This is a genomic window from Rhodococcus sp. NS-SX18 (assembly GCF_057367935.1).
On record NZ_CM170633.1, the window covers coordinates 1,589,605 to 1,645,979 of the forward strand.

Annotated in this window: 59 protein-coding genes (2 of these 59 only partly in view); 38 read left to right on the forward strand and 21 right to left on the reverse strand. The window is 71.4% G+C overall.

Annotation, left to right across the window (positions count from 1 at the left end):
* Positions 1-1,483: the 5' portion of a fumarate hydratase gene (locus AC2IPW_RS07465; RefSeq protein WP_054372367.1), read on the reverse strand. 215 nt of this gene lie to the left of the window's left edge; the window shows 1,483 of its 1,698 coding nt (coding positions 1-1,483); it begins with the start codon at positions 1,481-1,483; the stop codon falls past the left edge of the window.
* A gap of 273 nt (positions 1,484-1,756) precedes the next feature.
* Between AC2IPW_RS07465 and AC2IPW_RS07470 the strand changes: the two genes are divergently transcribed.
* Complete coding sequence (locus tag AC2IPW_RS07470) at positions 1,757-2,512, forward strand: CPBP family intramembrane glutamic endopeptidase (RefSeq protein WP_003936041.1); 756 nt, start codon at positions 1,757-1,759, stop codon at positions 2,510-2,512.
* A gap of 48 nt (positions 2,513-2,560) precedes the next feature.
* Positions 2,561-3,085 carry a 2'-5' RNA ligase family protein gene (locus AC2IPW_RS07475; RefSeq protein WP_003936042.1) on the forward strand — a complete coding sequence of 175 codons (525 nt, stop codon included), beginning with the start codon at positions 2,561-2,563 and terminating at the stop codon, positions 3,083-3,085.
* 10 nt (positions 3,086-3,095) lie between these two features.
* Here the strand turns inward: AC2IPW_RS07475 and AC2IPW_RS07480 are convergent, their stop codons facing one another.
* Together AC2IPW_RS07480 and AC2IPW_RS07485 are read right to left on the reverse strand one after the other, a co-directional pair.
* Positions 3,096-3,311, reverse strand: a complete 216-nt coding sequence (locus tag AC2IPW_RS07480; RefSeq protein WP_003936043.1) for a hypothetical protein — start codon at positions 3,309-3,311, stop codon at positions 3,096-3,098.
* Positions 3,312-3,400: 89 nt separating this feature from the next.
* Positions 3,401-4,192, reverse strand: coding sequence for a helix-turn-helix domain-containing protein (locus AC2IPW_RS07485; RefSeq protein WP_040782020.1), 792 nt, complete (start codon positions 4,190-4,192; stop codon positions 3,401-3,403).
* A gap of 127 nt (positions 4,193-4,319) precedes the next feature.
* Here AC2IPW_RS07485 and AC2IPW_RS07490 point away from each other — a divergent pair, with 127 nt between their 5' ends.
* Positions 4,320-4,655 (forward strand): DUF1330 domain-containing protein, encoded by a 336-nt coding sequence (locus AC2IPW_RS07490; protein ID WP_371384310.1) that lies wholly within the window; start codon positions 4,320-4,322, stop codon positions 4,653-4,655.
* A 19-nt stretch (positions 4,656-4,674) separates the two neighbouring features.
* On the opposite strand, the gene AC2IPW_RS07495 is transcribed toward AC2IPW_RS07490, so the two are convergent.
* Positions 4,675-5,241, reverse strand: a complete 567-nt coding sequence (locus tag AC2IPW_RS07495) for a mismatch-specific DNA-glycosylase (protein ID WP_054372364.1) — start codon at positions 5,239-5,241, stop codon at positions 4,675-4,677.
* Positions 5,242-5,399: 158 nt separating this feature from the next.
* Here AC2IPW_RS07495 and AC2IPW_RS07500 point away from each other — a divergent pair, with 158 nt between their 5' ends.
* Positions 5,400-6,344 (forward strand): restriction endonuclease, encoded by a 945-nt coding sequence (locus tag AC2IPW_RS07500; RefSeq protein ID WP_486376594.1) that lies wholly within the window; start codon positions 5,400-5,402, stop codon positions 6,342-6,344.
* A 116-nt stretch (positions 6,345-6,460) separates the two neighbouring features.
* Positions 6,461-7,183, forward strand: a complete 723-nt coding sequence (locus AC2IPW_RS07505; protein ID WP_003936047.1) for a DUF1906 domain-containing protein — start codon at positions 6,461-6,463, stop codon at positions 7,181-7,183.
* On the opposite strand, the gene AC2IPW_RS07510 is transcribed toward AC2IPW_RS07505, so the two are convergent.
* From AC2IPW_RS07510 to AC2IPW_RS07520, 3 genes are all read right to left on the reverse strand, one after another.
* Positions 7,170-8,597, reverse strand: coding sequence for an MFS transporter (locus tag AC2IPW_RS07510; protein ID WP_054372363.1), 1,428 nt, complete (start codon positions 8,595-8,597; stop codon positions 7,170-7,172). The genes AC2IPW_RS07505 and AC2IPW_RS07510 overlap by 14 nt on opposite strands.
* A 116-nt stretch (positions 8,598-8,713) precedes the next feature.
* Complete coding sequence (locus tag AC2IPW_RS07515) at positions 8,714-9,061, reverse strand: hypothetical protein (RefSeq protein WP_003936049.1); 348 nt, start codon at positions 9,059-9,061, stop codon at positions 8,714-8,716.
* 94 nt (positions 9,062-9,155) lie between these two features.
* Positions 9,156-10,010 (reverse strand): Rv1157c family protein, encoded by an 855-nt coding sequence (locus AC2IPW_RS07520; RefSeq protein WP_486376595.1) that lies wholly within the window; start codon positions 10,008-10,010, stop codon positions 9,156-9,158.
* Positions 10,011-10,340: 330 nt separating this feature from the next.
* Between AC2IPW_RS07520 and AC2IPW_RS07525 the strand changes: the two genes are divergently transcribed.
* Positions 10,341-11,603 (forward strand): mannosyltransferase, encoded by a 1,263-nt coding sequence (locus AC2IPW_RS07525; RefSeq protein ID WP_486376596.1) that lies wholly within the window; start codon positions 10,341-10,343, stop codon positions 11,601-11,603.
* Here the strand turns inward: AC2IPW_RS07525 and AC2IPW_RS07530 are convergent.
* Complete coding sequence (locus AC2IPW_RS07530) at positions 11,548-11,835, reverse strand: 4a-hydroxytetrahydrobiopterin dehydratase (RefSeq protein WP_003936052.1); 288 nt, start codon at positions 11,833-11,835, stop codon at positions 11,548-11,550. The two genes, AC2IPW_RS07525 and AC2IPW_RS07530, sit on opposite strands and share 56 nt — an antisense overlap.
* A 25-nt stretch (positions 11,836-11,860) precedes the next feature.
* Here AC2IPW_RS07530 and AC2IPW_RS07535 point away from each other — a divergent pair, with 25 nt between their 5' ends.
* Positions 11,861-12,265 carry a (deoxy)nucleoside triphosphate pyrophosphohydrolase gene (locus tag AC2IPW_RS07535; protein ID WP_003936053.1) on the forward strand — a complete coding sequence of 135 codons (405 nt, stop codon included), beginning with the start codon at positions 11,861-11,863 and terminating at the stop codon, positions 12,263-12,265.
* Between the two features lie 15 nt (positions 12,266-12,280).
* On the opposite strand, the gene AC2IPW_RS07540 is transcribed toward AC2IPW_RS07535, so the two are convergent.
* Positions 12,281-12,457 carry a hypothetical protein gene (locus tag AC2IPW_RS07540; protein WP_486376597.1) on the reverse strand — a complete coding sequence of 59 codons (177 nt, stop codon included), beginning with the start codon at positions 12,455-12,457 and terminating at the stop codon, positions 12,281-12,283.
* A 351-nt stretch (positions 12,458-12,808) separates the two neighbouring features.
* Here AC2IPW_RS07540 and typA point away from each other — a divergent pair, with 351 nt between their 5' ends.
* From typA to AC2IPW_RS07565, 5 genes are all read left to right on the forward strand, one after another.
* Complete coding sequence (gene typA / locus AC2IPW_RS07545) at positions 12,809-14,695, forward strand: translational GTPase TypA (RefSeq protein ID WP_003936055.1); 1,887 nt, start codon at positions 12,809-12,811, stop codon at positions 14,693-14,695.
* A gap of 84 nt (positions 14,696-14,779) precedes the next feature.
* On the forward strand, positions 14,780-16,636 hold the full coding sequence (locus AC2IPW_RS07550; protein ID WP_486376598.1) for an ABC transporter family substrate-binding protein: 1,857 nt from the start codon (positions 14,780-14,782) through the stop codon (positions 16,634-16,636).
* Positions 16,633-17,520: an N-acetyl-1-D-myo-inositol-2-amino-2-deoxy-alpha-D-glucopyranoside deacetylase gene (mshB, locus tag AC2IPW_RS07555; RefSeq protein WP_486376599.1), complete on the forward strand. Its 888-nt coding sequence runs from the start codon at positions 16,633-16,635 to the stop codon at positions 17,518-17,520. Before AC2IPW_RS07550 ends, mshB begins: the two co-directional genes overlap by 4 nt.
* A gap of 50 nt (positions 17,521-17,570) precedes the next feature.
* The gene (locus AC2IPW_RS07560) at positions 17,571-17,729 is read left to right on the forward strand and encodes a hypothetical protein (RefSeq protein ID WP_003936058.1); all 159 of its coding nucleotides are present in this window, start codon (positions 17,571-17,573) and stop codon (positions 17,727-17,729) included.
* A 52-nt stretch (positions 17,730-17,781) separates the two neighbouring features.
* A complete protein-coding gene (locus tag AC2IPW_RS07565) occupies positions 17,782-18,219 on the forward strand; it encodes a hypothetical protein (protein WP_003936059.1) in 438 nt (145 codons plus the stop codon).
* Here AC2IPW_RS07565 and AC2IPW_RS07570 read toward each other — a convergent pair.
* The 3 genes from AC2IPW_RS07570 to AC2IPW_RS07580 are packed head-to-tail and all read right to left on the reverse strand — an operon-like array spanning position 18,182 to position 21,008.
* Positions 18,182-18,919: a uracil-DNA glycosylase gene (locus tag AC2IPW_RS07570; protein ID WP_040782023.1), complete on the reverse strand. Its 738-nt coding sequence runs from the start codon at positions 18,917-18,919 to the stop codon at positions 18,182-18,184. The genes AC2IPW_RS07565 and AC2IPW_RS07570 overlap by 38 nt on opposite strands.
* On the reverse strand, positions 18,916-20,469 hold the full coding sequence (locus tag AC2IPW_RS07575) for a PH domain-containing protein (protein ID WP_486376600.1): 1,554 nt from the start codon (positions 20,467-20,469) through the stop codon (positions 18,916-18,918). The genes AC2IPW_RS07570 and AC2IPW_RS07575 overlap by 4 nt, the downstream gene beginning before the upstream one ends.
* Positions 20,466-21,008: a PH domain-containing protein gene (locus AC2IPW_RS07580; RefSeq protein ID WP_003936062.1), complete on the reverse strand. Its 543-nt coding sequence runs from the start codon at positions 21,006-21,008 to the stop codon at positions 20,466-20,468. The genes AC2IPW_RS07575 and AC2IPW_RS07580 overlap by 4 nt, the downstream gene beginning before the upstream one ends.
* Before the next feature lie 110 nt (positions 21,009-21,118).
* Here AC2IPW_RS07580 and AC2IPW_RS07585 point away from each other — a divergent pair, with 110 nt between their 5' ends.
* The 11 genes from AC2IPW_RS07585 to AC2IPW_RS07635 all read left to right on the forward strand — a co-directional run bounded on the left by AC2IPW_RS07585 (position 21,119) and on the right by AC2IPW_RS07635 (position 34,309).
* A complete protein-coding gene (locus AC2IPW_RS07585; RefSeq protein WP_003936063.1) occupies positions 21,119-21,307 on the forward strand; it encodes a hypothetical protein in 189 nt (62 codons plus the stop codon).
* Positions 21,308-21,367: 60 nt separating this feature from the next.
* Positions 21,368-23,995 carry a bifunctional FO biosynthesis protein CofGH gene (locus tag AC2IPW_RS07590; protein WP_486376601.1) on the forward strand — a complete coding sequence of 876 codons (2,628 nt, stop codon included), beginning with the start codon at positions 21,368-21,370 and terminating at the stop codon, positions 23,993-23,995.
* On the forward strand, positions 23,992-24,693 hold the full coding sequence (locus AC2IPW_RS07595) for a hypothetical protein (RefSeq protein ID WP_289379539.1): 702 nt from the start codon (positions 23,992-23,994) through the stop codon (positions 24,691-24,693). Before AC2IPW_RS07590 ends, AC2IPW_RS07595 begins: the two co-directional genes overlap by 4 nt.
* A 129-nt stretch (positions 24,694-24,822) precedes the next feature.
* Complete coding sequence (gene fdxA / locus AC2IPW_RS07600; RefSeq protein WP_003936066.1) at positions 24,823-25,146, forward strand: ferredoxin; 324 nt, start codon at positions 24,823-24,825, stop codon at positions 25,144-25,146.
* Positions 25,146-26,267 carry a succinyldiaminopimelate transaminase gene (dapC, locus tag AC2IPW_RS07605; RefSeq protein WP_486376602.1) on the forward strand — a complete coding sequence of 374 codons (1,122 nt, stop codon included), beginning with the start codon at positions 25,146-25,148 and terminating at the stop codon, positions 26,265-26,267. The genes fdxA and dapC overlap by 1 nt, the downstream gene beginning before the upstream one ends.
* A 112-nt stretch (positions 26,268-26,379) precedes the next feature.
* Entirely contained in the window at positions 26,380-28,020 is a 1,641-nt protein-coding gene (gene pruA / locus AC2IPW_RS07610; RefSeq protein ID WP_289379540.1) for an L-glutamate gamma-semialdehyde dehydrogenase, read from the forward strand.
* Positions 28,017-29,036, forward strand: a complete 1,020-nt coding sequence (locus AC2IPW_RS07615) for a proline dehydrogenase family protein (protein WP_486376603.1) — start codon at positions 28,017-28,019, stop codon at positions 29,034-29,036. The genes pruA and AC2IPW_RS07615 overlap by 4 nt, the downstream gene beginning before the upstream one ends.
* Before the next feature lie 76 nt (positions 29,037-29,112).
* The gene (locus AC2IPW_RS07620; protein WP_486376604.1) at positions 29,113-29,784 is read left to right on the forward strand and encodes a rhomboid family intramembrane serine protease; all 672 of its coding nucleotides are present in this window, start codon (positions 29,113-29,115) and stop codon (positions 29,782-29,784) included.
* Between the two features lie 5 nt (positions 29,785-29,789).
* Positions 29,790-31,208, forward strand: coding sequence for an acyl-CoA synthetase (locus AC2IPW_RS07625; RefSeq protein ID WP_486376605.1), 1,419 nt, complete (start codon positions 29,790-29,792; stop codon positions 31,206-31,208).
* A gap of 131 nt (positions 31,209-31,339) precedes the next feature.
* Entirely contained in the window at positions 31,340-32,605 is a 1,266-nt protein-coding gene (locus AC2IPW_RS07630) for a PucR family transcriptional regulator (RefSeq protein ID WP_450119840.1), read from the forward strand.
* A gap of 150 nt (positions 32,606-32,755) precedes the next feature.
* The gene (locus AC2IPW_RS07635) at positions 32,756-34,309 is read left to right on the forward strand and encodes a substrate-binding domain-containing protein (protein ID WP_486376980.1); all 1,554 of its coding nucleotides are present in this window, start codon (positions 32,756-32,758) and stop codon (positions 34,307-34,309) included.
* A gap of 21 nt (positions 34,310-34,330) precedes the next feature.
* On the opposite strand, the gene AC2IPW_RS07640 is transcribed toward AC2IPW_RS07635, so the two are convergent.
* Both AC2IPW_RS07640 and dapD read right to left on the reverse strand, forming a co-directional pair.
* Positions 34,331-35,713 (reverse strand): amino acid permease, encoded by a 1,383-nt coding sequence (locus AC2IPW_RS07640; RefSeq protein WP_416063085.1) that lies wholly within the window; start codon positions 35,711-35,713, stop codon positions 34,331-34,333.
* A 16-nt stretch (positions 35,714-35,729) separates the two neighbouring features.
* Positions 35,730-36,683, reverse strand: coding sequence for a 2,3,4,5-tetrahydropyridine-2,6-dicarboxylate N-succinyltransferase (gene dapD / locus AC2IPW_RS07645; RefSeq protein WP_003936075.1), 954 nt, complete (start codon positions 36,681-36,683; stop codon positions 35,730-35,732).
* A gap of 73 nt (positions 36,684-36,756) precedes the next feature.
* Between dapD and dapE the strand changes: the two genes are divergently transcribed.
* From dapE to AC2IPW_RS07695, 10 genes are all read left to right on the forward strand, one after another.
* Complete coding sequence (gene dapE / locus AC2IPW_RS07650) at positions 36,757-37,833, forward strand: succinyl-diaminopimelate desuccinylase (RefSeq protein ID WP_054372291.1); 1,077 nt, start codon at positions 36,757-36,759, stop codon at positions 37,831-37,833.
* A gap of 55 nt (positions 37,834-37,888) precedes the next feature.
* Positions 37,889-38,695 (forward strand): LOG family protein, encoded by an 807-nt coding sequence (locus AC2IPW_RS07655; protein WP_003936077.1) that lies wholly within the window; start codon positions 37,889-37,891, stop codon positions 38,693-38,695.
* Positions 38,689-39,276, forward strand: coding sequence for an LOG family protein (locus AC2IPW_RS07660; RefSeq protein ID WP_003936078.1), 588 nt, complete (start codon positions 38,689-38,691; stop codon positions 39,274-39,276). Before AC2IPW_RS07655 ends, AC2IPW_RS07660 begins: the two co-directional genes overlap by 7 nt.
* 69 nt (positions 39,277-39,345) lie before the next feature.
* Positions 39,346-41,118 (forward strand): long-chain-acyl-CoA synthetase, encoded by a 1,773-nt coding sequence (locus tag AC2IPW_RS07665; protein WP_416063086.1) that lies wholly within the window; start codon positions 39,346-39,348, stop codon positions 41,116-41,118.
* Between the two features lie 122 nt (positions 41,119-41,240).
* Positions 41,241-42,122, forward strand: coding sequence for a dihydropteroate synthase (gene folP, locus AC2IPW_RS07670; protein WP_003936080.1), 882 nt, complete (start codon positions 41,241-41,243; stop codon positions 42,120-42,122).
* Positions 42,119-43,066 carry a glucosyl-3-phosphoglycerate synthase gene (locus tag AC2IPW_RS07675; protein ID WP_486376606.1) on the forward strand — a complete coding sequence of 316 codons (948 nt, stop codon included), beginning with the start codon at positions 42,119-42,121 and terminating at the stop codon, positions 43,064-43,066. The genes folP and AC2IPW_RS07675 overlap by 4 nt, the downstream gene beginning before the upstream one ends.
* 38 nt (positions 43,067-43,104) lie before the next feature.
* Entirely contained in the window at positions 43,105-43,503 is a 399-nt protein-coding gene (locus tag AC2IPW_RS07680; protein ID WP_486376607.1) for a DivIVA domain-containing protein, read from the forward strand.
* A gap of 2 nt (positions 43,504-43,505) precedes the next feature.
* Positions 43,506-44,129, forward strand: a complete 624-nt coding sequence (locus AC2IPW_RS07685; protein WP_486376608.1) for a DNA-3-methyladenine glycosylase I — start codon at positions 43,506-43,508, stop codon at positions 44,127-44,129.
* Positions 44,130-44,225: 96 nt separating this feature from the next.
* Positions 44,226-44,393: a DUF3117 domain-containing protein gene (locus AC2IPW_RS07690; RefSeq protein ID WP_003936084.1), complete on the forward strand. Its 168-nt coding sequence runs from the start codon at positions 44,226-44,228 to the stop codon at positions 44,391-44,393.
* 112 nt (positions 44,394-44,505) lie between these two features.
* Positions 44,506-45,354 (forward strand): putative RNA methyltransferase, encoded by an 849-nt coding sequence (locus AC2IPW_RS07695; RefSeq protein WP_003936085.1) that lies wholly within the window; start codon positions 44,506-44,508, stop codon positions 45,352-45,354.
* Between the two features lie 19 nt (positions 45,355-45,373).
* On the opposite strand, the gene glgA is transcribed toward AC2IPW_RS07695, so the two are convergent.
* Positions 45,374-46,549: a glycogen synthase gene (glgA, locus tag AC2IPW_RS07700; RefSeq protein ID WP_416063091.1), complete on the reverse strand. Its 1,176-nt coding sequence runs from the start codon at positions 46,547-46,549 to the stop codon at positions 45,374-45,376.
* An 87-nt stretch (positions 46,550-46,636) separates the two neighbouring features.
* Here glgA and glgC point away from each other — a divergent pair, with 87 nt between their 5' ends.
* Entirely contained in the window at positions 46,637-47,851 is a 1,215-nt protein-coding gene (glgC, locus tag AC2IPW_RS07705) for a glucose-1-phosphate adenylyltransferase (protein ID WP_003936087.1), read from the forward strand.
* A 61-nt stretch (positions 47,852-47,912) separates the two neighbouring features.
* On the opposite strand, the gene AC2IPW_RS07710 is transcribed toward glgC, so the two are convergent.
* Positions 47,913-48,542 (reverse strand): O-methyltransferase, encoded by a 630-nt coding sequence (locus tag AC2IPW_RS07710; RefSeq protein ID WP_003936088.1) that lies wholly within the window; start codon positions 48,540-48,542, stop codon positions 47,913-47,915.
* Between the two features lie 245 nt (positions 48,543-48,787).
* Here AC2IPW_RS07710 and sigE point away from each other — a divergent pair, with 245 nt between their 5' ends.
* The 4 genes from sigE (at position 48,788) to tatB (ending at position 51,936) form a co-directional block, all read left to right on the forward strand.
* On the forward strand, positions 48,788-49,414 hold the full coding sequence (sigE, locus tag AC2IPW_RS07715) for an RNA polymerase sigma factor SigE (protein ID WP_003936089.1): 627 nt from the start codon (positions 48,788-48,790) through the stop codon (positions 49,412-49,414).
* Positions 49,415-49,430: 16 nt separating this feature from the next.
* Positions 49,431-49,784: a zf-HC2 domain-containing protein gene (locus AC2IPW_RS07720; RefSeq protein ID WP_054372280.1), complete on the forward strand. Its 354-nt coding sequence runs from the start codon at positions 49,431-49,433 to the stop codon at positions 49,782-49,784.
* A 163-nt stretch (positions 49,785-49,947) separates the two neighbouring features.
* On the forward strand, positions 49,948-51,471 hold the full coding sequence (locus tag AC2IPW_RS07725) for a trypsin-like peptidase domain-containing protein (protein ID WP_416063092.1): 1,524 nt from the start codon (positions 49,948-49,950) through the stop codon (positions 51,469-51,471).
* Between the two features lie 84 nt (positions 51,472-51,555).
* Positions 51,556-51,936: a Sec-independent protein translocase protein TatB gene (tatB, locus tag AC2IPW_RS07730; RefSeq protein ID WP_003936092.1), complete on the forward strand. Its 381-nt coding sequence runs from the start codon at positions 51,556-51,558 to the stop codon at positions 51,934-51,936.
* 76 nt (positions 51,937-52,012) lie between these two features.
* Here tatB and AC2IPW_RS07735 read toward each other — a convergent pair whose 3' ends face one another.
* The 5 genes from AC2IPW_RS07735 to AC2IPW_RS07755 form a co-directional block, all read right to left on the reverse strand.
* Positions 52,013-53,146, reverse strand: coding sequence for an Mrp/NBP35 family ATP-binding protein (locus tag AC2IPW_RS07735; RefSeq protein ID WP_003936093.1), 1,134 nt, complete (start codon positions 53,144-53,146; stop codon positions 52,013-52,015).
* Positions 53,147-53,171: 25 nt separating this feature from the next.
* Positions 53,172-54,050, reverse strand: coding sequence for a lytic transglycosylase domain-containing protein (locus AC2IPW_RS07740; protein ID WP_416063093.1), 879 nt, complete (start codon positions 54,048-54,050; stop codon positions 53,172-53,174).
* Positions 54,051-54,209: 159 nt separating this feature from the next.
* Positions 54,210-55,208, reverse strand: a complete 999-nt coding sequence (locus tag AC2IPW_RS07745; protein ID WP_486376609.1) for a lysozyme family protein — start codon at positions 55,206-55,208, stop codon at positions 54,210-54,212.
* Positions 55,209-55,296: 88 nt separating this feature from the next.
* Complete coding sequence (locus AC2IPW_RS07750) at positions 55,297-55,824, reverse strand: DUF1003 domain-containing protein (protein ID WP_003936096.1); 528 nt, start codon at positions 55,822-55,824, stop codon at positions 55,297-55,299.
* Positions 55,817-56,375 carry the end of a magnesium transporter MgtE N-terminal domain-containing protein gene (locus tag AC2IPW_RS07755; protein ID WP_040781955.1) on the reverse strand. The gene runs 716 nt beyond the window's last position, so only the last 559 of its 1,275 coding nucleotides appear in the window; the start codon falls outside the window, past its right edge; it ends in the stop codon at positions 55,817-55,819. Before AC2IPW_RS07755 ends, AC2IPW_RS07750 begins: the two co-directional genes overlap by 8 nt.

Here is a 56,375-nt window from a genome sequence, read left to right on the forward strand (position 1 = left end):
AGAAGCCACCGTGGTTCTTGCAGGCGTCGGTGACCTGCTGCGAGCGGTTGCCCTTGGCGAGCATGACCATCGATCCCCCCGCGGCCTGGAACTGCTCGACGTAGGAGTCCATCCGGCCCGCGGTGGTCGGACCGAACGAACCGGAGGCCATGCCGTCCGGCGTCTTGGCCGGGCCGGCGTAGTACACCGGGTGGTCCTTCAGGTACTGGGGCATGCCCTCGCCCGCATCGAGACGTTCCTTGATCTTCGCGTGCGCGATGTCGCGGGCGACGACGAGCGGGCCCGTGAGCGACAGCCGGGTCTTGACGGGATGCTTGGACAGTTCGGCGAGGATCTCCGGCATCGGCCGCGTCAGGTCGATCTTCACGGCGGCACCCTTGCCGGTACCCGACACGCCCTCGGTCTCGGCGTCGAGCTGCGCGTCGGTGATCTCGGGCAGGAAGCGGCCCGGATCGAACTCGAGCTGCTCGAGGAACACCCCCTCCGGGGTGATCTTGGCCTTCGCCTGCCGGTCGGCCGAGCAGGACACCGCGAGCGCCACCGGCAGCGACGCGCCGTGGCGCGGCAGCCGGATCACGCGCACGTCGTGGCAGAAGTACTTGCCTCCGAACTGCGCACCGATGCCGATCTTCTGCGTCAGCTCGAAGACCTTCTTCTCGAGTTCGAGGTCGCGGAAGCCGCGGCCGGTGATCGCACCCTCGGTGGGCAGCTCGTCGAGGTAGTGGGCCGAGGCGTACTTCGCGGTCTTGAGGGCGAACTCGGCGGAGGTCCCGCCCACCACGATGGCGAGGTGGTACGGCGGGCACGCGGCCGTGCCGAGCGAGCGGATCTTGGCCTCGAGGAACTGCATCATCGAGTCCGGGTTCAGGATCGCCTTCGTCTCCTGGTACAGGTACGACTTGTTGGCCGAACCGCCACCCTTGGCCATGAACAGGAACTTGTAGGCGTTCTCGTGGCCGGCCGCCGTGTCGGCGTAGAGCTCGATCTGCGCCGGCAGGTTCGAGCCGGTGTTCTTCTCCTCCCACATGGTGAGGGGAGCGTTCTGCGAGTACCGCAGGTTGAGCCGGGTGTAGGCGTCGTACACGCCGCGGGCGATCGCTTCCTCGTCGTCGCCGGGGGTGAGGACGTGCTGGCCGCGCTTGCCCATGACGATCGCGGTGCCGGTGTCCTGGCACATCGGCAGCACTCCGGCAGCGGCGATGTGGGCGTTCTTCAGGAGATCCAGCGCGACGAACTTGTCGTTGTCCGATGCTTCCGGGTCGTCGAGGATGCTCGCGAGCTGCTTCAGGTGATCCGCCCGCAGATAGTGCTGGACGTCGTGCAGCGCGGTCTCGGTGAGCAGGCGCAGCGCCTCGGGCTCGACCTGCAGGAAGGTGCGGCCGCCCGGACCTTCGACGGTCGACACCCCCTCGGTGGTCAGCAGCCGGTACTCGGTGGGGTCTTCCCCGATCGGCAGCAGGTCCTCGTAGAGGAAGTCGGCCATTTCTTCTCCTGAACTGTCCTGGACAGCGGGGCTGATGTTCGGGACAAGGTTAGTCCCGGCAACGGGACGCTCCGACGCCGGGGCGTGTGACGCAGGCCGCCCCCTTACCCATCGTGACCTGCGTCACTGCGAAATTCGGCCGTCGGTGTGGCGCCGGTCATGGTCGCCGCGGCGGGCAATCCGTACACTGGTATGGATGGTTCGTACGGCACAGGAACGGGTACTCGGGCGAGACCGCTACCGATCGATCCGACAGCGGGGGTTCGAGAACACATGACTACCGAGACCGTGCCGACGACGGCACGTGCCCACCGCGGAGCGCTCCGCGGTTTCCATGCCTGGGTCGATGTCGCCGTCGTGGTGGTCGTCCTCGTCGCCACCAACCTGATCGCGCACTTCACCACCGTGTGGGCCAGCATCGCGACGGTGCCCGCTGCGGCGCTGGTGCTCGTCGCGCTGATGCGCCGTCGGGGCATGCGCTGGTCCGAACTCGGACTCTCGCCGCGCCACTGGCGCGCCGGCTCCCTCTACGCCCTGGCCGCCGTCGGCGTCGTGCTGGCCGTGATCGCCGTCGGAGTGGCGTTGCCGCTCACTCGGCAGTTCTTCCTGTCCGACCGCTACGCCACGATCTCCGGCGCGCTGCTCGCCTCGATGATCGTGATTCCACTGCAGACGGTCATCCCCGAGGAACTCGCGTTCCGCGGCGTGCTGCACGGCACGCTCGAACGCGTCTCCGGTGCGCGCGGAGTGTTCGCCGCCGGGTCACTGCTGTTCGGCCTGTGGCACATCGCCTCGTCCCTCGGGCTCACGAACGGCAATCGCGGCCTGAGCGGCATCCTCGGCGGCGGCCTGTGGGGGCAGGTACTGGGCATCGCCGGAGCGGTCCTGGCCACCGCCGCTGCCGGGTTCGTCTTCACCTGGCTGCGCCGCCGCAGCGGGAGCCTGATCGCCCCGATCGCCCTGCACTGGTCCCTCAACGGTGCCGGGGCGCTGGCCGCAGCCCTGGTCTGGCACGCCACCCTGAACTGACCGCCCGAACGGGCCGCCGGCCCACCGGCGCCGCGGTACCGTGCGCTGATGGCACTCGCGGTCTGCCTGGTCTTCGACGCCGCCGCCCGGCGCGCCCTGCAGCAACTGTGGGCCCGGCTCGAAGACCTCGGGGTGCCGACGCTGCTCACCCATACCCACGGCCGGCACGTGCCGCACCTGTCGTATGCGGTGTTGCGCAGCTACGACGTCGAGGACGTGACGGCTGCGCTCGCGACGCTCCCCGACGGTGGACCGCTGACCCTCCACTCCGACGCGCTGGGCGCCTTCCGGCGCGGACGGGTCTGGCTCTCGCCGGCGCCCACCGCCGATCTCCTGCGCCGTCAGCAGCGCGTGGTCGACACCGTCACCGCCGTCGGCGCGGACCTGCACAAGCACTACCGGCCGGGCGTATGGACCCCGCATCTGACCCTCAGCCCACGAGCCCGGCTGGAGGATCTGCCGCGGGTGGCCGCGGTCGTGTACGACGTGCTGCCCCTCGAGACGGTCGTCTCCGGCGCGGCGCTGATCGACACCACGACGGGGGAGCGGCGGCCGCTGCGCCGCGTCCCGTGACCGGCGGTGCTCACTCCTCGGGGTTCTCCACCCACTTGCCGTACGGCGGGGGGCCCTCGCTCATGATCTGCACCCCGAAGTGCGGGGCGTGCTTCCACACGTAGCCGTGCAGGGTGTGTTCCTCCGACGTCTGCGTGTTGACGAGGACGAGGTCTCCCGTCGCTCGCTCCTCGAGGGAGAACCCGCTGTCCGGGCCCTCGAGTACCCACCACTTCGTCTTGCTCATGATCGATGCCTCCGGTGTGGGACGGGACAGGTCTCGGGGCGGACGTTACTCCCGACAGTGCCCACGCGGCACCGGTTCGCCGATCCGGATCACCGGCCTCCCAGCACCCGTCGGGTGGCCTCGTCGGCGGGGTAGAACGCCTCGATCGCCAGTTCCGCGACGGTGACGTCCAACGGCGTGCCGAACAGCGTCGTCGTGCTCAGCAGGGACAGCTCGCCGTCGTCGGTGCGCAGCCGCAACGGCACCACCAGGGCGTGGGCGGTGGCCGGATCGAGCTCGGCGTCGTGCCCGTCGTCGCTGGGGTAGGCGGCCAGTTCGGCGTGCAGCCGGCGCAGCACCGGGTCGCCCGTCGCGGCGAGCTGATGTCGCAGTCGGGTCAGCAGGTGCGCCCGCCACTGGCCGTGATTGACGATGCGCGGCGCCATCCCGTCCGGGTGCAGCGTCACCCGCAGCACGTTCACCGGGGGTTCGAGCAGCCGTGGGTCGCATCCGCCCAGCAGGCCCATGACGGCGTCGTTGGCGTCGACCATCGTCCAGTGCCGGTCCACCACCAGCGCCGGATAGGGGCGGTGCGACGACAGGATCCGCTCGATAGCGTCGGCCACCGCGGCCATCGGCACGTCCCCGAGACGGTGCTCCGGGTACGCGGGCGCCAGACCCGCCGCGAGCAGCAGCGAGTTGCGCTCCCGCAGCGGGATGTCGAGCTGATCGGCCAGGCGCAGCAGCATGACACGCGTCGGCCGGGACCGGCCCGTCTCGAGGAAACTCACGTGCCGGGCCGAGACCTGCGCCCGGTTGGCGAGGGCGAGCTGGCTCAGGCCGCGACGCTCACGCCAGTGCCGCAGCAGTGCTCCGACGGGTTCCTCGTGCACGGTGGTCATGAAGGTCACGGTAGGTGCGGAAGGGAACGACGGCCATTACCTGCCGGGTAATCGATTCGCCCACCACGGCCCGGCAGTCTCGTCGGTGTACGGCACACCGCCGCCACCGACCGACCCGGAGGACCCCATGACTGCCTACGCGATCGCCCATCTGCGCTCCGTCGACTTCGGCCCCGAGATCGTCCGCTACATCGAGGAGATCGACGACACCTTCACGCCGTACGGGGGCAGGTTCCTCGTCCACGGCGTCGAACCCGAGGTCCACGAGGGACCCTGGCCCGGCCACGTCGTGGTCGTCGAGTTCCCCGACCTCGAGCAGGCCCGCGCCTGGTACCGGTCGCCGGCCTACCAGGCGATCCTGCCGCTGCGCACCGAGCACTCCGACAGTTCGGCGATCCTCGTCGAGGGTGTCCCGCCGGGCTACCGGGCGCGCGACTACCTCACCAAGATGGGGCACAGCTGAGTGGTCCGGACCGACCGGCTCAGCGCAGGATCCCGGCCGCGCGGGCCGGCGCCGCATACGCCTCGGCGAGGGTGTCGACCGTCTCGTGGGCGTTGAGGCCGCTCGGATTCGGCACCACCCATACCGGCACGCCACCGATCGTCGCCTCCTGCAACCCCGCGGCCGCCTTGCGGTGCCCGAACGCCGACCGGTATGCCGTGATGCCGGCGACGGCCACCACCCGCGGCCGGTGCTGCGCCACCACCCCGGCCAGTCGCACGGCCCCGGTTCGCAGCTCGTCTGCCGTGAGTTCGTCCGCGCGGGCGGTGGCGCGGGGGGCGAGATTGGTGATCCCGACGCCGCGCTCGATCAGGTGCGCCTTGTCGTCCTCGCTCATCCCGGAGCTGGGGTCGACGGGCCGGAGCAGGATGCCGGCCCGCAGCAGGGCCGGGTAGAAGCGGTTGCCGGGCCGGGCGAAGTGCGCACCCGTCGCCGCTGTCCACAAACCCGGATTGATGCCTACGAACAGCAGCCGGCAACCCGGCCCGATCAGGTCGGGCACCACCGCGTCACGGAAGCGTTCGAGTTCGGCGTGCGTGAATCCCATCCGTCCCACGGTAGCGAGCGGCGCCGTCCCGGTCCGGCCTCGCCCGGACACGAGGAGTGCGGCCGCCCTCGTCCGCGCCCTCATCGGCTAGGGTGAAACGCGCGTCGTGGCGGGACCGGACAGCCGCGGCGAGCAGGGCCGAAACGATAGGGGAAGGTGTGCAGCGCCGGAACGTGATCGGTAACCCCGTCGAAGACCCGTCCGGCCGCGAGGTGGCGCTACCGCCGTACACGGATCTGCTGTGGCCCACCCTGCAGGCGCTGATCGGGCTCGGCGGCTCGGCTTCGATCGAGGAACTCGAGAAGGCGGTCGTCGCGCGCGAGCGTCTGTCCGAGGCCGCGCGGTCCGTACTGCACGGTGACGGCCCGGTCACCGAGATCGAGTACCGGATCGGCTGGGCGCGTACCTATCTCAAGGGCATGGGTCTGCTGGCCAACACCCGGCGCGGCGTGTGGAGCGTCACGGACCGCGGTCGTGCGGTGCAGGAATCGGAGATCAAGCCGCTCCAGGTGGCCTACACCGCGGAGAAACGACGCAAACGACTCGTACGCAACGCGTCGTCGCGGGCGCAGGTGGTGCCTCTCGCGGCGGCCCCCGAGGATCCCGAGCTGTGGCGCGAACCGGTGCTCGCCGCCGTCGCCGAGCTCCCCGACGAGGGGTTCGAACGGCTCGCCGTCGCGGTGCTCCGCGCCGCCGGATTCACCACCGTCTCCGTCCCGCCGTACGGTGGCCATCTCGACACCGGCTCCGACAACGACGTCGACGTGGAGGGCACCGGCGTGCTGCGGGTGTCGCTGCTCGGCTTCTCGGTGTTCTTCCGCTTCCTGCGCGGGCCCGAGCGGGCGGGCGCGGACGTGGTGCGCGAGTTCCGCGCCGCGATGGCCGGTCGCGGTGAGAAGGGCCTGCTCGTCACCACCGGCACGTTCGGCGACGACGCCCGCGCCGAGGCGCACCGGCTCGGCGCGCCCCCCATCGAACTCGTCGACGGCGACGGGCTGTGCGATCTGCTCAAGGAGCACGGTCTCGGGGTCCACACCACGGTGCGCACCGTCGAGGACGTGGCTCTGGTTCCGGCCTTCTTCGCCGAGCTCGGCGACCGGTAGTCCCGCCTGTCGTCGGGCCACGAATCCCGATGTGCCCCCGCGGGACCCGGGAGTGTGATCCAATACCGGAGGCTCGACACCCTGTCTTCCGTGCACGCTCGTCCAAGCGAGGTTCGATGGCCGTTTCACGTCGGGAACTGTTGCGATACGCGGCCGTCGGCTCGTGCGCGGCCTGGATCTCGGCCGTCGCCGCCCCCGGGGTGGCGCACGGCCGGGAGGTGCTCGGCACGATCGTCGACTACTCGGCGGCCGTGCCGTCGCCGTCGTCGATTCGGGCCGCCGGGCACGTCGGGGCCATCCGGTACGTCTCGGACCGCCGGCCGGGCGCCGAATGGATGCTGGCCAAGCCGCTGACCGAGTCGGAGGCCGCCGCCCTCGTCGCCGGCGACCTCGAGGTCGTCTCGTGCTACCAGTTCGGCAAGGCCGACACGGCGGACTGGCTCGGTGGATACGACGCCGGGGTCCGGCACGCGACGCGCGGCCTCGAGTTGCACCGCGCGGCCGGGGGACCGGCGGACCGGCCGATCTACGCCTCGATCGACGACAACCCGTCCGAGCAGCAGTTCGCCGACCTGATCGCACCGTACCTGCAGGGCTGGCACGACGTGCTCGGCGCCGGGAACACCGGCGTGTACGCCAACGCACCGACCATCTCCTGGGCGCGCGATGCCGGCCTGGGGTCGTTCTACTGGCAGCACGACTGGGGCACGGCCGAGGGTTACGTGCATCCCGCGGCCGATCTGCACCAGGTGGGCGGCGGCACGATCGACGGCATCGGCATCGACGTCAACAACGTGTTCAGCACCGACTACGGGCAGTGGTCGCTCACCGCCGGGTGAGGCCGCCGGGTCGTGACCGCGGTACGGCCATCGTGAGGGCCAGACCGACGACGGCGGCCAGGGCCGCCACCAGGAACGTGGCGCGGAAGGCGTCGAGGGCGGGGACCGTCGCGGTGCCGACGGTCAGGGTGTCCGCCGCGAGCAGGACGCTCACGACCGCCGCGGACGAGGAGGTCCCCACCGAGCGCATCAGCGCGTTGAGACTGTTTGCGGCCGCGGTCTCCGACAGCGGCACGGCGGTCATGATCAGCGCCGGCATCGCGGCGTAGGACAGGCCGATACCGGCGCCGATGATCATGGCGGCGACCACGATGTGCCAGATCGCCGAGCAGGCGACGTAGGCCAGGAGGTAGCCGAGGCAGACGACGACTGCGCCCGCGGCGAGGGTCGTGCGGGGCCCGTACCGGGTCGTGATCCGCGCCGAGACCGGCGACAGCGCCATCATGACAAGACCGCTCGGCGCGAGCGCCAGGCCCGTTGCGACCATGGACAACCCGAACCCGTAGCCCGTGACGACGGGTGCCATCAACAACTGCGGGAAGGCGAGGCTGTTGCTGTAGAGCGCGAAACCGACCGCGACCGAGGCCAGGTTGGTGAACAGCACCGGACGTCGCCCCGACACGCGCAGATCGACCAGCGGCCCGGGCCGCCGCAGTTCGTACCGGCCCCAGACGACGGCGGTGGCGGCGGCACCCGCGAACATCGCGAGCGTCCCGGGCGCCGTCCAGCCCCAGGTGCTGCCCTTGGTCACGGGGAGGAGGAACAGCGTCAGCGCCACCGACAGACCGACCGCGCCGAGCAGGTCGAAACGACCGCGAGCCGACCGGGGAGATTCGGGAACCACCCACAGCACCAGGGCGGCGGCGAGGACTCCGACCAGTCCGCAGAACCAGAACAGGGTGTGCCAGTGGGCGACCTGCGCGACGGCCGCGGCGACGGGGAACCCGACGGCCCCGCCGACTCCCATCGTCGCGCTGATGGTCGCCATCGCCCCCGGCAGTCTGCGCGGGTGCAGTTCGTCGCGGAGGATCGCGATGCCCAGCGGAATGGCTCCGGTCGCCGCGCCCTGCAGTGCACGACCGGTGATCATCGGCCACAGGGTGGTGGACAGCGCGCAGACCGCGGAGCCGGCGACGAGCGTGCCGAGACAGACGAGCAGCATCCGGCGTTTGCCGAACATGTCGCCGAGCCGGCCGCTGACCGGGGTGATCACCGCGGAGGCCAGCAGGGTGGCGGTGACGGCCCACGAGGCGCTCTCCACCGAAGTTCCGAGCAGATACGGCAGTTGGGGCAGCAGCGGGACGACGAGGGTGTGCATCAGGGCGACGACGATGCCGCAGAGGGAGAGAACAGCGACGAGGCCACGGGGTGCCGGACGTTCGCCGACCGGCGGGATCCGGGTCTCGACCGCCATGCGCCTCCTCGAAGCCGGGCCGCGACGGGGAATCGACGACCGGACGTACGACATCTACCAGGTGCGGCGGCGCCGGGGGGAGCACGAGCCCGTTCAACGGGACACCGCCTGCCCGTTCAACTCTGGCAGTGCGCGGCGGGGTCGGGTTCGGCGGCGGTGACGACGAGCGTGGGGTGCGGGTCGTCGGGGGCGTCGTGGACGCCGCGCCACGACAGCAGCGACCAGCGGGACAGTCCCGACAGTGCCGAGCCGAGGCTGGCGAACGACAGCGACGACAGGGCCGAACCGAACGATCCCACCGAACCGACCGACAGCACCGACCCGACACTGCCGACGGACAGGATCGAGTACGCCGAGCCGATGGACAGGATCGAGCCCTCGGAACGGACGGAGAGGATCGACCGGTGGGAGCGACGGGAGCGCAGGGACCGGGAAACGGTGTGCCCGAGAGGTGTTTCGGCCATGTCCCGGTCTACCACGCAGCGGGCGGCGCGGGAAGCGTGCGGACGACGGAGGCCGCCGGGACGATCCCGGCGGCCTCGGCGGACGTGCGGACGATCAGGCGACCGTGACGAGCCCGATCGTCGGCAGGAAGGTGCACGAGCGCGGGGCCGCGCCCTCGGCCTGCGTGGTGATGCCCCCGGAGATCACCGCGGCCACGTTGCCGGAGCCGGTGTCCGCGATCGCGCTGAGCGTCGTCGGCCCGTCGGGGTTGATCCGGGCCTCGTCGGTCAGCGTCGCGGTGCCGCTGCGGCCGTTGGAGACGTTGATCCAGCTCACCGTCAGCGGCTGGGCCTGCTGCGCGGCGAACTTGGCGGTTCCCAGCGCGGTGAACACGAACCCGGCCTGGCCGGCCTTCGGGCCCGGCGGCGGGAGCGGTGCGGGACCGGCGACGGCGAGCGCGGTGCCGATGGAGTCGCCGCCGTCGCGGATGCAGTCCTTGCCGATGCTCGGGTACAGGAACTGCGAGATCGCCACGGCGTTCGGGTCGGGGAGGTCGGGTCCGCCACCGCCGCTGCCGTCGAGGAAGGTGATCACGCGCTGGAGCAGGGCCTTGACGGAGTCGGGCAGCTGCGAGTTCGCGAGCAGTTCCTTCGCCTGGTCGAGCAGCTGGTTCCGGCCGTCGGCGACGTCCGTCGGCCCGGCTGCCGCGCCGACGATGGCGGGGGCGAGGGAGGCGAGGGCCTCGACCTCTGCGGGTGCGGCCGCCTGGGTGGTCAGCATGCCCATGAGGGACTCGATCGTCAGGTCCGCCGGCAGCGGGTAGCCCGCGAGCTCGACCGGCAGCTGAAGCGTGTCGGGGAAGCCCGGAACGACGGGTTGCGCGACCGCCTGCGAGGGCACGGTGAGCGCCGCGGCGGCGGCGAGAGCGCAGGCGGTGATCATCCTGCGCGTTGCTCGGGTTCGAAGCACTTTTCCCCATCCTTGTCGTTGAAGCGGCTCCGGAGCGCGGGGCTCCGATGCCGCTGACGGCTCGGGGAGACACTTTATGTAGGCCCCCCGATCAGTACAAGCCGTGGCCGGTCTCACAGCCGCCGCCTGTATTCGCGGGAGTCTAGCCATAACGTGTTCCGATCGATGGTGTCTGCTCGAGACTACGTGTGACGCATGTGGTTTTTGTGAGAGTAGATGAAACTGTTACTGATGTGAGTATCGTGTTCGGCTCGCCGTCGTGGAACGGATAGTCTGCATCAGTCCCCGGTCCTTCCCCGGGGTGACGTGACGACGGGAGGCCGCGCCGCAGTGTCCGACTCGGTTCGCCCGCATCGACTGTGGTGGTGCGCGGCCCTGCTGGCCGTCTCCGTCGGGGTGCGCCTGGCGTGGAACTTCCTCACCCCCAACGGCATGAATCTCGTGGATCTGCACGTGTACGTCGACGGGTCCGCGGCGCTGCTGCGCGGGGAGCTCTACGACTTCACCTACACCCGGGACACGCCCGAGTTCTCCCTGCCCTTCACCTACCCGCCGTTCGCGGCCCTGGTCTTCTTCCCCCTGCACTACCTCCCGTTCCCCGTGGTCGGCGTGGTGTGGCAGCTGCTGACCGTCGCCGCCCTGTTCGGCATCCTGCGTATCTGTCTCGAGCTGCTGTTCGGTCCCGCGGCCCACAGCGCCCACTGGACGGCGGTCGCGCTCGGGTGGACGGCGGTCGGCATCTGGACCGAGCCCATCCGCACGACCCTCGACTACGGGCAGGTCAACGTGTTCCTGGCCTTCGGTGTGATGGTCGCGGTCCGCAGCAACCGCTGGTGGCTCTCGGGTGGCCTGGTCGGGGTGCTCGCCGGCATCAAGCTGACCCCGGCGGTCGCCGGTCTGTACTTCGTGGCACGACGGCGGTGGTCGGCGGCATTCTTCTCCGCGGCGGTCTTCGTCGTCACCGTCGCCGTCAGCTGGCTGGTGCTCGGCGAGCAGGCACGGACCTACTTCACGACGTTGTTCGGCGACGCCGAGCGGATCGGACCGGTGGGGTCGGTCTGGAACCAGTCGCTGCGCGGCGCGCTGAGCCGCATCGTGGGGCACGATGTCGGCACCGGGCCGCTGTGGCTGGCGGCCGTCGTGGTCTCGGCGGCGCTGGCCTTCGCGGCCTGGCGTGCCCTCGGTCCGGACGATCGCCTCGGCACCGTCGTCGTCGTCGAACTCTTCGGGCTGCTGGTCTCGCCGATCTCCTGGATGCACCACTGGGTGTGGGTCCTGCCGATGCTGGTGTGGCTGGTCTACGGTCCGCTCGCGGACCGGCGCGGCGCGCGCGTGCTGGCCGGATTCTGGGCGGTGCTCACCGTCGTCGGCGTGCCGTGGCTGCTGGGGCTGGCGCAGGATTCGATGTGGGACATCTCGCGGCCCGCGGTGCTCGCCTGGGCCGGGGCGTGCAACGTGCTCGGAGTGCTCGCGGTGTACGTGTGGACGATCCTCGCCCGGCGCAGCGCTGCGCGGCACCCCGCTCCGGCCGTGTCCGTCAGCCGTGGACCAGCGAGTCGATCGTCCGGGCCAGTTCCACGTCCGACGCGGTGATCCCGCCGGCGGAATGGGTGGACAGCGAATAGGTCACCTTCCGCCAGCGGATGTCGATGTCGGGATGGTGGTTCGCCGCCTCGGCGGCCTCGGCCACCCGGTCCACCAGCGCGACGGCGTCGGGGAACGAAGGGGACTCGACGGTGCGCACGATCGCGTTCCCGTCCCGCTGCCAGGCGGGGAGATCGGCGAGGGCGGCCTCGATGTCGGCGTCGGAGAGCAACTCGGCCATGTCTCATTCTGGGACGATGCGGCACATGAGTGCAACGACGGGCCGGTCGGACGAGGTGGTGGCCGGGGCGATCTTCCGTGACGGCCGGCTGTTGCTGGCGCAGCGGGTCGGTCCCCCGGAGCTGGCGGGGTTGTGGGAACTGCCCGGCGGCAAGGCGGAGCCGGGGGAGTCCGCCGAGGCGGCACTACGCCGGGAGTTGCGGGAGGAACTGGGCGTGGAGGTCGCCGGCGCACAACGGGTCGGGGCCGGAGTGCCGCTCGCCGGGGGCCGGGTGCTGCGCGCCTACCGCGTCGAGCTGGTGTCAGGGGAACCGCGGCCGCTCGAGCACGCGGCACTGTGCTGGGTGGACGCCGACGAGCTGGAGCGGATCGACCTGGTGCCCAACGACCGGGTGTGGCTGCCGGAGCTGCGCGCCCGACTCCGGGACTGACGGTGGTGCGGCCGGTCAGGCGGCGCGGGCCTTCTTCAGGCGCTTGGCGAGCTCCTTCTTGCCCAGGCCTTCGTGCTCGAGTCTCATCATCCGCATGACCACCACCGGGCAGCGCACACAGCGGGTCTTCTTGCGGCAGCACTTCTTCTTGGGCTCGAGCTGCGCGACCTTGCTCGCCTTCACCTTGCCCATCCGGGTAGCCGGCCTTTCGTCGGTGGGGTTCCGGACCACAACACTTTCCGAAGGTTAGCATGCCCTTACCTTGGCGACCGGATCGTCGAGTATCGGGGGCTGCCGCGCGGCGCAGAGCGACGTGGCGAACGTCACGCTCTGCCGCGCGAGCTGGTGAATCGGGTCTCGGCGGGCGCGGAGCACCGGGACCGGCCTGTACTGTATTGGAGGCCGCAGTGCCTGTGCGGGCCGTTTTCGGCCGCGAACAGGTGACTCGCATTCGCGACGCGGCCACCGCAAGAACGCCGTACGGGCGAGGTGCCGTCTGGGTCCAGTGCCGTGTGGCCGGACAACAGCCAGGAGAGCCATCGCGTGAGCACCGCCAGTTTCCGCAACGTCGCCATCGTCGCGCACGTCGACCACGGTAAGACCACCCTCGTCGACGCCATGCTGCGCCAATCGGGCGCCTTCGCCGAGCGCGCGGAACTCGTCGACCGGGTCATGGACTCCGGTGACCTCGAGCGCGAGAAGGGCATCACGATTCTCGCGAAGAACACCGCCGTGCACCGGCACAACGCCGACGGCACCGTCACCGTCATCAACGTGATCGACACCCCCGGTCACGCCGACTTCGGTGGCGAGGTCGAGCGCGGGCTGTCCATGGTCGACGGCGTCGTCCTGCTCGTCGACGCGTCCGAGGGTCCGCTGCCGCAGACCCGCTTCGTGCTGCGCAAGGCGCTCTCCGCGTCGCTGCCGGTGCTGCTCGTGGTCAACAAGACCGACCGTCCCGACGCCCGCATCGCCGAGGTCGTCGAGGAGACCCACGACCTGCTCCTCGACCTCGCCTCCGACCTCGACGACGAGGCCTCCGAGGCCGCCGAGCAGCTGCTGGACCTGCCGGTCCTGTACGCCTCCGGACGCGAGGGCAAGGCGTCCACCGAACAGCCCGAGAACGGACAGGCGCCCTCCGCCGAGAATCTCGACGCGCTGTTCGACGTGCTCATGAAGTACATCCCCGCCCCCAAGGGCGATCCCACCGCACCGCTGCAGGCGCACGTCACCAACCTCGACGCCTCCGAGTTCCTCGGCCGCCTGGCGCTGCTGCGCATCCACAACGGCGAACTGCGCAAGGGCCAGACCGTCGCGTGGATGCACGCCGACGGTGTGAAGAACGTGAAGATCACCGAGCTGCTCAAGACCATCGGGGTCGAGCGCCGGCCCGGTGAGGTCGCCGTCGCCGGTGACATCGTCGCCGTCGCCGGTATCCCGGACATCATGATCGGCGACACCCTCGCCGACGTGGACAACCCGGTCGCCCTGCCGCGCATCACGGTCGACGAGCCGGCCATCTCGGTGGTCATCGGCACCAACACGTCGCCGCTCGTCGGCCGCGTGCAGGGCCACAAGCTGACCGCGCGCATGGTCAAGTCCCGGCTCGACTCGGAGCTGGTCGGCAACGTGTCGCTGCGCGTGCTCGACATCGGCCGTCCCGACGCGTGGGAGGTACAGGGCCGCGGCGAGCTGGCGCTGGCCATCCTCGTCGAGCAGATGCGCCGCGAAGGCTTCGAACTCACCGTCGGCAAGCCGCAGGTGGTCACCCGGCAGATCGACGGCAAGGTGCACGAGCCGTACGAGGAGCTCACCGTCGACAGCCCCGAGGAACACCTCGGCGCGATCACCCAGCTGCTCGCGGCCCGCAAGGGCAAGATGGTGCAGATGTCCAACCACGCCGCCGGATGGGTGCGCATGGAGTTCATCGTCCCGTCGCGCGGCCTCATCGGGTTCCGCACCGACTTCCTCACCGAGACCCGCGGCACGGGCATCGCCAACGCCGTCTTCCACGGCTACGCCCCGTGGGCCGGCGAGATCCGCGCCCGGCACACCGGCTCCCTGGTCTCCGACCGCTCGGGCTCGGTCACGCCGTTCGCCATGATCCAGCTCGGCGACCGCGGCACCTTCTTCGTGGAGCCGGGCAGCGACACCTACGAGGGCCATGTCGTGGGCATCAACCCGCGCGCCGAGGACCTCGACATCAACGTCACCCGCGAGAAGAAGCTCACCAACATGCGCTCCTCCACGGCCGACGTGATGGAGACCCTCGCCAAGCCGATCACCCTGAGCCTCGAAGAGGCCATGGAGTTCTGCGCATCCGACGAGTGCGTCGAGGTCACCCCGGAGATCCTCCGGGTCCGCAAGGTGCACCTCTCGGCCACCGACCGGGCTCGCGCCCGCTCGCGGGAGAAGGCTCGCAACAAGTAGTCGCGGCAGTGGACGAGTAGTGCGGCAGAGGTGGTCCCGGTGCGGCCGGGACCACCGCCGCATCCCGGAGGGAAGGGAGGCCGGATGCGCAGGTTCGCCGGGATCACCGCCGTCGCCGCGGTGCTGGGATTGTCGGCGTGCACCGCCGATCCACCGCCGCCGATCGAGCAGACCGAACCCACCCGGACCCCCGCCCCGGTGCCTCAGCTCAACACCGTCGTGGTGGCGGTCGACGATGTGGGCGCCGGGTTCAATCCGCACCTGCTCGCCGACCAGTCGCCCGTCGGCAACACGGTCGCCGGGATGGTGCTGCCGAGCGCGTTCCGGCCCGTGCCCGATCCCGCGCGGCCCGGTGCCTCGGTGTGGATGCTCGACGAGTCCGTCCTCGTGTCGGCCGAAGTCACCTCGCAGGCGCCGTTCACCATCACCTATCAGGTCCGCGACGAAGCGCAGTGGTCCGACAGCGCACCCATCGCCGCCGAGGACTTCCGGTACCTGTGGCAGCAGATGATCACCGAGCCCGGTGTGGTCGATCCCGCCGGCTACCGTCTCATCGAGGACGTCGGATCCTCCGGCGGCGGCAAGACCGTCACCGTCACCCTGCGCGAGCCCTACCCGGCGTGGCGGGAACTGTTCACCCACCTCCTGCCGGCTCACCTGGTCAAGGACACGCCGGGCGGGTTCGCCACGAGCCTCGCCGAATCGATCCCGGTGTCCGGTGGGCAGTTCCACGTCAAGTCCGTCGACCGAGGGCGGGGCGAGATCCTGCTCGAACGCAACGACCGCTTCTGGGGGACCCCGGCCCGGCCCGACCGGATCCTGTTGCGGCGCGGCGGAACCGACGCGCAGCTCGCCGAGTCCATGCGCACCGGCGACGCCCAGGTCGCGCAGATGCACGGCGGGGGCTCCGCGCTGCTCGCCCAGCTCGGCGCGATCCCGCACGTGCGCACCGGCACCCAGCTCCAGCCTCGCGTCCTGGAGCTGACCCTCAACGGCCGCACGGCCGAGTTCGCGGATCCACGCGTGCGCCGCGCCGTCCTCGGACTTCTCGACCCGGACCTGCTGGCCACCGTCGCGGCCGGCACGGAATCGGCCGTGGTCGCGGCCCGGGCGCAGGTACTCGCCCCGTCCGACCCCGGATACGCCCCGAGCCTGCCGCCGCGCCCGGGCCGTGAGGAGTCCCTCAAGCTCCTCGCCGCGGCCGGTTACGTACCGGCCGACCCGGCGACGGTCGAAGCCACCCGCACGCCGGTACCGGAAGCGGCGACGACCGGGCTGCTCGCCCAGGGGGACACGCCCCTGGCGCTCGTGCTGGGCGTGCCCGAGAACTCCCCGGTGGCCGACGCCGTCGCCCACACCGCCGCGGACCAGCTGCGCGGGGCCGGCGTCGCGGCCACCGTGACCACGCTGCCGCCCGACGAGCTCTACGGCGACGCACTCGTCCGGGGAACCGTGCACGCCGTGGTCGGCTGGACCCGCGCCGGCGGCGACCCCGCCACGGCCGCGATGTCCCGATTCGGTTGTCCACCGGCGATTCCCGGGCAGGAAAGCGCCCCGGCCGGGCCGGATCCGGCGCCCACTCCGGAGCCCGCCCCGGACGATGACACCGTTCCCGAGGGTGACACCGCTCCCGAGGGTGAGAGTCCCGACGACGAGATCGAAGCCGCCGAGGCGCAGCTCGCCGCACCGAGCAACGTGTCCGGGGTGTGCGACCCCGCCCTCGAATCCGAACTCGCCGGCGCCCTGCGCGGCGCCGGCGACGTGCCCGCCGTCCTGACCGGCGCCCAGCCGAAGCTGTGGGACCTCGCGGTCACCCTGCCGATCGTGCAGGACCGCACCGTGATCGCCGCGGGACCCGGCGTCGAGGGCGTGGCGCTGACCGGTGCGATCCCCGCCGGGCCCCTGTCCGACGCGCAGAACTGGTGGAGGACCACACCGTGACCGACCGAACCGACCCCGCGTCGAGGCGCCTGCTGCTGGTGCACGCCCACCCCGACGACGAATCCATCACCACGGGCGGGACGATCGCGCACTACGCCGCTCAGGGTGCCGAGGTCACCGTCGTGACGTGCACCCTCGGGGAGGAAGGCGAGGTCATCGGGGACGAGTGGGCCCAGCTCACCGCCGACCGCGCCGATCAGCTCGGCGGTTACCGCATCCACGAACTCGGCCGGGCGCTGGCCGCCCTCGGCGTGCCTGCGCCGCGCTTCCTCGGCGGTGCCGGGCACTGGCGCGATTCCGGAATGGCCGGGACCCCGTCGGCTGCGAACCCCCGGGCCTGGGTGAATGCCGACCGTGACGAGGCGGTGGCCGCACTGGTCGCGGTGATCCGCGAACTGCGCCCGCACGTGGTGGTCACCTACGACCCGGTGGGTGGCTACGGCCACCCCGACCACATCCGGGTGCATCACGTCGTGACCGCGGCGGTCGAGGCCGCGGGGACCGACGCCTACCCGCACGCCGGCTCGCCGTGGGACCCGGCGAAGCTCTACTGGACCGTCACCGAGGCGAGCGCCCTGCGCCGCGGCGTCGAGAACATGACCGACCTGCCCGACGGATGGCGACGACCCGGCCCCGACGAGCTGCCGAGCGTGCCCGACGACCGGGTCACCACCGTCGTCGACGTCGACGACGTGCTCGACGCCAAGCGAGCGGCGCTGGCGGCGCACGCGACCCAGGTGCTCGTGGCGCCCGGCGGCGCACAGTTCACCCTGTCCAACCTCGTCGCGCAGCCCGTGCTGGACCGGGAGCACTACGTACTGGCCCGCGGCGACCGCGGCCCCGGCCCCGGGCGTGAGCGTGACCTCTTCGCCGGGCTGGGTTAGTGTGACCACGAGCACCGGAAAGGTGATCACGGTCACACGAGAGGGTTCCGATGTACAACTGGTCCGTCCAGAACCAGATCGTCGCATTCGTCGATTCGCTGCGTCCCTACGCGGACCAGATCAATGCCGCCTACTACCAGGCGCTCTACGGCTTCGCGGACCAGGCCAGCGACGTGCTCACGCTCATGGGCTACCCGCCCGTGCCGTGATCGGCCGGGACCCGGTGCCCACGGACCCGCGCCCGTGGCGCACTATCGAACCATGACGGTCGATCCCGCCACCACCGCCACGCAGGCCCCCGCGTCGCCGACGGCGAAGCCGCGCACGGGCATCGTCGCTCTGCTGACCTTCGACGGTTTCCTGTGCGCGCTGCTGTCCGTGTTCTTCCTCGGCCTGTACATCGGCACCGTGCCGTTCCCCGTCACGATAGTGCTGGCCGGCGTGGCGAACGTGCTGCTGGTGATGGCGATGCGCGCCGAAACCGGGTCCACCTCGCGCGCGGCCTGGCCGCTGCTCGCGTGGATCGTCGGGTTCGTCGTGTGCCTGGCGGGCGGCCCCGGCGGCGATCAGCTCCTCGTCGCCGACTGGCGGACCCTGCTGCTGCCGGTCGGCGCACTCGCCCCCGCCGGTTTGTACCTGTTCGTCGCTCGCATGGCCGCCCTCACGAGTGCAGTCCGGCAGCCCGCGCCGCGTCCGTGAGCACGGCGGTGAGCATGGCCGGGGTGAGCCGGCCGGTGAACGTGTTCTGCTGGCTCACGTGATAGCAGCCGAACACGTGTAACGGCCCGCGGTCCGCGGCGTCGCCGCGCGGCAGCAGTTCCACGCCCGCCCCGTGCCCGAATCGGGGGCGTGGACGCGGCACGACCCAGCCGGCGTCGTCGAGGACCGGGAACAGCGCCTGCCAGCCGAAGCCGCCGAGCACCACGATCGAGCGCAACGTCGGCGTCAGCAGCTGCAGCTCCGCATCGAGCCAGGTGCGGCACGTGTCCCGCTCCTGCGGCGTCGGCCGGTTGGCGGGGGGTGCGCAGTGCACCGGCGACGTGACGCGGGTACCGAACAGCTCGAGGCCGTCGCCGCGGTGCGTCGCGGTGGGCTGCGACGCCAGGCCCGCCGCGTGCAGCGCGGCGTAGAGGAAGTCGCCCGAGCGGTCGCCGGTGAACATCCGCCCGGTCCGGTTGCCGCCGTGCGCGGCCGGGGCCAGGCCGACGATCAGCAGGGACGCGTCCGCCGGACCGAACCCGGGCACGGGACGCGCCCAGTACTCCTCGTCGCGGTAGGCGGCACGCTTGTCCCGGCCCACCTGCTCGCGCCACGCGACCAGGCGCGGGCAGGCCCGGCACTCGATCAGGCGGGCGTCGAGCGTGGCCAGGTCGCGTGGCCGGCCGATGTCCGGGTTCATCGGCGCACCCAGGCGTCGCCGGCGCCGGGTGTGACCGCCTCGACCAGCGCCCACGCCTGCTCGGCGGGTAGATCCACGACCTCGTAGCGGCCCGTGCCGGCCGGCGTCGCGGCGACGACGGTCGCCACTCCGGCGCGGCGCTGGAAGAACGACTGCCGCACCGTCCAGCCGATGATGCCGTCCGCCTCGAGCGAGACGCGGCGCCGATCCAGTGAGCCCCCGCGGGTGATCAACCACGCCGGCGCGTCCGTCGTTCCGGCACCGAGCACGGCGTGACCCAGGCTGCGGTAGCGATCCCACGCCAGCCCCACCGCCCCCGCCGCGACGACCGCGACCAACGGCCCCCACACCGCCACCGGCACCGTGCGGCCGGTGACCGCGACCGCCGTCGCAGCGGCCGCGACGGCCAGGGCCACGGGCAGCAGCGCCCGGGTGAATCGTCGTCGCCGCGCCGCCGGCCCGTGCGCACGCAGCGGGGCGTCGAGCTGACGGGTGTCGCGCAGCACCGCCGCCGCGACCCGTCGCGCCTCGGCGGACGGCGCGGGCGGCAGCAGCAACGACGACTCGCCGTGCTCGGCGGCGACACCGGTCATCACCGCGTCGAGCCGGGCACCGCCGGCCAGGCGCAGCGCCAGCGGCTCGCGGAGGCTCACCCCGCGCAGACGGCGCCGATCCAGGGTGGTGTGGCGGTGCCGCAGCAGGCCGTGCCCGACGCGCAGCATCCGTCCGTCGTCGGTGACCGACAGGTCCGCGTACAGCAGCACGTAGCGCACGCACGCCGCCAGGCTCGCCACCACGACGAGGACGAGCAGACCGAGCGCGGCGGCGACGAACGGCCCGACGGCCTCGACCGACGACAGCCCACGCTCGACGGTGGCGGACTCACCGAGCCGCTCGGCGAGTCCGTACTGGAAGGCCAGTCCCACCACCGCGGCGACGGTGACCAGCCCGGTGGTCGAGAACGGGGCGTAGCGCACCCAGCCCGGTCGGAACCGGGCGACCTCGGTCTCGGCGGGCACGACCGCCCCGGACTCCTCGGCCGGCGTCCCCGGGTGCGTGCCGAGCAGGGCGTCGCGCAGCGCCGGCACGGCGCCGATCGCCAGGCCGTTCAGCTCGAACCGATTGCGGTCCCGGCCGGCGCCGGTGCGCTGCCCGGTCCCGAGCCGGACCACCGCCAGCCCGAGCAACCGGTGCAGCAGGCGCTGCTCGACGTCCACCGACCGGATGCGGCTGCGCGGCACCGACAGCAGCTGACGTTGCAGCAGGCCGCGGCGCAGTTCCACGTGCACCGGCCCGATCCGGTAGGTCGTGGTGAACCAGCGCAACACGCCGATCCCCACCAGCAGTCCGGCCACCGCCAGACCCCAGCCGTGATTGCCGCTGCTGCTGCCGAGCACCACGGACGCCACCAGCACGGGCAGCAGCCGCAGCACCTCCTCGACGGGGTGGATCAGCAGCATCCGCGGATCGAGCCGCAACCACGGCTGCTCGGCCTCGGCGGCGAGGGCGGCGGCGTCGGACCGCTCCGGCGGGACGGGGACGTCGCTCACGTGGCATCCGCCTGGGTGCTGCCGGCGATCGCGGTGAGCCGCGCGGCGGTGGCGTCGGCGACCCCGACGTCGAGGGCGGTGATCTCGACCGCCCCGGCGGACGAGGCGGTGGTGACGGTCACGGTGGCGAGACCGAGCCACCGGTCGATCGGCCCCCGCTCCGTGTCGACGGTCTGGATCCGGGAGATCGGCGCGATCCGGCGCTCCTGGGTGAACCATCCCGAGCGCGTGTACACCGCGGTGTCGGTGATCTCCCAGCGGTGCACCCGATACCGCCACAGCGGCATCACGCCGACGTGCGCGACGGCGAGGACCGCGGTGACCACGGCGGCGGCGACGTGCCAACCCGGATGCCGGCCGGAGTCGACGATCGCCCACACCACCTGGGCGGCGACGACCGGTAGCCACAGCAGTGCCGCGCCCACCGCCCACAGCAGCCGCGCTCTCGGGCTGGGGCGCCACGCGGGCTCGGCCATGGTCACCGGCGCCGGCGGGGCAGCCCAGCCGACGGCGGTGGGCGGGGGAGCGTCCCGGGTCACGTGGTTCTCCTCGTCGGTGGTGTCCTGTCGGTTCCAGGCTAAGCTGATCGGCGAGCAGACCCGGCACCGCTGCGACCGGGTTCGGAGTCGACACGAGGAGGAGGACCGCCGTGACCGAATCATCGGAGACCACCGAATTCACAGAAGCGCCCGAGGCGGATCGGATCGAACAGGAGATGCCGGCGGAGGACGAACCGGCCGACGACGAGGTGACCTCGGTGCCACTCGAGGTGGAGCCTGCGGATGCTCTGGAACAGAGCCGGGTCGTCCCGGGCGACGAGGATTATCCGCGCGAGTGAGTCCGCCGGGGACGTGGCCCCGAGGTGGCATGGGTCCGGCGGGTGGCGCATGATCGGCCAATGACCCATTCGACCCACGACGGTGCCACCCCCGCGACGTTGCCCCTGCCCACGGTCCGCGCCGGCGCGGGCGGGCCCGCCTCGTCCGCGACGGATCCGGCGAGAGTGTCGCCGTCGGGCATGCGACGGGCGTTGCGCCGGGCGCGGGACGGGGCGACGCTCAACGTCGACGAGGCCGCGATCCTGCTCTCGGCGCGGGGATCGGACCTCGAGGACCTGTGCGCCTCGGCCGCCCGGGTACGCGACGCCGGTCTGCTCGCGGCGGGCCGGCCGGGCACGGTCACGTACTCCCGCAAGGTGTTCGTCCCGATCACCCGGCTGTGCCGGGACCGCTGCCACTACTGCACGTTCGTGACCGTGCCGGGCAAGCTGCGCGCCGCCGGGCACGGGATGTACCTCGAACCCGACGAGATCCTCGACATCGCCCGACGTGGATCCGAATTGGGTTGCAAGGAAGCGCTTTTCACGCTCGGTGACCGGCCGGAGGACCGCTGGCCGGAGGCGCGGCAGTGGCTCGACGAGCGGGGCTACGACTCGACCCTCGACTATGTGCGCGCGATGGCGATCCGGGTGCTCGAGGAGACGGGGCTGCTGCCGCATCTGAACCCCGGCGTGATGAGCTGGGCCGAGATGTCCCGGCTCAAGCCGGTGGCCCCGTCGATGGGCATGATGCTCGAGACCACGTCGACCCGGTTGTTCACCGAGAAGGGGGAGTGCCACCACGGCAGCCCCGACAAGGATCCGGCGGTGCGCCTGCAGGTGCTCACCGACGCGGGCCGGCTGTCGGTGCCGTTCACCACGGGCATCCTCGTCGGTATCGGCGAGACGCTCACCGAGCGCGCCGAGTCGATCGCGGCGATCCGCAAGTCCCACAAGGCGTTCGGGCACATCCAGGAAGTGATCGTGCAGAACTTCCGGGCCAAGGACGACACCGCGATGCGCGAGCACGACGACGCCGGGCTCGACGAGTTCCGGGCCGCGATCGCCGTGGCCCGGCTCGTGCTCGGACCGTCCGTGCGCATCCAGGCGCCGCCGAACCTCGTCGCCGCCGGCGAGTGCCGCGCGCTGCTCGCCGCGGGCGTCGACGACTGGGGCGGGGTCTCACCCCTGACCCCGGACCACGTCAACCCGGAACGGCCGTGGCCGAACCTGGATCTGCTCGCGCAGCTCAGTGCCGACGCCGGGTTCACCCTCACCGAGCGGATCGCGGCCCAGCCGCAGTACGTCCTGGCGGGGCAGCCGTGGATCGACCCGCGGATCGGTGCCCACGTCCGAGCGCTGGCGGACCCGGAGACCGGTCTGGCCCGGGACGTGACCCCGCAGGGACACCCGTGGCAGGAGCCCGACCTCGACTGGGAGTCCAGCGGTCGCGTGGATCTGAACTCCGGGATCGACGTCACCGGTCGCAACACCGAGTACCGCTCCGATCTCGGCAGCGCGTTCGGCGACTGGGACACCGTGCGCGAGCAGGTCCTCGCGCTCGGGGCGCACGCCCCGGTGCGGTTGGACGGGGACGTGCTCTCCGCGCTGCGCGCCGCCGAGAAGGACCCGGCCGGATGTACCGACGCCCAGTACGTCGCCCTCGCGCACGCGGACGGGCCGGGTCTCGAGGCGGTCGTCGCCCTGGCCGACCAGCTGCGCCGCGACGCGGTCGGCGACGACGTCACCTACGTGATCAACCGGAACATCAACTTCACCAACATCTGCTACACCGGCTGCCGGTTCTGCGCGTTCGCGCAGCGCAAGGGCGACGCCGACGCGTTCACCCTGTCCACGTCCGAGGTCGCGGACCGCGCGTGGGAGGCGCATGTCGCCGGCGCCACCGAGGTGTGCATGCAGGGCGGAATCGACCCGGAACTGCCCGTCACCGGCTACGCCGACCTGGTCCGCGCGGTCAAGGAGCGGGTGCCGTCGATGCACGTGCACGCGTTCTCCCCGATGGAGATCGCCAACGGCGTCGCCCGCAGCGGCATGTCGGTGCGCGACTGGCTGACCGAGTTGCGGGAGGCCGGCCTCGACACGATCCCCGGCACCGCCGCGGAGATCCTCGACGACGAGGTCCGCTGGGTGCTCACCAAGGGCAAGCTGCCCACCGCGGAGTGGATCGAGGTGGTCACCACCGCGCACGAGGTGGGGCTGCGGTCCAGCTCGACGATGATGTACGGCCACGTCGACCAGCCGCACCACTGGGTGGGGCACCTGAACGTGCTGCGCGGGATCCAGGACCGCACCGGCGGTTTCACGGAGTTCGTGCTGCTGCCGTTCGTGCACCAGTCGTCGCCGCTGTACCTGGCCGGCGCGTCGCGGCCGGGGCCGACGATGCGCGACAACCGCGCCGCGCACGCGCTGGCCCGGATCATGCTGCACGGCCGGATCGACAACATCCAGACCAGCTGGGTCAAGCTCGGTGTCGCCGGTACGCAGGCGATGCTGCAGGGCGGTGCCAACGACCTCGGCGGCACCCTGATGGAGGAGACGATCTCCCGGATGGCCGGCTCCCAGCACGGTTCGGAGAAGACCGTGGCCGAGCTCGAGGCGATCGCCGAGGGGATCGGCCGGCCGGCCCGCCGACGGACCACCGCCTACGCGCCGGTCGACGGGGGCGCCCTGAGCGGGGCACGCCCGTGACCCCCAGGCTGGGCGACGGGGTCGTCGCGGCGGCTCTGGACGCGACCGCAGCCGGTTTCGGACCGCTGTTCGGCCTGGCGTATCTCGACCCGTTCGGGATCAAGGCCCGAACCTTCGGGCCGACGGTGCGGGAGCGGACGGCGGTCGAGCAGGTGCTGGATGCGGCCGCGGCCCTGCTCGACGCCGGTCGCGTGCCGGGCACGGCGGCGTGGGCGGACGCCTCGGAACAGGAGCGGGTGGACTGGTGGATCGGCGGGCTCGGGTCGGTCTCGACGCTGCCCGTCGCGTTCCCGGGGATGCTCGGTGTGCTGGGCCGGATGCTGCCGTTGCAGGACGCCCTCGGCTTCCTCAACCAGGCGGTCGTGCTGCTCGCCGTCGCCCGGGAACGGGGAATCGACGACCGCGACCGTCAGGTACGGATGCTCGCGGCCGTGCTGTGCCGCCGCGACCTGCGCGACGGCGGCGACGCGGGGACGGTGCTGTCGTGGGTGCGGCGTCCGGTGCGGTCGACGATCGACCTGGTCCGGGCGGTGAACGCGGAACTCGCCCGACGACCGCAGCCGGCCGGTGCGTGGCGTGCGCTCGGGGTACTGCCGCTGGTCGGGGCGCTGGCCGGATACGTCGGTGAACGGGCGGCCCTGTCCCGGGCCGCGGCGGACGGACAGCAGTGGCTGGCCGCCCACCCGGTACCGGACTAGTCAGGGCACCCTAACTCGGAGGGTGGTGCCCGCGGCGGGGGATACTGGACGGCGACGGACGCGGAGCGCGCCCCGATTCGGCGTGACCGTGCAGGTGGGCGGGCTACCAGAGAGGCAGGGAGAACACCAGTGACGTACACGATTGCGGAACCGTGCGTGGACGTGTTGGACAAGGCGTGCATCGAAGAATGCCCGGTGGACTGCATCTACGAGGGCGGTCGCATGCTGTACATCCATCCGGACGAGTGCGTGGACTGCGGTGCCTGCGAGCCGGTGTGCCCCGTCGAGGCGATCTTCTACGAGGACGACGTGCCGGACGAGTGGAACGCGTACGTCAAGGCCAACGTCGACTTCTTCGACGATCTCGGGTCCCCGGGCGGTGCCGCCAAGCTCGGCAAGGTCGACTACGACCCGCCGTTCGTGAAGGCGCTGCCGCCCATGGGCGAGGAATAGTGATCGGCGGTACCGTGACGCGCACTCGTCGTTCGGTGGCCGCGAGCCTGCCGGACTTTCCGTGGGACTCGCTGACCGCCGCGAAGGAGAAGGCGGCCGCGCACCCGGACGGCATCGTCAACCTCTCGGTGGGTACGCCCGTCGATCCGGTCGCGCCGATCATCCGTGACGCGCTGCTCGCCGTCGCCGAGGTGCCCGGCTACCCGACCACGCACGGCACCGACGAGCTGCGGGCCGCCGCCGTCGGTGCGCTGGCCCGCCGCTACGGCGTCACCGGCATCGACGAGTCCGCGATCCTGCCGGCCGTCGGCACCAAGGAGATGATCGCCTGGCTGCCGAGCCTCCTCGGCCTCGGCGGCAGCGACCTCGTGGTGATCCCCGAGCTGGCGTACCCGACGTACGAGGTGGGCGCACTGCTCGCGGGCACCCGGATCATCCGTGCCGACGGGCTCAACCGGCTGGGACCCGAGGGCGCGGCGCTGGTGTTCGTGAACTCGCCGTCGAACCCCACGGGCAAGGTGCTCGGCCTCGAACACCTGCGCAAGGTGGTGGACTGGGCCCGCAGCCGCGACGCGATCGTCGTCTCCGACGAGTGCTACCTGGGCCTGACCTGGGAGGGTGAGGCGCTGTCCGTCCTGCACCCGAGCGTGTGCGACGGCGACCACACCAACCTGCTCGCCGTGCACTCGCTGTCGAAGACGTCCAACCTGGCCAGCTACCGGGCCGGCTTCGTCACCGGCGACGCCGGACTCGTCGCCGACCTGCTCGAGGTGCGCAAGCACGCGGGAATGATGGTGCCGCTGCCGATCCAGTCGGCGATGACCGCCGCCCTGAACGACGACGCGCACGAGAACGCGCAACGCGAGCTGTACCGCGCGCGCCGCGAGATCCTGCTCGCGGCCGTCCGCGGCGCCGGGTTCACCGTCGACCATTCCGAGGCCGGCCTCTACCTGTGGGCGGGCCGGGGCGAGGAGTGCCGCGCGACGGTCGACTGGTTCGCCGAACGCGGGATCCTCGTGGCACCCGGTGAGTTCTACGGTCCTGGGGGCGTCCAGCGCGTGCGGATCGCGCTGACCGCCTCCGACGAGCGGATCGCCGCCGCCGCACGACGACTGGCGTGAGCCGTGCTCGGCGGTGGACCCACCACCGCCGAGCAGCGGAAGCGCTGTTGCCCGAGCAGGATTGCCGTATGCGGGGCGGAGTTCGGCGCTACCCTGGGCCCAGGGAGGCCCCATGGACGCCGTCACTGCAGTTCCTGCGCCGGCCAACGAGCCGGTCCACACCTACGCCCCCGGCAGCCCGGAGCGGGAGCGGATCACCGCCAAGCTCAAGGAGCTCGCGGCCGAACCGGTGGACGTCTCGCACGTCGTCGGCGGCGAGCACGTGCACGGTGAGGGCGATCGCTTCGACATCGTGCAGCCCCACAACCATCGTGCGGTGCTCGGCACGCTGCGCAACGCCACCCCCGCGGACGCGACGGCGGCCGTCGAGGCGGCGACGGCCGCGGCCCCTGCGTGGCGGGAGATGTCGTTCGATGCCCGCGCGGCCGTCCTGTTGCGGGCCGCCGATCTGCTCGCCGGGCCGTGGCGTGAGACCCTCGCGGCCGCGACCATGCTCGGCCAGTCCAAGTCGGTGCAGCAGGCGGAGATCGACGCGCCGTGCGAACTCGTCGACTTCTGGCGGTTCAACGTGCACTTCGCCCGCACACTGCTCGCCGATCAGCCCTCTTCGTCACCCGGTGTGTGGAACCGGATGGACTACCGGCCGCTCGAGGGTTTCGTGTATGCGATCACCCCGTTCAACTTCACCGCGATCGCCGGGAACCTGCCCACGGCTCCGGCGCTGCTGGGCAACACCGTGGTCTGGAAGCCCGCACCGACGCAGTCCCTGGCGGCGTACTGGACGATGCGCCTGCTCGAGGCGGCGGGGATGCCGCCCGGCGTGATCAACCTGATCACCGGGGACGGCCGGGTCGCGTCGGAGGTGCTCCTGCGTGACCGGCGCCTCGCCGGTATCCACTTCACCGGATCGACCCGGACGTTCCAGCACCTGTGGCGGGAGGTCGGATCCCGTATCGACGGCTACCGCACGTATCCGCGGCTGGTGGGGGAGACGGGCGGCAAGGACTTCGTCCTCGCGCATCCGTCGGCCGATCCGGGCGTGCTGTCCACCGCCCTGATCCGGGGAGCCTTCGAATACCAGGGTCAGAAGTGCTCGGCGGCCTCGCGGGCGTTCGTGCCCCGCTCCCTGTGGCGGCGCATGCGCACCGAGTTCCTCGACGAGGTCGAGAGCCTGACCTACGGCGACGTGACCGATCTGTCGAACTTCGGTGGCGCCCTGATCGACCGGACCGCCTACGAGAAGGTCGTCGGCGCCCTCGAGCGGGCCCGTGACCGCGAGTCGATCGAGATCGCCGTGGGCGGTGGGTACGACCAGTGGGTCGGCTGGTTCGTGCGGCCCACCGTCCTGCTCACCGACGATCCGGGTGACGAGTCGATGTGCACGGAGTACTTCGGTCCGGTGCTGAGCGTGTACGTCTACGACGACGCGGAGCCGGACGCGTGGGCGCGCGTGCTCGACCTCGTCGACCGGGGCGCCCCCTACGCGCTCACCGGTTCGGTGATCGCCGAGGACCGTGCGGCGGTCGAGGAGGCCACCGCCGCGCTGCGGTTCGCGGCGGGCAACTTCTACGTCAACGACAAACCCACCGGCGCGGTCGTGGGGCAGCAGCCCTTCGGCGGGGGCCGGGCGTCCGGCACCGACGACAAGGCGGGTTCGCCGTTGAACCTGCTGCGCTGGGTGTCGGCGCGGACGATCAAGGAGACGTTCGTGCCGCCCACCGACTACCGGTATCCCCACATGAAGGGCGGGTGAGGTCCGTGGTCTCGGCGAAACCGGTGCCGTCGCCGCCCGTGCCGTCGCGGGCGTTGCCGCGGCTGGCGTCGAACCCACTGCGGCCGGTGATCCTCGCGGCGGCCAAGTCGTCGCGCGTCCGGGCGCTGATCACCGCGGCGCCGCCGACCCGGCGGCTCGTCGACCGGTTCGTCGCCGGCGACACTCGCGCCGACGCCTTGGCCGCGACGAAAGCCCTGCTCGACACGGGTCGTTCGGTCAGTATCGACCACCTCGGCGAGGACACCACCGATCGCGCCCAGGCCCGGGCGATCGTCGCGGAATACGAGGCGCTGATCGCCGACCTGGCCCCGTCGGCCGGATCCGGCGCGCCGGTGCCGGCGGTGGAGGTGTCGGTCAAGCTCACTGCTTTGGGCCTGGCGCTCGGCGCCGAAGGTCCCGCCGTCGCGCTCGGGCACGCCCGGCAGATCTGCGCGGCCGCCGCCGAGGCCGGGGTGTGGGTCACCGTCGACGCCGAGGACCACACCACCACTGACGCCACCCTGTCGATCGTGCGGCGGCTGCGGGAGGACTACCCGTGGGTGGGTGCCGTGCTGCAGGCCTACCTGCACCGCACCGAGGCGGACTGCCGGGAGCTGTCCGGCCCGGGGTCGCGGGTGCGGCTGTGCAAGGGTGCCTACCGCGAACCGGCGTCGGTGGCGTACCAGGACGCCGCCGAGGTGAACGCTTCCTATCTGCGCTGCCTGCGGGTGCTCATGGCCGGGCAGGGCTATCCGATGGTGGCGTCGCACGACCCGGCGATCGTGGCGGCCGTGGACCCGCTCGCCGCCGAGCACGCCCGCGGCCCCGACGGATTCGAGCATCAGATGCTGTACGGGATCCGCGACCTCGAACAGCGCCGGCTCGCCGACGCCGGGTACCGCATGCGGGTGTACGTCCCCTACGGGGCGCAGTGGTACGGGTACCTGATGCGGCGGCTCGCGGAGCGGCCCTCGAACCTGAGGTTCTTCCTGCGCTCGGTGGTGTCCCGGGATTGACGACCCCGCGCCGGGAGAGCGGACCCACCGTCGCCGGAACCGGACGCCGGGTACGTCCGCAGGTACATTGACGCCCGTGAGCACCTCCGACGCCGACCCCGGTTCGGTGCTCCTGCTCGTCCTCGTCGCGGCGCTCGCGGTGCTGCTCGCCCAGCGCCGACTCGCGGTGCCGCCGGGACGGCTGCTGTGGCCACCGCCGGTGACGGCGCTCGTGCTGTGGCTCGTCGTCGCGGTCCCGTCACTGCTGCGCCTGGCCGTGCCGTCGCTGCTCGGAACGTTCGGCCGTGACCCGCTGCGGATCCGCGCCGAGGACGAATGGTGGCGGGTGCTGACCTCGGTGCTCGTGCAGGACGGCGGCGTGCTCGTCACCGTCGTCAGCCTGCTCCTCCTCGCCGTCGTCGCGACCGTCGCGGTGCGGGTGTGGGGACCGGGCCGGACGATCGGGTTGTTCGTGGTGAGCCAGCTGCTGTTCGGGCTGTTCACCGCATTCGTCTCCCCGTCGACCGGGGCGGGCAGCTCGGGTGCGTCGTTCGCGGTCGCCGGATCGATCGCGGGCCTGTGGCTGGCGGTCGGTGCCCGCGGAGCCGTGCTCGCCGCCGCCGTCGGCAGCTGCCTCGCCGGGGCGGTGCTGGTGATGGCCGGTGACGGGCACGGTGTGGCCGTCCTCGTCGGTGTGCTGCTCGGTGCGGTGCTCGGGACGGTGGCGCCGCCGCGCCGCGCCGCCCTCTCGGCGGCTGTGCGATCCTGACCGACGTGTCTTCGCTGCTTCGTTCCCTCAACCCTTTGGCCGTCGCGCGCGGCGACGACGTGTCCGACGCCGTCCGCATCGACGGGCACACGCTCTCGCGCAGTGACATCCTCGGCGCGGCTGGCGCCCTCGCCCGCCGCATCGGCGGAGCCCAGCGCCTCGCGGTGCTCGCCGCGCCGACGGCGACCACGGTGGTCGCGGTCGTGGGCTGCCTGCTGGCCGGGGTCACCGTCGTCCCGGTGCCACCGGACTCCGGTCCCGCAGAACGCGAGCACATCCTGCGCGACTCGGGAGCGCAGGCATGGCTCGGGGACGCGCCGGACGAGCCCGGCCTTCCCGTGGTGCCGGTGCGGCTGCACGCCCGCGACTGGCACAGCCACCCCGAACCCGATCCGTCCCGCACGGCGTTCGTGTTGTACACCTCCGGCACCACCGGAGCACCGAAGGGCGTGCTGCTGAGCCGCCGCGCGATCGCCGCCGGAATCGATGCCCTGGCCGAGGCATGGGACTGGACGGAACGCGACACCCTGGTGCACGGGCTGCCGCTGTTCCACGTGCACGGCCTGATCCTCGGAGTGCTCGGTCCGTTGCGCGTCGGCAGCCGGCTCGTCCACACCGGCAGGCCCACCCCGGAGGCATACGCGCAGGCCCACGGCACCCTGTACTTCGGGGTGCCCACGGTGTGGTCGCGCGTGGTCGAGGACGAGGAGTCCGCCAAGGCCCTCAGCGGCGCGCGGCTGCTCGTGTCCGGCAGCGCGCCGCTGCCCGTTCCCGTGTTCGAGCGCCTGCGCGAGCTGACGGGACTCACGCCGATCGAGCGGTACGGGATGAGCGAGACCATGCTGACGCTGAGCACCCGGGTCGACGGGGAGCGCCGTCCCGGATGGGTGGGTACCCCGGTGCGCGGGGTCGAGACCCGGCTGCGCGACGAACACGGGCACGACGTCCCTCACGACGGGGAGAGCATCGGCGGACTGCAGGTGCGCGGACCGATGCTGTTCGACGGCTACCTGAACCGTCCCGACGCCACCGCCGCGGCGTGGACCCCGGACGGCTGGTTCGTCACCGGTGACGTCGCGGCGATCGACGCGGGTGGGTTCCACCGCATCGTCGGCCGCGAGTCGACGGACCTGATCAAGTCCGGCGGGTTCCGGGTCGGGGCCGGCGAGATCGAAACCGTGCTGCTCGGGGATCCGTCCGTGCGGGAGGTGGCGGTGGTGGGAGTCCCCGACGACGACCTGGGCCAGCGCATCGTCGCCTTCGTGGTGCCCGCGCCGGGCGGCCCCGCTGTCGACCCGGCCGCGCTGATCGAGCTCGTGGCCCGTCAGCTGTCCGTGCACAAGCGACCGCGCGAGGTGCGGGTGGTGGACACCCTCCCGCGCAACGCGATGGGCAAGGTCCAGAAGAAACAGCTGCTGACCTGAGCCGGGGCCCCGACGACGGCTTCGAGTGTGAGCCACGTCGCCGCGGGCCTTGTCCGATTCGCGCAGGACACGTACCTTCCTACGGCAGAGTAAGGTCGTTCTCTTTCCGGAGTCATGGGGGGTTCCGCGGAATGCCGGTGTCCGAATTCGGTTCCAGGCCGGGGGTGGCGTTCGTCGTCGACGGAAGGCCCGCCTCGGTCCCGCTGCGAGACCTGCGCGCGGTCGCCCGCAAACTGGTCGCGCACTTCGCGGACAACGTCGCGCCGTGTGCCCTGGAGCCGGGCGACACCCTGCGCGGCGACGTCACGGAGATCACCGTCCGGTGCCTGCGCCTGGCGATCCAGGTGCTCGACACGGGCGAGCTGCCGACCGACGCCGATCTGGCGGAGCTGCGCAGCAGCGCCGCCCAGTGGGCGCGCGCGGGATTCCGGCTGGAGTACATGCTGCGGATCTACCACGAGGGCATCCGGCTCGGCTGGGAACTCGTCTCCGCGCGGGCCCGGGAGGGCGACGTCGAATCAGTTGCCACGGCGTCGCGGCTGTGGATGGCGCTGCTCGAACACGTCACCGTCGCCGCGACGACCGGGTTCGTCGCCGAGCTCGAGGCGATGCGCCGCAACCGCGACGTCGCGGCCCAGGAACTCGTGACCGCCCTGCTCGGCGGGCAGGACGCCGCCGCCGTCGCGCGCCGGTCCGGGCTCGAGCTGGCCGACCGGTACACGATCCTCGGGGTGCGGCTGGGCAGGCACCCGGACGAGCGCAACCCGCACGTACGGCCGGAGGTTGTCGCCCGGCGCACCCTGCGGCGGCTCGAGACCGAGCTGGACCGGGTGTGCGACGGCCGGCAGCTGACCATGCTCGGACCCGAGGGCGGCACCGTGCTGCTCGGCGACACCCCGGCCGAGCACATCCGCACCGCGCTCTACGAGCGGGTTGCCCGCGCCGCCGGGGTGCCGGTGACGGTGTCGCTCGTCGAGTCCGACGTCCCGGGCATTCCCGCCGCGGCCCACCAGGCGCACGAACTGCTCGAACTGGTCGGTCACCTGCGCAGGCCCGCAGGCGTGTACCGGATGCAGGACCTGGCCTTCGAATACCAGCTGACCCGGCCCGGGCCGGCCCGTGAGCATCTCGTGCGGGTGCTCGATCCGCTGACCCACGCGCCGGAGCTGGTGGAGACCCTCGAAACCCACATCGCGCACGAACTGAGCCGCCAGCGCACGGCTCGGAGCCTGCACGTGCACGCCAACACCGTGGACTACCGGCTCAAGCGCGTCGCGCAGCTCACCGGCTTCGACCCGACCGTCCCCTCCGGGCTGCGCCATCTGCACGCCGCCCTCGTCGCGCGCCGGCTCCAGGCCGGAGCGGACACCGGCGGCTCACCTGGGGACGGCTTGTGAGACCGGACCGTTACGATGTGGCGCAGATCATGACGACGGTGTGTGCCACGCGGCCCCGCACCGGCAGGGGAGGACCATATGGCAGGAGGCCGCCACAGTGCGCGGACGACACGTGACGGCCGATCGACCCGGGTAGTCGTACTCGTCGGTGTGGCGGTGGTGGCGCTCACAGCGGCCGGTGTCGGCGTCGTCCGTGCTCTGGCCGGCGGATGCGACACCGTCGAGCAGTACAGCCTCGCCGTCGCCCCGAGCATCGAACCGGCCGTGAGTTCCGTCCTGTCGGGGCGCGCGGACACGCGGTGCTACGAGTTCACGGTCGACACCGCCGAACCGGGCGACGTCGCCGGGCTGCTCGGCAAGGGAATCGACGCGCCCGACCTGTGGATTCCGGACGCCCGCTGGTGGGCGAGCCGTGCGGCACCGACCGCCGCCGGACCGGTGCAGATGATCGCGGGCGCGGTCGCGAGCACGCCCGCCGTCCTTGTGGGAGCACCCGGGAAGGTTCCGGAGGTGCCCACCTGGCGGGCCGCCCTCGCGATCCCCGATCTGGTGCTGGGCAATCCGCTCCGAACCGGGGTGGCCACCGCCCCGATCCGGGCGGCGCTGGCCGAGACCCAGGACGATCCCGTCGCGGTCGGCACGGTGCGCACCGCCATGGTGCCCCTGGCCCAGACGGAGAGCAGCCGCACCGAGGAAGCACTAAGCGGTACGGACCTGCTGACCGCGGTCGGCGCCGACGGCGGTGTCGGAATCTCCACCGAACAGCAGGTGCTGGCGTTCTCGGCGGCGAACGAGTCCGCTCTCGAGACCCGGGTACCGGCCAACGGCAGCATCCTGCTCGAGTACCCGGTGGTGGTGACATCGCCCGCCCCCGACCGGCACCATCGCGCGACGGACGCCGCCCGGGCACTGGTCGACGTGCTGGGCACGCAGGACGCCCTGGAAGTGCTCCACGACGAGGGATTCCGCGGACCCGACGGCGAGCCGCTGCCCGAAGGACGCGGCATCGGAGGCGTGCCGCTGCTGTCGCTGCGGGACGAGGCGATGGCGGAGGAGGCGCTCGGCGCCTGGTCGTTGCTGGCACTGCCGATCCGCACGCTCGTCGCGGTCGACGTGTCCGGTTCGATGCGGTTCCCGGCCGGCGACGGCACCCGGATGGACCTGACGGTGCGGGCCGCCCTCGCGGGCAACGCGATGTTCCCCGACAGTGTCTCGGCGGGACTGTGGGCCTTCTCGCAGAACCTCGGCGGGGACGGCCAGGACTACGTCGAGCTGGTACCGATCCGGCGGTACGACACCGATGTCGACGGGCGCACCCAGCGGGAGGTGATGGCGGACCAGGCGGAGAAGGTGCCCGGTCTGGTCGGCGGCGGCACCGGCCTGTACGACACGACTCTCGCGGCGTTCCGTGCCGTCCAGCGGAGTTACGACCCCCGCGCGGTCAACAGTGTCATCGTCCTCACCGACGGTGCGAACGAGGACCCCGACAGCATCTCCGAGGCGCAGCTCCTCGAAATCCTCGCGCGCGAGCAGGATCCGGCACGGCCGGTGATCGTCGTGACGATCGGCATCACGGAGGACGCGGACGCCCGGACCCTCGCCGAGATCTCCCGGGTGACCGGCGGCTCGAGCTACGTCGCCCGAGACCCCGCGGACATCGCGAACGTCTTCGTCAATGCGCTCGCCGACCGGGGCGAGCGCTGAGATCGCCCGAGTGATTCCGGACTACTGCACTCTCGCGCGGGACCGGCGCTGCCACAGTTGCGACATCGCAGCGATGAACAGGAACAGCACAGCCGTCGAGGCGAGCTGGATCCGGGCGGCAGGGTCGAACAACATGAGCGCGATGAACGCGCCGAGCATGCCGAGGGTGAGCCAGCTCAGATAGGGGAACGCCCACATCCGGACGGTGAGGCGGCCCTCCTGCTCCAGGGTCGGCCGCAGCCGCAGGTGCGAGACGACGACGAAGATCCAGATCGCCAGCAGGGCGGAGCCGACCGCGTTGAGCAGGATGCCGAGGATGTCCTCGGGCAGCCACCAGTTCAGCAGGACCGAGACGAACCCGAAGAACACGGACAGCAGCACGGCGTTGCGGGGGACGCCTGTGCGGGAGATCTGCGCGAGCACGGCCGGACCGTCGCCGCCCCGGGCGAGGGAGTAGGCCATGCGTGAGGTGCCGTAGACGTTGGCGTTGAAGGCCGACAGCAGCGCGATCACCACGACGAGCTCCATGAAACCCGACACGTACGGCAGGCCGGCGATGTCGAGGACACTGACGAACGGCGAGGTCTCACCGCTCGCGGACGTCCACGGCAGCACCAGCACCATGATCGAGATCGAGCCGAGGTAGAACAGGCTGATACGCCACACGACGGTGCGCACCGCGGTCGCGATGGACCGCTCGGGATCGCGCGACTCGGCCGCGGCGATGGTGACGATCTCGATGCCGCCGAAGGCGAAGGCGACGGCCAGCAGGCCGGCGGCGATGCCGGCGAGGCCGTTGGGGGCGAATCCGTCACCGTCGCCGAGCAGGTGGGTCAGTCCCACCGGCTCGGTGTCCGGCAACAGGCCGAACACCAGCAGCACTCCGATGACGAGGAAGGCGACGATGACCGCGACCTTCAGCGCCGCGAACCAGAACTCGAACTCGCCGAAGTTGGCGACCTTCGCGAGGTTCACCACCGCGAAGAACGTGACGAACACCAGGGCCACGACCCATTGCGGCACACCCGGCAGCCAGCTGCTCACGATCGCCGAGGCGCCGGTGATCTCCACGCCCAGGACCATGATCAGCATGAACCAGTAGAGCCAGCCCATCGTGAATCCGGCCCATTCGCCGATGCCGATGCGGGCGTAGTGGGAGAAGGATCCGCTGGCCGGAAGGGCCGCCCCCATCTCGCCCAGCATGCGCATCACGAAGACGATCATGATGCCGGCGAGGACGTAGGAGACGATCACCGCGGGTCCGGCGGCGGCGATGCCGACGCCGGACCCGAGGAACAGGCCTGCGCCGATCGCGGAACCGAGTCCCATCATCGTCAGGTGCCGGACCTTGAGCCCGTGCTCGAGCTGGTCGGCTTCGGTGAGAGTGTGCTCGGTTTTCGACACGATCGGTTTCTCTGGCTCAGTCGTTGGCGTGCAGCGCCGCGTTCAGTTCGACGCCGGTGCCCTTGGTGGGGACCACCTCGACGGCGCCGCTGACCGAGTTGCGGCGCAGCATCAGGTTGGAACGGCCGTTGAGGTCCTTGGCCTTGACGACGGTGCCGTCGGGACCGGTGACCTTCGTGCCGGCAGTGACGTACAGGCCGGCCTCGACGATGCAGTCGTCGCCGAGGGAGATGCCCACACCGGCGTTGGCGCCGAGCAGGCACCGCTTGCCGATGGCGATGACCTCCTTGCCGCCGCCGGACAGGGTGCCCATGATCGACGCACCCCCACCGATGTCGGAGCCGTCGTCGACGACGACCCCGGCGGAGATACGGCCCTCGACCATCGAGTTGCCGAGCGTGCCCGCGTTGAAGTTCACGAAGCCCTCGTGCATGACGGTGGTGCCGGACGCCAGGTGCGCACCGAGACGGACGCGGTCGGCGTCGGCGATGCGCACCCCGGACGGCACGACGTAGTCGACCATGCGGGGGAACTTGTCGACGCCGTACACGGTCACGGGCCCACGGATACGCAGGCGTGAGCGCACCAGCTCGAAGGTGTCCACGGCGCACGGGCCGTAGTTGGTCCACACGACATTGGCGAGCAGACCGAACACACCGTCGAGGTTGGTGCCGTGCGGCCGGACGAGGCGGTGCGACAGCAGGTGGAGCCGCAGGTAGGCATCGTGCGTGTCGGCCGGCGGCCGGGACAGGTCGGCGATCGTCGTGCGGACCGCGACCTGCTCGACCTCACGTGCCTCGTCGGGGCCGACGAGCAACGCGAAGTCGGAGGGGATGTCCGTGCCCTCGAGCCGGGACGTGCCCGTCTCGGTGAATTCGCCGAGCTCGGGGGCCGGGTACCAGGTGTCGAGAACGGTGCCGTCCGCCGCGATGTTGGCGATGCCTACTGCTGATGCTCCCTGTGCACTCACGGTCGAGAAGCGTACGCGAGGCCGCGTCGTTCTCGCGGACGGCCTGGGAAATCGCCCCACGTATTGTTCTTGCATGTCTGCACCGCACCTGGACCTGCACGCCGATCCGATCGAGCTGACCGCTGCCCTCGTGGACATTCCCAGCGTCTCCCGGGACGAGGCGGCGATCGCCGAGTCCGTCGAACAAGCACTGCGCACCCAGACCACCGGCTTCGAGATCGTCCGCAGCGGCAACGCGGTTCTCGCCCGCACCCGCCTCGGGCGGCCGAGCCGGGTGCTGCTGGCCGGGCACCTCGACACCGTGCCCATCGCGGACAACGTGCCGTCGCGGCGCGAGGGGGAGTTGCTGTACGGGTGCGGCACGGCCGACATGAAGTCGGGCGACGCGGTGTTCCTGCACCTGGCCGCCACGATCGCCGAGCCGGCGCACGATCTGACTCTGGTGTTCTACGACTGCGAGGAGATCGCTGCGGTGCACAACGGTCTCGGTCGGATCGAGCGGGACCTGCGGGACTGGCTGGACGCGGACGTGGCGATCCTCGGCGAGCCGACGGCCGGCCAGATCGAGGCGGGCTGCCAGGGCACCCTGCGGGTGCAGATCACGGCGAGCGGGACGCGCGCGCATTCGGCGCGGTCCTGGCTGGGGGACAATGCGATCCATCGGCTGGCCCCGGTGCTCGACCGGCTCGCGGCCTACGAACCGCGGTCGGTGGACATCGACGGCTGCGTCTACCGCGAGGGCCTGTCCGCGGTGCGGATCTCCGGCGGCGTCGCGGGCAATGTGGTGCCCGACGCCGCGGACCTCGACGTCAACTTCCGGTTCGCGCCCGACCGCACGGTCGAGCAGGCGCTCGCGCACGTACGGGAGGTGTTCGACGGTCTCGACGTCACCCTCGAGCTCACCGACAGCTCGCCCGGCGCGCTGCCCGGCCTGGCCCATCCCACCGCGGCGGACCTCGTCGCCGCGGCCGGCGGCCGGTTCCGGGCCAAGTACGGGTGGACGGACGTCGCGCGCTTCGCCGCGCTGGGGATCCCGGCGGTCAACTACGGCCCCGGCGATCCGAATCTCGCGCACACCCGGGACGAGCACGTGCCCGTGGGGCAGATCACCGAGGTCGCCGACACGCTGCGCAGGTACCTCGCCGGCTGACGCGCACGGCGTCGGATCGGCAGGCGCGGCCTGCCGCATCCCCTAATCTGAGCGCATGGCGCGCGACACCGACCCCGGATCCCGCGACCGTGCGAGTGCCGACGTGGTGCACCGCGGTCCCGTCCAGCTGCGCCGTGACCGGGTGGCCGAGACCACGACGATGGATCAGCGGCTGCTCGATCGCCGGGGCCCGTCCGACTGGGTGCACACCGATCCGTGGCGGGTGCTGCGCATCCAGAGCGAGTTCGTCGAGGGCTTCGGGGCGCTGGCCGAGGTGCCCCGTGCGGTGGCGGTGTTCGGCTCGGCCCGCACCCCCGCCGACCATCCCGAGTACGCCACCGGACGCGCCCTCGGGGCCGCCCTGGCCGCGGCCGGCTATGCGGTGGTCACCGGTGGTGGGCCGGGGGCGATGGAGGCCGCCAACCGCGGGGCGAGCGAGTCGGGGGGATTCTCCATCGGCCTGGGCATCGAACTGCCGTTCGAGCAGGCCCTCAACGAGTGGGTCGACCTCGGACTGAACTTCCGCTACTTCTTCGCCCGCAAGACGATGTTCGTGAAGTACTCCCAGGCCTTCGTATGTCTGCCCGGCGGATTCGGAACGCTCGACGAGCTGTTCGAGGCGCTCACGCTGGTCCAGACCCACAAGATCACCCGGTTCCCGATCGTGCTGCTCGGGACGCACTACTGGGCGGGGCTGCTCGAGTGGATCCGGCAGTCGATGATCGGCGAGGGGCGGATCTCGCCGGGCGACCTCGACCTGCTGTATCTGACCGACAGTGTCGAGGAGGCGGTGCAGATCGTCGTCGACGCCCACCGCGGCCAGGACGAGTCGGCGCTGTACGGGGAGGGCGGGTCGTGGTGAGTCGGTTCGGTCCGGCGGAGGGTGTCGGGGGCGAGCGCGCGGTCGAGGCCCGGGCGGTGTGCGTCTACTGTGCCTCCGGTCCCGTCGGGGACTCCTACCTCGAGTTGGCGGCGGCGGTGGGGACCGCCATCGGACGGCGCGGCTGGCAGCTGGTCTCCGGCGGCGGCAACGTGTCGATGATGGGCGCGGTGGCGGAGGCCACCCGGGCCGCGGGCGGGCACACCGTCGGCGTGATCCCCAAGGCGCTGGTGCACCGTGAGGTCGCCGACGTCGATGCGGACGAGCTGATCGTCACCGACACGATGCGCCAGCGGAAGCAGGTGATGGAGGAGCGGGCCGACGCGTTCGTCGCGCTGCCCGGCGGGATCGGCACCCTCGAGGAACTGTTCGAGACATGGACGGCCGGCTATCTGGGTATGCACGCCAAGCCGGTGGTGTTGCTCGATCCGGTGGGGCACTACCGCGGGCTGCTGGACTGGCTCGAGGCGATGGTGCCGACCGGCTTCGTCAACCGCCGCGCTCTCGACGGCCTGCAGCTCACCGAGGACATCGAGGACGCGCTCGACCGGTGCGCCGGGTGAGGGGCTTCCGCATCGCGCCGAGGTTGCTTACTCTGCAGTAAGTTGTTGTCCACCGCCACGAAGGATGCCATGCCCGAGTCCGGTTCGACCATCTCCCTGGTGGGTCTCGCCACCCAGCTCCCGCGAATGCTGCCCGACGTACCGAGCCTGCTGCGCGGCGCGGTGGGCCTGACCCGGCGCCCGGAGGCGCGCGAGACGATCGGGTCGGTGTTCCAACGCCTCGCCGAGCGGAACCCGGACCGGTCGTTCCTGCGCTTCGAGGGCGACGCCCTCAGCTACGGCGACGCCAACGCGCAGGTCAACCGCTACGCGGCCGTCCTCACCGCCCAAGGCGTGCGCACCGGCGACGTCGTCGGCGTGCTGATGAAGAACCGCCCGGAGGCGCTGCTCGTCGCGCTCGCCACGGTCAAGCTGGGCGCCGCGGCGGGCATGCTCAATCACCATCAGCGCGGGGAGGTTCTCGCGCACAGCCTCGGCCTGCTCGACAGCCGGGTACTCGTGGTCGGCGAGGAGTGCGAGGATGCCCTGGAGTCCCTCGACGGGCCGCCACCGGCCGGAAAGGTGCTGCGCGTCGGCGAACTCGACGACCTCGCCGTCGCGGCCGACTCCGCGAACCCCGCCGTCACCGAGCGCCTGCAGGCGAAGGAGACCGCCTTCTTCATCTTCACTTCGGGCACTACGGGCATGCCCAAGGCCAGCCGGATGACCCACTACCGCTGGCTGAAGTCCATGTCCGGCCTGGGCAGCCTCGGTGTCCGGCTGCGCCGCGACGACACCCTGTACTGCTGCCTGCCGCTCTACCACAACAACGCCCTCACCGTCTCGCTGTCGTCGGTGCTCGCAGCCGGAGCCACGTTCGCGCTCGGCCGCAAGTTCTCCGCCACCGGTTTCTGGGCCGACGCGAAGCGCAACGACGCGACGGCGTTCGTCTACATCGGGGAGATCTGCCGCTACCTGCTGAACCAGCCGCCGTCGCCCGACGACCGCGATCACGGCATCCGGCTGATGGTCGGCAACGGACTGCGCGCCGAGATCTGGACCGAGTTCACCGAGCGGTTCGGCATCGCCCGCGTCGCCGAGTTCTACGGCGCGAGCGAGTGCAACATCGCGTTCGTCAACGCCCTGAACCAGCCGCGCACCGCGGGTGTCTGCCCCCTGCCGTACGCCGTGGTCGACTACGACCACGAGACCGGCAAGGCGCTGCGCGGACCGGACGGACGGCTGCGCCGGGTCGGCCGCGGCGAGGTGGGCCTGCTGCTGGCGAAGGTCACCGACCGTGCCCCGTTCGACGGCTACACCGATCCGGAAGCGAGCGAGTCCAAGCTGGTCCGCGACGGCTTCGAGGACGGCGACACCTGGTTCGACACCGGCGATCTCGTTCGCAGTCAGGGCTTCATGCACGTCGCGTTCGTCGACCGTCTCGGCGACACCTTCCGGTGGAAGGGCGAGAACGTCGCCACCACCGAGGTCGAGGCGGCCGTGTCGGCGAGCGAGTCGATCTCGCAGGCGGTGGTCTACGGGGTCGAGATCCCCGGCACCGACGGCCGGGCCGGGATGGCCGCGGTCACGCTCCACGACGGCGCCGAGTTCGACGGTGCCGCGGTCGCGGCACAGCTGTACCGGACGCTGCCGTCGTACGCGGTGCCGCTGTTCGTCCGGGTCGTCGACGAACTCGAGCACACCTCGACGTTCAAGAGCCGCAAGGTGGACCTGCGCAAGCAGGGCTACACCGACACCGGGGACGATCCGGTGTACGTGCTCACCGGGCGGGACGAGGGCTACCGGCCCGCATACGACGGCTACGTCGAGTCCGTCGCCGGCGGCGAGCTGCCGGCCGGCTGAGTTCCGTCGCCGCCGTACCCACGATTCGCGCGGGCGTCCGGAATCCGCCCACGCCGTGCGGTGGGCGGATTCCGGTTCACCGCTCGGATTCGGCCGGCCGGAGTGCATGCCAGGATGGATCCATGACCGCCTCCGTCACCGTCTCGCCGACCCTCTGCGGCCGCCCGGTCGCCACCGACCGGGCCCTGGTGATGGCGATCGTCAACCGCACCCCGGACTCCTTCTACGACCGGGGTGCGACCTTCACCGACGAGGCCGCGATGGCGGCCGTGGACCGGGCCGTGGCCGACGGTGCGGACCTCGTCGACATCGGCGGCGTGAAGGCCGGCCCCGGTGAGGTGGTCGACGCAGAGGAGGAGACGCGACGGGTGGTGCCGTTCGTCGCGGCGATCCGAGCCCGGCACCCCGGGCTGCTCGTCAGTGTCGACACCTGGCGCAGCGACGTCGCGCGGCGCGCCCTCGCCGAGGGCGCGGACCTGATCAACGACACGTGGGCGGGCGCCGATCCGGAACTGGTGACCGTCGCCGCCGAACTCGGCGCGGGCATCGTCTGCTCGCACACCGGGGGTGCAGCCCCGCGCACCCGGCCGCACCGCGTGCGCTACACCGACGTCGTCGCCGAGGTGACCCGGGAGATCGTCGCCGCGGCCGAGCGGGCCGCGAAGGCCGGAGTGCCCGGCGACTCCATCCTCATCGATCCGACGCACGATTTCGGCAAGAACACCTTTCACGGCCTCGAGTTGTTGCGGCACGTGGACGTTCTCGTAAACACCGGGTGGCCGGTGCTCATGGCGCTGAGCAACAAGGACTTCATCGGGGAGACTCTGGGGGTGGAACTCGCCGACCGGTTGGAGGGCACATTGGCAGCGACAGCACTTGCGGCCGCGGCAGGCGCGCGGATGTTCCGGGTGCACGAGGTGGCGGCGACCCGGCGCGTGGTCGACATGGTGGCCGCCGTCGCCGGAACCCGGCCCCCGGCACGCACTGTCAGGGGGCTGGCATGAGCACGGCGACTACACGGCCGTGGGCCGGGGCCACGGCGGTCAACCGGCCCTGGGCCGAGGCGAACAGCTGGGACGAGCCCGGTTGGAGCATCACCGAACTGGAACGCGCCAAGCGCGGCCGGACCGTATCGGTGGTGCTGCCCGCGCTCAACGAGGAGACGACCGTGGCGGGGGTGGTGGACACCATCCATCCGCTGCTCGGTGGGCTGGTGGACGAGCTGATCGTGCTGGACTCGGGGTCCACCGACCGCACGGCGGAGCGGGCCCGCAGCGCCGGTGCACGCGTGCTGTCGCGAGAAGAGGCGGTCCCGGGTCTGGCCCCCATGCCCGGTAAGGGTGAGGTGCTGTGGCGGTCGGTTGCGGCCACCACCGGCGACCTGATCGCGTTCGTCGATTCGGATCTGCTCGAGCCCGATCCGGCGTTCGTCCCCAAGCTGCTCGGACCACTGCTCACCGGCGACGGCATCCACCTGGTCAAGGGCTACTACCGTCGCCCGCTCCGGGTCAGCGGCGCCGAGGAGGCCAACGGGGGCGGACGGGTCACCGAACTGGTGGCGCGGCCCCTGCTCGCGGCGCTGCGACCGGAGCTGACGTGCGTGCTGCAGCCCCTCGGCGGTGAGTACGCCGGGACCCGGGAACTGCTGTCGGCAGTGCCGTTCGCACCCGGGTACGGCGTCGAGATCGGGCTGCTGCTCGACACCTACGACCGGCTCGGCATCGACGCGATCGCCCAGGTCAACCTCGGCGTACGCAAGCACCGGAACCGGCCGCTCGGGGAGCTGGGGGTGATGAGCCGGCAGATCGTCGGCACCATGCTCGCCCGCTGCGGGATCCCCGACTCGGGAGCGGGCCTGACCCAGTTCCTCGTGGACGGTGACGGGTTCGTCCCCGTCACCACGGAGGTCAGCTTGGTGGACCGGCCCCCGGTCGTCACAGTCACCTGACACCCCGTCGTGTCGGGGGTCCGTGCCAAGATCGGTACATGCTGACGGTTCTGCTCTACCTGCTCGTCGTGGTGGTCGTCGGCGCGGTGCTGTTCCTCGTGGCGAGCGCGGTGTTCGGTCGGGGCGAGAGCCTGGCGCCGATCCCACCGGGTGCCACGGCGACGGCGCTTCCGGTCACCGACGTGACCGGCGCGGACGTCCGCGAACTGCGTTTCCAGCAGGTGCTGCGGGGCTACAAGACCGCCGAGGTGGACTGGGCGCTCGATCGGCTCGCGCACGAGATCGACGATCTGCGGGCCCGGCTCACCGCATACGAGGACACCGCGTACGAGAACACCGGTGGGGACGCTCCGGGCGGCGACGAGGCGGACAGCGGCCGGACCGGCGCATCCGTCGCGGCAGAGGCTGCGGGGGACCGCTCGGACGAGGGGGAGTAGCGATGGGCGAGGATCGGGTGCGTTGTCCGTGGGCAGTGGATCCGCCGGGGTCCACGCTGTACCGGGACTACCACGACGAGGAGTGGGGCAGGGAGCTGCACGGACGCGACGAGTTGTTCGAGCGCCTGGCCCTCGAGGCGTTCCAGTCGGGGCTGTCGTGGCTGACGATCCTGCGGAAGCGGGAGGCATTCCGATCGGCATTCGCCGGATTCGACGTCGACGTGGTCGCCGGCTACACCGCGGTCGACGTCGACCGCCTGCTCGGTGACGCCGGCATCGTCCGGAACCGGCGCAAGATCGAGGCGGTGATCGCCAACGCCCGGGCAGTGCTCGACCTGCGGGACACGGACCTCGACACGATGCTGTGGTCGTTCGCGCCGGCGCGGCGCGCCCGGCGTCTGCGCTCGGTGGCGGAGGTACCTGCGGTGACCCCGGAGTCCACGGCGATGGCCCGGGAACTGAAGCGGCGCGGCTTCGTGTTCGTCGGTCCTACCACGGCGTATGCGCTCATGCAGGCCACCGGCATGGTCGACGACCATCTCGCCGAGTGCTGGGTCGATACGGACGTTCGATCAGCTTCCGGCGACATTAGGGCGGAGTCAGCTACCCGGCGGTCGGCCGGATAGGGAAGAATGATGTGACGAGCCTCGTCGATTTCCGGCGAGGCCCCCACGGTAACCCACGCGCGCAAGAGTCGAGCGCAGATTTGGAGGGAGCAGAGGATGGCGGCCATGAAGCCCCGGACCGGGGACGGTCCCCTCGAAGCAACCAAAGAGGGACGAGGAATCGTCATGAGGGTTCCACTCGAGGGTGGCGGACGTCTGGTCGTCGAACTCACGCCGGAGGAAGCTGCAGCGCTCGGCGAAGAGCTCAAGGGCGTCACCAGCTAGGTGTCGGCAGCCGGCGACGTTTCGCCGGTTCCCCCGGGCCCCGCGCGCCACGGTGCGCGGGGCCCGTTGCTGTTCGTACTCCGGTGCTCTGCGTTTCTCGGAAGGACTGCCCGTGCTCGATGCGGTGACCGACCTGCTCGCCTGCCCCCAGTGCGAGCGTGGGCTCGACCTCGACGAGGGCGTCCTGCTGTGCGAGGCCGGGCACAGCTTCGACGTCGCGCGGCAGGGATATGTCAGCCTCCTCACCGGGGCCGCGACGCGGTTCACCGGCGACACCGCGGAGATGATCGCCGCGCGCGCGGACTTCCTCGACGCCGGACACTACGATCCGCTGCTCGGCGCCGTCGCCCGGGCCTGTGCCGAGCACGCCACCGGCGACGACGGTGCCCGCGTCCTCGAAGTGGGTGCGGGCACCGGGAGGTACCTCGCAGCGGTGCTCGACGCGCTGCCGGACAGCCGCGGCGTCGGGCTCGACGTGTCCAAACCCGCGGTGCGGCGCATCGCGCGCAGCCATCCCCGCGTCGGGGCCGTGCTCGCCGACGTGTGGCGGCAACTGCCGATCCGCAGCGGCGTCCTCACCCACGTGCTGTCCGTCTTCGCGCCCCGCAACGCCGCCGAGACGCACCGCGTTCTCGCCCCCGGCGGCGTGCTCGTCGTCGCGGCTCCCACTCCGGCTCACCTGCGCGAACTGGTGACGCTGCCGGGAATGGTCCAGGTGGACGAACGCAAGACCGAGCGGCTCGGGGCGGCCCTGTCCGGCGGGTTCGAGCGGCTCGACCGCGCCGACGTGCAGTTCACCTTGGAACTCGACCGTCCGGCACTGGGCCGGCTGGCCGGCATGGGGCCGTCGGGACACCACCTGACGGCCGAACGGCTGGCCGAACTGGTCGCGGGATTGCCGGAGCCGTTCCCGGTGACCGCCTCGGTGACCGTCACCGTGTGGGAGCGCCGCTCGGACTGACCCGTGCTCGGTGCCGCGCTCAGTGCCGCGCGGCTGCGACCTCCTGGTAGACCGCAAGCGTCTGCCGCGCGATCTGTGCCCAGGAGAACTCCGCGATCGCCCGCATCCGCCCGGCCCGGCCCATCTCGGCAGCGAGGGCGGCGTCGCCGGCAACCTCGTTGATCGCCGCCGCCAGCGCCTGCTCGTACGCTCGCGGCTCGTAGGAGTTGTAGTGCACCAGCCGACCGGTGACCCCGTCCTCGACGACCTCGGGAATGCCCCCGACATCCGAGGCGACGACTGCGGTCTCGCAGGCCATCGCCTCGAGGTTGACGATTCCCAGCGGCTCGTACACCGACGGGCATATGAAAACTCTTGCGGCCGAAAGGATTTCACGGACGGATTCGGTGGGGAGCATTTCCCGGACCCAGAAGACGTTGCCGCGCCGGCGCTCGAGTTCGGCCACGGCCTGCTCGGTTTCGGCGGCGATCTCCGGGGTGTCCGGGGCCCCGGCGCACAGCACCAGCTGGATCCCGGGATCGACGTCGTGAGCGGCGGCGATCAGGTGCCCGACACCCTTCTGGCGCGTGATGCGCCCGACGAACGCGACGATCGGCCGGTCGGGATCGACGCCGATCTTCTCCAGCGCGGACGGCGCTCCCGATTCGGCCGGGCCCGGATGCCACACGCCGGTGTCGATGCCGTTGCGCACGACATGCACGCGCGCCGGGTCCACGAACGGATACGCGTCCAGCACGTCGAGGCGCATCCCGGCGCTGACCGCGACGACCGCGTCCGCGTGTTCGACGGCGTTGCGTTCGGACCACGACGAGATGCGGTAGCCCCCGCCCAGCTGCTCGGCCTTCCACGGCCTGCGCGGCTCGAGCGAGTGCGCCGTCAGCACGTGCGGCACGTCGTACAGCTCGGCGGCGAGATGCCCCGCCAGGCCGGTGTACCAGGTGTGCGAATGGACGACGTCGGCGTCGCCGGCGGCGTGCGCCATCCGCAGCTCGGCCGACAGCGTCGTCAGCGCCGGGTTGGCGCCTGCCAGGGCGGGGTCGGGGCCGTGGACGAAGACGCCCTCCCGGGGCGCTCCCATGCAGTGCACGTCGACTTCGCACAGCCGGCGCAACTGCGCAACCAGTTCGGTGACGTGCACGCCGGCACCACCGTAGACCTCCGGCGGGTACTCCCGCGTCATCATTGCCACCCGCACCGGATCAAACTATCCGGCGCGTGACGTTCCAGCCACCGATGGGCCTCTTCGCTGGCGGCGGCGGGGGGTGGCGGATAGGTTGACTGTGTGAGGAGCCAGCCCCATGTGCTTGGAATCGTGCTCGCCGGCGGCGAGGGCAAACGCCTGTATCCGCTGACGGCGGACCGCGCGAAACCGGCGGTACCGTTCGGCGGTGCCTACCGACTGATCGACTTCGTGCTCAGCAACCTGGTCAACGCCGGGTTCCTGCGGATCTGTGTGCTGACGCAGTACAAGTCGCACTCGCTGGACCGGCACATCTCCCAGACCTGGCGGCTGTCGGGCTTCACCGGCGAGTACATCACCCCGGTGCCGGCACAGCAGCGTCTCGGTCCGCGCTGGTACACCGGCAGCGCCGACGCCATCCTCCAGTCGCTCAACCTCGTCTACGACGAGGATCCCGAGTACATCGTGGTGTTCGGCGCCGACCACGTCTACCGGATGGATCCGGAGCAGATGGTGCGCCAGCACATCGAGTCCGGCGCAGGGGTCACCGTCGCCGGTATCCGGGTGCCGCGCAGCGAGGCGTTCGCGTTCGGCTGCATCGACAGCGACGAGCAGGGGCGCATCACCCAGTTCCTGGAGAAGCCCGCGCACCCGCCCGGCACCCCGGACGATCCCAACGTCACCTTCGCCTCGATGGGTAACTACGTCTTCACCACCAAGGTGCTGGTCGAGGCGTTGCGGGCGGACTCGGAGAACCCGGACTCCGACCACGACATGGGCGGCGACATCATCCCCGCCCTCGTCGCCCAGGGCGCCGCCCACGTCTACGACTTCAACGACAACGTCGTGCCGGGCGCCACCGAACGTGACCGTGGATACTGGCGCGACGTGGGTACCCTCGACGCGTTCTACGACGCGCACATGGACCTGGTGTCGGTGCATCCGATCTTCAACCTCTACAACCGGCGCTGGCCCATCCGCGGCGCCTCCGAGATGTGGCCTCCGGCCAAGTTCGTCCAGGGTGGTCTCGCACAGGAGTCGATCGTCGGATCCGGCAGCATCCTGTCCGCCGCCACCGTCCGCAACTCGGTGCTCAGTTCCAATGTCATGATCGAGGACGGCGCCACCGTCGAGGGCAGCGTCCTGATGCCGGGGGTGCGCATCGGCAAGGGGGCGGTCGTGCGGCGCGCGATCCTCGACAAGAACGTCGTCGTCGGCGACGGCGAGATCATCGGCGTCGACCTCGAACGCGACCGGCAGCGCTTCGCCGTCAGCAGCGGCGGCGTCGTCGCCATCGGCAAGGGCGTGTGGATCTGACCGTGCGGGTCCGACCGGGGGGATCCGGCCGTGTGGATCCGTCCGGGGTCCGCGCCCGAGCCTAGAGTTTGGCGGCGCAGAGCAGCCCGTCGCCCACCGGCAGCAGCACCGGAGCGAGACGCTCGTCGGTCACCACCGCCCGGGTGGCCTCCCGGACGGCCAGGACGACGGAGTCGCGTTCGCCGGGGTCGGCCACCCGGCCGCAGAGCAGCGCATGGTGCAGCACGATGGCCCCGCCGGGACGCAGCAGCCGGACCCCTTCCCGGACGTAGTGCGGGTGATCCGCGGGGGTGGCGTCGACGAACACCAGGTCGTATGCGGAGTCGGCCAGCCGGGGCAGCACGTCCAGCGCGCGCCCGTTGATCAGCCGGGTGCGCGACGCCGTGACCCCGGACTCTCGGAACGCGGCTTTGGCGGCGCGCTGGTGTTCGGGCTCGCTGTCGATGGTGGTGAGGACGCCGTCCTCGCGCAGGCCCCGGAGCAGCCACAGCCCGCTGACGCCGGCGCCGGTGCCCACCTCGACGACCGTCCGGGCGTCGAGCATGCGAGTGAACATCGCCAGAGCCGCACCCACCGCTGCCGGGATCGGCTCGGCCCCGAGATCGAGGGCACGTTCGCGCGCCGTGGCGAGGTTCTCGTCCTCTGTGACGTTCTCGACGTGAGCCAGTATCCGTTCGGCATTCGTGTGCACCCCAGTGAGGTTATCGTCGCCGGGGTCCGGTCGCAGGCAGGCGCGCACGGCGGGTGGATTCTCAGGTGATGCTCAGGTTGCTCATATCGGCACCACATCACCGTGCGTGAAGGTGTAGGTAGCACATCAGACCGCACCGACAGGCGATCGCGGGGCCGGGAACAAACCCGGCGTCCACCGTGTTGGACCACGACACCCGGTACTCGCGATCACGCGGTCCCGAAGAGGAGGATCCAGCGATCCACATGGCCGATTCCCCACAGCTCCCCAGCCCCGACGTCGAGCCCACGGCCGACGGCGAGCTCACCGGCACGGCAGTGTTCGACGCCACCGGAGACCGTGCGGTGATGCCGTCGTGGGACGAGCTGGTGCGCGAGCACGGCGACCGGGTGTACCGGCTCGCCTACCGCTTGGCCGGGAACGCGCAGGACGCCGAGGACCTCACCCAGGACACCTTCATCCGGGTCTTCCGCTCGTTGCAGAACTACCAGCCGGGCACCTTCGAAGGCTGGCTGCACCGCATCACCACGAACCTGTTCCTCGACATGGTCCGGCGCCGCAACCGCATCCGCATGGAGGCGCTGCCCGAGGACTACGACCGCGTGCCCTCCGCGGGCCCCGATCCCGAGCAGATCTACCACGACGCCAGGCTCGGCGCCGACCTGCAGTCCGCGCTGGACTCGCTGGCGCCGGACTATCGTGCTGCTGTGGTCCTGTGTGACATCGAAGGTCTGTCCTACGAGGAAATCGGTGCCACACTGGGAGTCAAGCTCGGCACGGTACGCAGCCGCATCCATCGCGGACGGCAGGCGCTGCGTGAACACCTGCGCGAGCATGGGAAGGTCGAAGTCGGTCGAGTCGATGCGGGGTAGCCGCCAGGAGGGTTTCATGACGAGGGCACACCCGACCCGCCGGTTCGGTTCCACGGAGCACCTGGCGAGCGAGGCTGTGGCAGCGTACGTGGACGGCGAACTGCGGATGAACGCGTATCTCCGCGCGGCCGAGCACCTGGCCGTGTGCCCGGAGTGCGCCGCGGAGGTCGAGGCGCAGCAGCAGGCCCGTCGCGCGTTGCGTGACGCCGCCCGGATGGCTCCGCCCCCGATGCCGAGCACTCTCCTGGGCGCTCTCGCCGACATCCCGCAGCATCATCGGAACCTGTCCGCGCCCGGTTTCGAGGGCATGCCGGCGGCCGACCGGTACGGGTCGGCCGCGCGACGCTGGCCGATCCGTTGGCGCCGTTGACGGTGCTCGCACCTGTGTGCGCCGTGCTCGGACGGCCGGTGGCGGTGCCCCCGGGGCCGTCGCTGATGCGGGTGGCTTCGTCGACGGTGAGTCCATCGGTGATACTGGGCCCATCGGTGATACTGGGCACCGTGACCGACGGACACGGGGGAGACAGGCACGCGTGACAGCGGAATCAGTAGAGTCCGAGCGTCGGGCCGGCTCGTCGGAGACGGACGGCGCCGCCGCGCCGGAGGTGTCGCGCCGTGCCGACGCCCCCCGCCTGCAACCCCGCCCCGTCTACCGCCCGGCCGTCGACGATGCCGCGAACCGCGTCTTCGGCCGGCCGGCCGGCACGACCGGCCCGTTCGGGCGGTCCGCCGAGGAACGCGCCGCCGAGCCGTCGGTCCGTTACGGTGCGCCCACCGATCCGGTGCTGGCCGAGGCATTCGGCCGTCCCGTGGGGACCTCCGAGATTCTGCAGCGGCCACCCGCCGACCCGGACGGCGAGACCGATGCCGGCGGTGCCGAGCCCGACCCGTGGCGTGACCCCGCGACGAACGTGCGCCTGGGTGCGCCCGCACAGTCCCACGACGAGCGGCCGCTGCCTCCCGCACCGAAGCTCACGCTGCGGGAGGTCCTCTTCGGCGGCCGGATCGAGACCCGCGCCCTCGCGACACTCGCCGCGGTCGCGCTGACCATCGGTATGGTCGGCGGTCTCGTGGTCGCGCTCGTCACGTCCGACACCGGATCCCTCACCAGCCGTAGCGTGACGCTGGCCCAGGTGGATCAGGACGGTGACCTGCCGTCCGGGCAGGTGGCCCGCGTCGCCGACGCGGTGCTGCCCGCAGTGGTCTCGATCCAGGTGACCCTCGGCGAGGAGGCCGGCACCGGGTCCGGTGTCGTCATCGACGGCGCCGGATACATCGTCACCAACAACCACGTCGTCTCGATGGCCGCCACCGCACCGGACGCCAAGATCCAGGTCACGTTCAACGACGGCACGAAGGTGCCCGCCGAGATCGTCGGCCGGGACATCAAGACCGATCTGGCCGTGCTCTCGGTCGACGCGGACAATCTCACGGTCGCCGAACTCGGCCGTTCGGAGGACGTGCAGGTGGGGGAGGACGTGATCGCCGTCGGCTCCCCGCTCGGACTGAGTAAGACCGTCACCCGCGGCATCGTCAGCGCGCTCAACCGCCCGATGCGTCTGGGCGGGCAGGGTACCGACACCGATGCCGTGATCGACGCCGTGCAGACGGACGCCTCCATCAACCCCGGCAACTCCGGCGGCCCGCTCGTCGACGCCGAGGGCCGCGTCATCGGCATCAACTCGGCCATCAAGACCGAGACGGGTGGTTCCGTCGGTCTCGGGTTCGCCATCCCGATCGACGACGTCACCGCCGTCGCCCAGGAACTGATCCGCACCGGCGAGATGCGCCACCCGGAAATCGGCGTCAACACCCGCAGCGTCGCCAACGACGTCGCCAGCGGAGCCGAGGTCGCCAACGTGCAGCAGGGCAGCCCGGCGCAGCAGGCGGGCATAGTCGAGGGTGACGTCATCGTCAAGGTCGGAGACCGCGAGGTGACCAGCGCGGACGAACTGGTCGTCGCCGTTCACGCCCAGGAGATCGGCAAGCCGGTCACGGTGCAGCTGGTGCGTGCGGGACGCCTGGTCGACGTGCAGGTGACCCCGATGTCGGACTGACCGTCCGCTGCCGCTTCCCTGGGAATCCGCTGTGACCTGGGTCCTCCGGGCTGCGGTCCCCGCGTCACCACGTACCCTGGAACGGTGTTCGGCAATATCGGTTGGGGCGAATTCCTGGTCCTGCTCGTCGCGGCGCTCGTGGTCCTCGGCCCCGAGCGGCTGCCCGGTGCGGTGTCCTGGATGACCAGGTCGCTGCGGCAGGTCCGTGACTACGCGTCCGGCGCCAAGGAGCAGTTGAAGGAGGAACTCGGCCCCGAGTTCGACGACCTGCGCCAACCCCTGTCCGAACTGAACCAACTGCGTGGCATGACGCCGAAGGCGGTCATCACCAAGCACCTGCTGGACGGCGACGACTCGCTGCTCACCGGCAACTTCGACAAGCCCGGCACCAAGCCGGTGAGCAAGCCCGTCCCGCCGCCGTTGACGGCGGGAGAGAAGCCCCCCATCGACTCCGACGCGACCTAGGACGAGGCCGCTGCGCGGCCGGTGTGTCCTTTGGGCGGTCAGGACAGCCCGAAGGACACACCGGCGCCGTAGGCGCCTACAGGTGACGGGTGGTGTCGATCCCCAGCGACATGCCGGCCAGGCCGCGGCGACGCACGGCGAGCTTCTCGGCGATCTCGCGCAGCGCCGTGCCCGCAGGCGAGTCGGGGGCACTGAGGACGATCGGCGTTCCGGCGTCGCCGGCCTCGCGGATCGCCGGATCGAGTGGGATCTGGCCCAGCAGCGGGACGGTCGCGCCCACGGCGCGGGTGAGCCGCTCGGAGACGGCCTGACCGCCGCCCGTGCCGAACACGTCCATCCGGGTGCCGTCGGGCAGCTCGAGCCACGACATGTTCTCCACGACGCCGACGATGCGCTGGCGGGTCTGCAGGGCGATGGAGCCGGCCCGTTCGGCGACCTCGGCGGCCGCCTGCTGCGGCGTGGTGACCACGAGGATCTCGGCGCCGGGTATCAACTGCGCGACGGAGATCGCGACGTCGCCGGTGCCGGGCGGCAGGTCGAGCAGCAGCACGTCCAGATCGCCCCAGAACACGTCGGCGAGGAACTGCTGCAGCGCGCGGTGCAGCATCGGTCCACGCCAGACCACGGGCGTGTTGCCCTGGGTGAACTGGGCGATGGAGATCATCTTCACGTCGTGCGCGATCGGCGGCATGATCATCCGCTCCACCTGGGTGGGCTTGGCGTCGGTGCCGAGCATCCGCGGGATGGAATGGCCGTAGATGTCGGCGTCCAGCACACCCACGGACAGGCCCCGCGCGGCCATGGCGGCGGCGAGGTTGACCGTGACGGAGGACTTGCCGACGCCGCCCTTGCCGGAGGCCACCGCGTAGACCCGGGTGAGTGAGCCGGGCTGGGCGAACGGGATCACTGGTTCGGTGGAGTCGCCGCGCAACGACTTGCGCAGCTCGGTGCGCTGCTCGTCGTTCATGACGTCGAGTTCGACGCGGACCGCGGAGACTCCGGCGACGTCGGCGACGGCCTTGGTGACCCGGTCGGTGATCTCGGTGCGTAGCGGACAGCCGGCGGTGGTCAGGTAGATGCCGACGTCGACGCTGCCGTCGCCGCCGATCTCGATGCTCTTGACCATGCCGAGTTCGGTAATCGGCTTGCGGATCTCGGGATCCTGGACCCGCGCCAGGGCGCTGCGAACGTCGGACTCGCTGACTGCCATGGCATCAATCGTAGGTGGCGCCCGATCAGTGGATGCGCGGCAGGTCCGCCGCGCTGGGGGTGACGCCGGTCGAATAGGCGGCCGACCAGGCGAGCACGTTCGCGACGTACGCCATGGAGTTGTTGTAGCGATGGATGGCCTTGGTGGTCTGCGCGAGGTCGTGCATGTTGTTTCCGCCGTCGCACAGGTACTTGGCGGTGGTGAGAGTGGAGTCGTACAGGTTCTGCGGGTCGGCGACGCCGTCGCCGTTGCCGTCGCCGGCGTAGAGCTTCCACGTGGAGGGGATGAACTGCATGGGGCCGACCGCCCGGTCGTAGACGGTGTCGCCGTCCAGGGTGCCGCCGTCGGTGTCCCGGATGACGGCCTGGCCGCGCAGACTGCCGTCGAGGGGCAGACCGATCACGGGTTCGAGGAGGTTGCCCTTGTCGTCGGCCTTGCCGCCCTTGGCATGGCCGGACTCGACCTGGCCGATGCCGGCGAGCAGTGTCCAGTACATGTTGCAGCCGGGGTTCTCGGCGGCGAGGATCCGCTCGGCGTTCTGGTAGGCGGCGAAGTTGATGCCGGGAATCCCGAGGGGGCCGGGCTGCAGCGGTGCCGGAGCGGCGGGGGCAGGCTCCGGGGCGGGCGCGGGGGCCGCCGCGGGCTCCGCGGTAGGCTCCGGGGCGGTCATGAGGGCGGCCGCGGCGGCGACGTCGCGAGAGACCCCGTCGGCGATGTAGGTGGTCTCGGCCGCCGCAGTCACGGGCTCGGCCACAGCTTCGGTGTCCTGCACGCCGAACAGGGTCTTGGGGCTCGCCCCGGCGCTGGTGGCGGCGGCGACCACGCCGACCGGAACCAGTCCGGTGAGGGCGATGACCGAATTACGGCGGAGCTTGGACTCCGAAGGCTTCCTGTGCCGACCCACTCGATACCTCCTGGGCGCCTTCCCCGAGACGCTTTCGTTACATGGCGGTACCGACCATACAGGAAGCGATGCATTTCCGTTACCCTAACGTGATGTAACGCGCTGAACTGGGCAGACGTGCAGAATCGAAGGATTACGGCGAGATCGAGGCGTGACCGATCAGGGTGCGGACGGCGGCGGGCACAGCGCCGGGACGAGACACGGCAGCGACGGCAGTACCGGCGCGGCCGGCGGTCCCTCGACAGCCGGCGGTGTCTCGGGAGCCGGCGCGGGGACGGGGACCGGCTCGACCGCGGGAGCCGGGGCCGGCTCCGGTGCGGGTGCCGTCGTGGTCCCGGCCACGGGAGCCGGGACGGTCTCGGCGACGTCGGCGGTGTTCGGCCGGGCCGGAACAGCCGGCGGCGTCGGGGGTGGGACGACGATCCCCGGCGAGACCGCGGTGCCCTTCTCGTAGGCGGCCGACCAGGCCTGCACGTTGGCGACGAACTCCGGCGACGGATCGAACCGGGCAGCCGCCCGCGCGCGGGCGTCGGCCTCGGCGAGGCGCGCGTCGTCCGAGCACAGCCAGGCGCCGGCCGCCAGAGTGGCGTCGAAGACGTTCTGGGGATTCGCGGTGCCGTCCGCGTTGCCGTCGGCGGAGAACTGCGACCAGACCTCCGGAGGCAGCTGCATCGGCCCGAGTCTGCCCGTGCCGGGAGCGACACGCGCGGTCGTGAGCGTGCCCAGCACGTCGGTGCGTCCCGAGTCGGCGTGCTGCGACGTGATCCGGCCGATCGCCGCGAGCAGATGCCACGGCAGCGCACACTCGGGTTCGTCGATCGCAAGCTGCATCTCGGCCGCCCGGTACGCGTAGAGCACCAGCTCCGGGATCGCCAGGGGGCCCTCGCCGGCCAGCACCGGTGACGGCTGCCCGGGGGCAACCGTGACCTCGGGCGGAAGATCCGCCCCGGGATTGCCGACCGGGTTCCCGGTCCCGCGCACGGGTCGTGGCCCCGCCGGATCCGCCGGTAGCACCCCGACCCCGGTGCTGCCGTCCGCCGCCGTCACGGCGACCGGCTCCGTGTGCTCCGTCGCAGCCACCGGTGCCGGGGACGACGCAACCGCCGCGAACCCGGCACCGAGCACCACCGGCACCGCGATCAGACTCTGCCAGCGCACACAATCACCCCACAGACCTACTCGTCGCGGACCGTCACCCCACCGACACCATCGACAGGCTGTGATGGACGTTACAGCGCGTCACGTCTCAGCGGCGGGGTGGGCGCGGTTTACCGGATGCCGTCGCCGCCGTGTCCTCCTCCTCCGGTTCGATCAGCAACGCGCGCAGATCGTCGAGCTCGCGCCGGAGATAGTCGCGGGTCGCCACCTCGCCGACCGCCAGCCGCAGCGCCGCCAGCTCCCGCGCGAGGAACTCGGTGTCCGCCTTGGTCTGGGCGGCGCGGGCCCGGTCCACCTCGAGCGAGACCCGGTCCCGGTTCTCCTGCCGGTTCTGGGCGAGCAGAATCAGCGGCGCGGCGTAGGCGGCCTGCGTCGAGAACGCGAGGTTCAGCAGGATGAAGGGGTACGGATCCCACTGCAACGTCACGGCGAAGACGTTGAGCAGGATCCACACGATCACCACGACCGTCTGGATGGCGAGGTAGCGGCCGGTGCCGAGGAACCGGGCGATCGATTCGCTGACGCGTCCGACCGCCTCGACGTCGAAGTTGACCCGGAACCGGCCGGTACGGGGAGTGTCGAGGCGCTGCCGGGCCACGGCGGAACGGTCACTCATCGTCGGCCTCCTCTTCGCGCCAGTCCTCGGGCAGCAGGTGGTCGAGCACGTCGTCCACGGTCACGGCACCCAGGAGGTGCCCTTCGTCGTCCAGGACGGGCCCGCACACCAGGTTGTACGTCGCGAAGTACCGGGTGACCGCGGTGAGTGAATCGTCGGGGTCCAGTCGTGGCAGGTCGTTGTCCACGATCCCGCCCACCAGGCCGGCAGGTGGCTCCCGGAGCAGCTGTTGCAGGTGCACGCAGCCGAGATACTTGCCCGTCGGGGTCGCGGTGGGCGGCCGCACGACGAACACCATGGACGCCAGCGCCGGCGTGAGGTCCGGGTTGCGCACCCGCGCCAGCGCCTCGGCCACCGTCGTGGCCGGGGTGAGTACCACCGGCTCGGGGGTCATGAGACCGCCGGCGGTGTCGGGGGAGTGCTCGAGCAGCCGCCGCACCGGCTCGGAATCCTCCGGATCCATCAGGCGCAGCAGCGACTCGGCGTCCGAGTCGGGCAGCTCGCCGAGCAGATCGGCGGCATCGTCGGGGTCCATCGCCTCGAGCAGGTCC

Bases quoted from the DNA above. Each gene is read 5' to 3' on its own strand.
- AC2IPW_RS07550 (WP_486376598.1), top strand. From the start codon at position 14,780: ATGCGCAGGTTCGCCGGGATCACCGCCGTCGCCGCGGTGCTGGGATTG.
- AC2IPW_RS07470 (WP_003936041.1), top strand. From the start codon at position 1,757: ATGACTACCGAGACCGTGCCGACGACGGCACGTGCCCACCGCGGAGCG.
- AC2IPW_RS07735 (WP_003936093.1), bottom strand. From the start codon at position 53,146: ATGGCAGTCAGCGAGTCCGACGTTCGCAGCGCCCTGGCGCGGGTCCAG.
- AC2IPW_RS07480 (WP_003936043.1), bottom strand. From the start codon at position 3,311: ATGAGCAAGACGAAGTGGTGGGTACTCGAGGGCCCGGACAGCGGGTTC.
- dapE (WP_054372291.1), top strand. From the start codon at position 36,757: ATGTCTGCACCGCACCTGGACCTGCACGCCGATCCGATCGAGCTGACC.
- AC2IPW_RS07505 (WP_003936047.1), top strand. From the start codon at position 6,461: ATGGCCGTTTCACGTCGGGAACTGTTGCGATACGCGGCCGTCGGCTCG.
- AC2IPW_RS07655 (WP_003936077.1), top strand. From the start codon at position 37,889: ATGGCGCGCGACACCGACCCCGGATCCCGCGACCGTGCGAGTGCCGAC.
- AC2IPW_RS07630 (WP_450119840.1), top strand. From the start codon at position 31,340: ATGCCGGTGTCCGAATTCGGTTCCAGGCCGGGGGTGGCGTTCGTCGTC.
- AC2IPW_RS07690 (WP_003936084.1), top strand. From the start codon at position 44,226: ATGGCGGCCATGAAGCCCCGGACCGGGGACGGTCCCCTCGAAGCAACC.
- AC2IPW_RS07590 (WP_486376601.1), top strand. From the start codon at position 21,368: ATGACCCATTCGACCCACGACGGTGCCACCCCCGCGACGTTGCCCCTG.
- AC2IPW_RS07485 (WP_040782020.1), bottom strand. From the start codon at position 4,192: ATGACCACCGTGCACGAGGAACCCGTCGGAGCACTGCTGCGGCACTGG.
- AC2IPW_RS07530 (WP_003936052.1), bottom strand. From the start codon at position 11,835: ATGGCCGAGTTGCTCTCCGACGCCGACATCGAGGCCGCCCTCGCCGAT.
- AC2IPW_RS07680 (WP_486376607.1), top strand. From the start codon at position 43,105: ATGCTGACGGTTCTGCTCTACCTGCTCGTCGTGGTGGTCGTCGGCGCG.
- AC2IPW_RS07475 (WP_003936042.1), top strand. From the start codon at position 2,561: ATGGCACTCGCGGTCTGCCTGGTCTTCGACGCCGCCGCCCGGCGCGCC.
- AC2IPW_RS07720 (WP_054372280.1), top strand. From the start codon at position 49,431: ATGACGAGGGCACACCCGACCCGCCGGTTCGGTTCCACGGAGCACCTG.
- AC2IPW_RS07515 (WP_003936049.1), bottom strand. From the start codon at position 9,061: ATGGCCGAAACACCTCTCGGGCACACCGTTTCCCGGTCCCTGCGCTCC.
- AC2IPW_RS07665 (WP_416063086.1), top strand. From the start codon at position 39,346: ATGCCCGAGTCCGGTTCGACCATCTCCCTGGTGGGTCTCGCCACCCAG.
- AC2IPW_RS07570 (WP_040782023.1), bottom strand. From the start codon at position 18,919: ATGAACCCGGACATCGGCCGGCCACGCGACCTGGCCACGCTCGACGCC.
- folP (WP_003936080.1), top strand. From the start codon at position 41,241: ATGACCGCCTCCGTCACCGTCTCGCCGACCCTCTGCGGCCGCCCGGTC.
- AC2IPW_RS07750 (WP_003936096.1), bottom strand. From the start codon at position 55,824: ATGAGTGACCGTTCCGCCGTGGCCCGGCAGCGCCTCGACACTCCCCGT.
- AC2IPW_RS07535 (WP_003936053.1), top strand. From the start codon at position 11,861: ATGAGTGCAACGACGGGCCGGTCGGACGAGGTGGTGGCCGGGGCGATC.
- AC2IPW_RS07495 (WP_054372364.1), bottom strand. From the start codon at position 5,241: ATGGGATTCACGCACGCCGAACTCGAACGCTTCCGTGACGCGGTGGTG.
- AC2IPW_RS07510 (WP_054372363.1), bottom strand. From the start codon at position 8,597: ATGGCGGTCGAGACCCGGATCCCGCCGGTCGGCGAACGTCCGGCACCC.
- AC2IPW_RS07490 (WP_371384310.1), top strand. From the start codon at position 4,320: ATGACTGCCTACGCGATCGCCCATCTGCGCTCCGTCGACTTCGGCCCC.
- AC2IPW_RS07540 (WP_486376597.1), bottom strand. From the start codon at position 12,457: ATGGGCAAGGTGAAGGCGAGCAAGGTCGCGCAGCTCGAGCCCAAGAAG.
- AC2IPW_RS07675 (WP_486376606.1), top strand. From the start codon at position 42,119: ATGAGCACGGCGACTACACGGCCGTGGGCCGGGGCCACGGCGGTCAAC.
- AC2IPW_RS07685 (WP_486376608.1), top strand. From the start codon at position 43,506: ATGGGCGAGGATCGGGTGCGTTGTCCGTGGGCAGTGGATCCGCCGGGG.
- sigE (WP_003936089.1), top strand. From the start codon at position 48,788: ATGGCCGATTCCCCACAGCTCCCCAGCCCCGACGTCGAGCCCACGGCC.
- AC2IPW_RS07565 (WP_003936059.1), top strand. From the start codon at position 17,782: ATGACGGTCGATCCCGCCACCACCGCCACGCAGGCCCCCGCGTCGCCG.
- pruA (WP_289379540.1), top strand. From the start codon at position 26,380: ATGGACGCCGTCACTGCAGTTCCTGCGCCGGCCAACGAGCCGGTCCAC.
- AC2IPW_RS07560 (WP_003936058.1), top strand. From the start codon at position 17,571: ATGTACAACTGGTCCGTCCAGAACCAGATCGTCGCATTCGTCGATTCG.